Genomic DNA, 57671 nt, shown 5'->3' on the forward strand with positions numbered 1-57671 from the left:
CGGAAGCTAAGCCTCACAGCGCCGATGGTACTGCAGGGGGGACCCTGTGGGAGAGTAGGACGCCGCCGAACAAATTTTGGGAAAACCCCCGCATCTAAAGATGCGGGGGTTTTTTGCGTTCCAGGGGTTATGTGTCCCCCGAGGGGGCCAGAAATGCCGAATCAGAGCCGACCGGCCGCCTTCAGAGCGAGATAGGCGTCCGCCAGAGCCGGGGCCAGATCATCGGGCGTCGCGTCCACGACCGTTACGCCGTGACGGCGGAGTTGTTCCGCCGTGCGCTGACGTTCGCTCTGTGCGTGCGCCGCCGCGGCGGCCTCGTACACCGCCTCGGCGTTGCCTCGTGCCTGCGCCATTCGTGCGATGTGTGGGTCGGCCACCGAGGCGACGAGGACCGTGTGGCGCTGGGTGAGCTGCGGGAGCACGGGTAGCAGACCCTGCTCCACCGGCGCCGCGTCGAGCGTCGTGAACAGCACGATCAGGGAGCGCCGAGGGGCCGTACGAAGAGCCGTCGCCGTGAGCCCACGAGCGTCGGTTTCGACGAGTTCCGGCCACAGCGTTGCCATCGCGTTGACCAGGGACGGCAGGACATCGCCGGCGGAGCGGCCCTGGACCAGGGCGCGGACCCGGCGGTCGTAGGCCAGCAGGTCCACGCGGTCGCCGGCGCGGGAGGCGAGCGCCGCGAGGAGCAGCGCCGCGTCCAGGGAGGCGTCCAGACGTGGGATGTCACCCACTCGGCCGGCCGAGGTCCGGCCGCTGTCGAGAACCAGAAGGATGTGGCGATCGCGTTCGGGTCGCCATGTCCGGACGGCCACCGCGGACCGGCGGGCGGTGGCACGCCAGTCGATCGAGCGGGTGTCGTCGCCCGGGACGTACTCGCGCAGGCTGTCGAACTCGGTGCCCTCACCGCGGGTCAGCACGCTTGTGCGACCGTCGAGTTCACGGAGTCGGGCGAGTTTCGACGGCAGGTGCTTTCGGCTGGTGAACGGCGGCAGAACCCGTACCGTCCAGGGCACCCGGTGGGCGCCCTGGCGGGAGAAGAGACCGAGAGGGCCGTAGGAGCGGATCGTCACGCGGTCGGCCTGGCGGTCGCCGCGGCGGGTCGGGCGCAGCCGGGTGGTCACCCGCCGGCGTTCACCGGCCGGGATGGTGACGCGGTGCCGCGAGCCCTCCATCTCGGTGCCGGGCTGCCAGCTGCTGGGCGGCCAGGCGTCCCGTAGGCGTGCCCGCAGAAGGCGGCGGGTCGGGTTCGTGATCGTGAGTGTGACGTCGGCGGCCTCGTCGAGACGTGTGGAGGTGTCGCCGGAGCGGGACAGGACGAGCCGTCGTACGGGCGCCGCCAGTGCGTAGTCGCAGGCGCAGGCCAGGGCCAGGGGACCGTTGACCGCGAGGATGCCCGTCCAGCCGGGTTCCAGGATGCCGACGGGGATCGAACCGAGGGCCGCGAGGAGGGCGGCGCGTCCGGTGAGTGCCATCAGCGGGGTACCGGGACGTGGGCGAGGATGGCGTTGATGACGGAGTCGGCGGTCACACCCTCCATTTCGGCCTCGGGGCGCAACTGGACCCGGTGGCGCAGGGTGGGCAGGGCCAGAGCCTTCACATCGTCGGGGATGACGTAGTCGCGGCCCGTCAGCCAGGCCCAGGCCCGAGAGGTGGCGAGCAGGGCGGTGGCGCCGCGGGGGGAGACGCCGAGGGTCAGCGAGGGCGACTCGCGGGTGGCGCGGCAGATGTCCACCACGTAGGCGGTGATCTCGGGGGAGACGGTCGTCTTGGCGACCGCGGCGCGGGCCGCGTCGAGGTCGGCCGGGCCGGCGACCGGGCGTACGCCGGCGGCGCGCAGGTCCCGCGGGTTGAAGCCCGAGGCGTGGCGGGTGAGGACGTCGATCTCGTCCTGGCGCGACGGCAGAGGGATCGTCAGCTTGAGCAGAAAACGGTCCAGTTGGGCCTCGGGGAGAGGGTATGTGCCCTCGTACTCGACCGGGTTCTGGGTCGCGGCGACCAGGAACGGCTCCGGGAGCGGCCGCGGGGTGCCGTCGACCGTGACCTGGCGTTCCTCCATGGCTTCCAGGAGGGAGGACTGGGTCTTCGGCGGGGTGCGGTTGATCTCGTCGGCCAGGAGGAGGTTGGTGAACACCGGGCCGGGCTGGAAGGAGAACTCGGCGCTGCGGGTGTCGTAGACGAGGGAGCCGGTGACGTCGCTCGGCATCAGGTCGGGCGTGAACTGGACGCGCTTGGTGTCCAGTTCGAGCGCGGACGCGAGCGTGCGGACGAGCAACGTCTTGGCGACTCCGGGGACTCCTTCGAGGAGAACGTGTCCGCGGCACAGGAGGGCGACGACGAGGCCGGTCACGGCGGGGTCCTGGCCGACCACGGCTTTGGCGATCTCGGCGCGCAGGGCTTCCAGGGAGGCCCGGGCGGCGCCCGAGTCCCCGGTCTTCCCTGCGTTGTCAGTGGTCGGGTCCATCATGAACGGCGTACCTCTCTTTCGAGGGCGTCGAGTTGGTCGGTGAGTGCGATGAGGGCCGCGTCGTCGCCGGGCGGCGGTCCGAAGAGCAGGGCGTGCAGGGCCTGTCCGTCGCCGTGCAGGTGGGCGGACAGGGCGGGGAGCAGGGCTTCGGGCGCATGCGCCTGGGCGACGGGGACGCCGACGAGGGGGGCGAGGCGCGTGCGGGTGGTGGAGCGAAGAGCGGCTGCCGCGCGGTCGCGGGCGTTGGCCTTGCGGTAGAGGCGCGCGCGGCCTTCGGTGGTTTCGGAGGCGCGGACCGCGACGGGGAGTTTTTCGGGCACGAGGGGGCCGAACCGGCGTGCCCGCCAGAAGGCGGCGAGGGCCGCGGCGATGAACAGCTGCAGGGTGCCCCAGAGCCAGCCCGAGGGGAGCAGATCGAGGAAGCTCTTCCGCTCGCCGGTGTCGGTGGCGGAGGAGTCGGAGAGCGAGGGGAGGTACCAGACCAAATGGGGGCGGGAACCGAGGAGTTGGAGGGCGAGCGAGGCATTGCCCTGCTTGTCGAGGCGCTTGTTGTAGAGGATGTCGGGCGCGCCGAGCACGACGGTGTCGCCGCCCCCGGAGGCCGCCGGGAGGCGGATCAGGGTGGCGAGACGGTCGCTGGGGTAGCAGGAGTCGGCGTCGAGGTGGGTGGTCGTGTAGCGGATGCCACCGGTGTCGGCGCTGCCTGCGCGCCGGGCCTCGGGCAGGGTGCAGTCGGGGGCGAGCGTCGAGCCGAAGCTGGTGGCGGGGTCCGCGGTGACCCCGGGGGCGAGTCGCTCGACGGAGGAGCTGCCGGCGGCGACGAGGACGGTGCGGCCGCCGGCCTCCGCCGTCGCCGAGCGCAGTCCGGCCTGTTGACGAGGGGTCAGGAGGTCGGGGACGGCGACGAGGAGTGTGGTGTCCGGTCCGGCGGCGGCGCGCGCCGCGCCGAGCGAGGTGACCACGCGTGTGGAGACGCCCCGGTCGGCGAGGAGTTCGGCGACGGCGCGGCTGCCGTAGGGGTCGGCGGAGCGCGGGTCGAGTTCGCCGTGCCGGGTCTGGGAGCGGACGGCGGCCATCGCGACGGCCGCGACCAGGATCAGCACGACGGCGAGGCCGATTCCTCGCGTGCGGGTCCACACCTGGCGGGCGGTCGGAGATGTCGAAGTGGTCGGCAGCGTGGCCCCGGCGGTCATTCGGCGGCCCCCTGGCGGGTGTTGTGGGCCGTGCTGGTGACGCTGTTCGCGAGGACGGGCCGGCTGCGTTCCAGGTCCCGGTCGAGGTCGGCGATGCGCTGGTACGACTGCTGGTTCGCCCTGCGTCCACCGTATGTGACGTCGTCGAACTCCCGGGCGGCGGTGCGCAGTCGGTCCGTGTGCGAGGGGAGGGTGCGGCCGGCCTCGGCGGCCGCTTCGTCGGCGGTGCGGCCGGGCCGTACGTCGAGCAGGGTCCGTTCCTCCAGGGAGCGGACGATGGCTCGCATGCGTTCCTGGACGGCCTGGTTCCAATGGCCCTGGGCGGCGTGTGCCTCGCTGGCCGAGCGGTGTTCGGCGGCGCTGCGGGGGCGGTCGTCGAAGAGGGTCGGGGCGGAGACCGGTTGGCGGCGCGGGGTGCCCAGGCGCCACCACAGGGCGGCCAGGACGGCGACGACGAACAGGACCACGACAAGCAGACCGAGCGTGCCGCCGGGTGTCGCCGAGGACGCCGTGTCGAGCAGCCTGCCCACCCAGTCCCAGAAGGCGTTCAGGGCACGCTGGATCAGGCTGGGGTCGTTCTCGTGGTACATCCGCTTGGACAGCTCACGGCGTGCCGCCTCCCGTGCGGGATCGCGCGGAATGGTCACGGGCGGCTCGTCGCCCGAGCCGCCGATCGCCAGCACGGTGGTGTGCGCCGCGCCCAGCAGGCCGCGTACGGCCGATCCGGCGGCGCCCGGCAGGGCCGGTGCCGCCGTCAGAACTCCCCCCGTCGGGCTCACCGCATCAGCTCCCCGGGACGGGGCCGGGGGTGCCGACGCCGTGCTCCTGGACACCGGCGGCGCGGGCCAGTTCGAGGTCGAGGGCCTCGCGGCGGATGCGCTGGTCGATGTAGAGGAGCACGGTGACGCCCGCGTTGATCGGGAGGGTGAGCATGGAGCCGACCACCGAGCCGATGCCGCTGATGATCAGGAAGGTCCAGCCCGGGGCCTGGGTGTTGGTGGCGAAGAAGCCCGTCATGCCGTCGCCGCTGACGGCGGCCGCGATGAGGGCGAAGGGGACCACCACGAGCGACGAGACGATGTTGGCGATGATCCCGGCGAGCAGCTGGATGCCGAGGACGCGCCACCAGGAGCCGCGGACCAGCTTCGCGGAGCGGCTCATCGACTTCACGATGCTCTGCCGCTCCAGCATCAGCGCGGGCGAGGCCAGGGAGAAGCGGATCGTCAGCCACACCGCGACGATGGCGGCGGCGAGGAGACCCAGGACGACCAGCGCGATGCTGGCTCCCTCGTTTCCGCCGGCCACGGCGACGATGATGCCGGGCACCGCGCCGCACACCAGCACGCCGACGGAGATGAGGCCCAGCAGGAGGAGCAGCCCGAACAGCTTGGGGACCTGCGGGCGGGCGTCCCGCCAGGCCTCGCCGGCGCTGACCGGCTTGCCGAGGACGGCACGGCTGGTGACCGTGGTGAGCAGGGCGGTCGCGACGATGGTGCCGACGACGGAGATCACGGCGACGGCACCGGTGCCGGCCATGAGCGCGCCCAGGGCCCGGAATACCTCGCTCGCCGAGGCGCTGCGGTCGTTGAGGGTGTCGGTGGTCTCACCGTCGTTCAGCAGGAGACCCTGCAGGAGGATCACGCTCAGCTGGGTGACGATCGCGACCGTGAGCGAGATGCCGAGGACCGTGCGCCAGTAGGTGCGCATGGTGGAGACGGCGCCGTCGAGGATCTCGCCGACGCCGAGCGGGCGCAGCGGGATCACGCCGGGCTTGGCCGCGGGCGGGGGACCGCCCCAGCCGCCGCCCCAGGCCCCGTAGCCGCCGGGGGTGCCATAGCCGCCGGGAGGGCCGCCGTACGCGCCGCCTCCGTACCCGCCGGGCTGTCCGCCGCCCCATCCCGGGCCGGCCGGTGGGGGTGGCGGGGCCTGGCCGGGGCTCGGGGGGCCCGTGGGCGCGGGCCATTGGCCGGGGGGCGGCTGCTCGCTGGACCACTTCGGGCCTGGGCCCTGCGGATCTATGCCAGGCTGTGCGGCCGGCTCGGCGGGGCCGGGCTGGCCGGGACGGTCGGCGGGCTCGGCGGGGCCGGACGCGCCGGGTTCCCGCCCGTCGGACGACGGGTCGGATCCGGGCGAGGCCCAGCCCGGAGTGTCTGTCATCGAAGCTCCTTCACGGTGCCCGTCCGCGGTCGCGGCGGCAGGTTGGCAGACATCGTGCCATGGGGTGGTCATCGCGTGACCGGCCGCGGTAGGGGCTGCACTCCTTCAATTGTCCGCCGGATCCGGGGCAGACTGACGGCATGGCTGATCAGTACGCGCAATCCGGCGAGGACAAGCGGCCGACCGAGATACCCGTGATCCGATGGGAGGAGCCACCCGAAGGTCCTGTACTGGTACTTCTCGACCAGACGAGGCTGCCCACCGAAGAGGTCGAGCTGGTGTGCACGGACGCGCCGGCGCTGGTGGAGGCGATCCGTTCGCTCGCCGTGCGCGGGGCGCCGTTGCTCGGGATCGCGGGGGCGTACGGCGTCGCGCTCGCCGCCGTGCGGGGCTTCGACGTGCAGGAGGCCGCGCGGGCGCTCGAGGGGGCCCGGCCCACCGCGGTGAACCTCGCTGTCGGGGTGCGCAGAGCCGAGTCCGCCCACCGCACGGCGCTCGTCGGGACCGGCGACCCGACCGTGGCGGCGACGGCGGCGCTGACCGCGGCGCGGACGCTGCACCGGGAGGATGCCGAGGCAAGCACCCGTATGGCCGCTCACGGCCTGGCGCTGCTGGACGAGCTGCTGCCGGGCGGCGGGCAACGGATCCTGACCCACTGCAACAGCGGATCACTGGTGTCGGGCGGGGAGGGGACCGCGTTCGCGGTGGCCCTCGCCGCGCACCGGGCGGGACGGCTCAGGCGGCTGTGGGTGGACGAGACGCGTCCGTTGCTGCAGGGCGCTCGCCTGACGGCGTACGAGGCGGCTCGCCACGGCATGGCGTACACCTTGCTCACGGACAACGCGGCCGGTTCGCTGTTCTCGGCGGGTGAGGTGGATGCGGTGCTGATCGGGGCGGACCGGATCGCGGCCGACGGTTCGGTGGCGAACAAGGTGGGGAGCTATCCGCTCGCGGTGCTCGCGCGGTACCACCATGTGCCGTTCATCGTGGTGGCGCCGGTGACGACGGTGGATCCGGACACGCCGGACGGGGCGTCCATCGAGGTCGAGCAGCGTCCCGGTCATGAGGTGACCGAGGTGACGGCACCCCAGGTGCACGTGGCGGGAGCAGGGGGCGGGATTCCGGTGGCGCCCCTGGGGACCCAGGCGTACAACCCGGCGTTCGACGTGACGCCGCCCGAGCTGGTGACGGCGATCGTCACCGAGGAGGGAGCCGTTTCGCCCGTGACGGCCGAGTCTCTCGCGGAGCTGTGTGCCAGGTCCCGCCAGGTGACGACCGGCTGATGGGGTGATGTCGTGCCGGTCCACGACCACGGCCCCTCCGCCTGCGGTGTGCCGCAGACGAGGGGCCGTGACGTCCATGGCGGCATCGACAAGGGCTCGCGTGAGGCCACGGGCCGGGGCGCCGTTCGCGACTGCGGGTCCGTACGAGCGGGCGTGAGATGCGGTGCTCCCGTCCCCTACGGAGCTCGTACGGAGCTCTTACGGAGCTGGGGAGGGTGGTGGGCCGAGAAGTGGGGAACGGCTCACCTCGGGGCTCATCACCGTCCGACACGACTGCGGGGAGGCCTCATGGCCGACCATGCCGCGCACGCACACACGGCACAGGAGTTGATGAAAGCGGTTGAGCGTGAAACCACAGGGCGCCTCTCCCAGGAGCAGCGCCCCAGGGCGGCCCACGCGGAGGCGCTGCTTGCACTCGCGGCAGCGATCAACGAGCGGCGGAGCGCGGTCGAGCCGAGCTGACATCCGTGACTGACATGGACGTCGGCGGACAGGGGCAGACAGTGACGGCCCCGTACGACTATCGTCACAGGCCAGTGAGCTGCCTCACCTGGGACTCTGTCGTCGTTACGAGAATGGGATGATGTCGTTTATGAAGGGACGAGTCCTTGTCGTCGACGACGACACCGCACTGGCCGAGATGCTCGGCATCGTGCTGCGTGGTGAAGGTTTTGAGCCGTCTTTCGTAGCCGACGGCGACAAGGCGCTGGCCGCTTTCCGTGAGACCAAGCCCGACCTGGTGCTGCTGGACCTGATGCTGCCCGGTCGGGACGGTATCGAGGTGTGCCGCCTGATCAGGGCGGAGTCCGGGGTGCCGATCGTGATGCTCACGGCCAAGAGCGACACCGTCGATGTCGTCGTGGGCCTGGAGTCGGGCGCCGACGACTACATCGTGAAGCCGTTCAAGCCGAAGGAGCTGGTGGCCCGGATCCGGGCGCGGCTCAGGAGGTCGGAGGAGCCGGCGCCGGAGCAGCTCACCATCGGTGACCTGGTCATCGACGTGGCCGGGCACTCGGTGAAGCGGGACGGGCAGTCGATCGCGCTGACCCCGCTGGAGTTCGACCTGCTGGTCGCGCTGGCCCGCAAGCCGTGGCAGGTGTTCACGCGTGAGGTGCTGCTCGAGCAGGTGTGGGGGTACCGGCACGCCGCCGACACCCGCCTGGTCAACGTCCACGTCCAGCGGCTGCGCTCCAAGGTCGAGAAGGACCCGGAGCGGCCGGAGATCGTGGTGACCGTCCGCGGCGTCGGTTACAAGGCAGGACCGAGCTGACATGTCCGGGGACAGTGCCGCTTCGGCTCCCGGCCGGTCCGGGGCCCGTCCGGAGCGGCCTGTCGGCCGGAAGGCGGCGGGTTCGCGCAGGGGACGCCTCTTCGAGGGTGGGCTGCTGCAGGGCGGCGTGAAGGGCAGCCCGGTCGTCCGCCTGTTCATGCGCTGGGTGCGCCGCCCGCTGCTGCCCGTCATGCGGCTGTGGCGGCGCAACATCCAGCTCCGGGTCGTCGCCACGACCCTGCTGATGTCACTGGGCGTCGTCCTGCTGCTGGGCTTCGTCGTGATCGGGCAGGTGCGCAACGGCCTGCTGGACGCGAAGGTGAAGGCGTCGCAGAGCCAGGCCACCGGCGGGTTCGCGGTGGCCAAGCAGAAGGCCGACGAGGCCGCCGGCGGCACAGGCACGGGGAGCGGCACCGGTGACGGCACCGCCGACGCCGACGGACGGCAGTCGCAGAACGTCATCCAGTGGATGAGCGATCTCGTGGAGTCGCTCTCCAGCGGCGGCGCCGGCGCCTTCGACGTCGTGACGCTGCCCGTGGGCGACGACAGCGGCGGCGGGCGCAGCCCGCGCGGCTCCGGAAACGTCAACCCGTCCTCCAGCATGCCCGCCGACCTGCGGGACCGGATCAACAGCAGTACGACGGCCGCCCAGAGCTACACCCGGATCGTCTACTACAACGGCAAGGAGTCCCAGCCGGCGCTGGTCATCGGCAAGCAGGTCAACGACCCCAACGGCCACCCCTACGAGCTGTACTACCTCTTCCCGCTCACCCAGGAGGAGAAGTCCCTCAGCCTGGTCAAGGGCACGCTCGCCACCGCGGGCCTCTTCGTCGTCGTACTGCTGGGCGCCATCGCCTGGCTGGTGGTGCGACAGGTCGTCACGCCGGTGCGGATGGCGGCCGGGATCGCGGAGCGGCTGTCTGCGGGGCGCCTGCAGGAGCGGATGAAGGTCACCGGCGAGGACGACATCGCCCGCCTGGGCGAGGCCTTCAACAAGATGGCGCAGAACCTCCAACTGAAGATCCAGCAGCTGGAGGACCTGTCGCGGATGCAGCGGCGGTTCGTCTCCGACGTCTCGCACGAGCTGCGCACACCGCTGACGACCGTTCGGATGGCCGCCGACGTCATCCACGAGGCCCGTGAGGACTTCGATCCGGTGACCGCCCGGTCGGCCGAGCTGCTCGCCGACCAGCTGGACCGGTTCGAGTCGCTGCTCGCGGACCTGCTGGAGATCAGCCGCTTCGACGCGGGCGCCGCCGCGCTCGAGGCCGAGCCCATAGACCTCAGGGAGGTCGTGCGGCGGGTGGTCGGCGGGGCCGAGCCGCTCGCCGAGCGCAAGGGCACCCACATACGTGTCATCGGCGACCAGCAGCCTGTCGTCGCCGAGGCCGATGCCCGGCGGGTGGAGCGCATACTGCGCAATCTCGTCGTCAACGCCGTCGAGCACGGCGAGGGCAAGGACGTCGTCGTCAAGCTCGCCTCCGCGGGCGGTGCGGTCGCCATCGCGGTGCGCGACTACGGAGTCGGACTCAAGCCCGGCGAAGCGACCCGCGTCTTCAGCCGCTTCTGGCGGGCCGACCCGGCACGCGCGCGTACCACCGGCGGTACGGGCCTCGGACTGTCGATCGCCCTGGAGGACGCCCGGCTGCACGGCGGCTGGCTGCAGGCCTGGGGCGAGCCGGGCGGCGGTTCGCAGTTCCGGCTGACACTGCCGCGGACCGCGGACGAACCGCTGCGCGGCTCGCCGATACCGCTGGAACCCAAGGACTCGCGGCGCAACCGCGGACTCGACGACGCCGGCCTGCCCCGCGGCGGCGAGGAGAAGCGGGCGACGGTTCCGGTGCAGCCCGGCGGCGGCCAGGCACCGCCGCTGCCCGCGCGCACCCCGATCGCCCCGCGCCTGACGGCCGGCAGCCCCGCCGCCGACCCGACCGCGCTGCCCGGCAACGGCAACGGCGCACGCGTGGTCCCGCGGCCCGCCGGCGGCACGCGCCGCCCCGGGCCCGGAGCGGGACCGGCAGCCGACACACACCAGGGCCGTCCGGATCCGGCCGGGCCCAAGGACTCGACCGAGCCAGGGGAGGCATTTCGTGGGCGCTGACCGCGAGGGGGGCGTCCGGCACCGGCCGGGACGCGCGGTGGCCTTCGCCGCCTGCGGGGCCGTCCTGCTGGCCGGGTGCGCCTCGATGCCCGACAGCGGGGATCTGCGGGACGTCGAGTCCACGCCGCGGCAGGAAACCGGGGTCCGCGTTTTCGCCATGCCGCCCGCCGACGACGCCCAGCCCAACGAGATCATGCAGGGGTTCCTCGAGGCCCTGACCAGCGATGATCCGCAGTACGACACGGCTCGCAAGTACCTGACCACCGATGCCGCGCGTACCTGGCGGCCGGAGCAGTCGGCCACCGTCCTGGCGAACGGACCGAGTGTGGTGCGCGACCCGCAGCCCGGCGGCCGGGAGGTGACCGACACCAGCAGCCTCACCTACGCCCTGACGGGCAACCGGGTCGCCACCGTCGACGACCAGCAGGCGTACGCGCCCGCCGACGGGTCCTACAGCAACAAGGTGCACCTTTCCAAGGACGCCAAGAGCGGTCAGTGGCGCATCGACAAGCTGCCCCAGGGCGTCGTCATGGGCAAGTCGGACTTCCAGCGCAACTACACGTCCGTCAACAAGTACTACTTCGCCTCCACCACGACGGTGGGGACGACCGGGCAGCCGGTCGCGGTCGCCGATCCCGTGTTCGTCCGCGGCAAGGTGGACCCGATGACCCAGGTGGTGCGGTCGCTGCTGGCCGGGCCCACCAGCTGGCTCGGACCGGTGGTCCGGTCCAGCTTCCCGACCGGTACCGCCCTGCAGAAGGGCGTGCCGGGGCTGGCACCGGACGACCAGAACCGACTGACGGTGCCGCTGAACGACAAGGCCTCGCGAGCCGGATCCGTCAAGTGCACGGAAATGGCGACCCAGTTGCTGTTCACGCTGCGGAACCTGACGCCGACGCTGGAGTCGGTCGAGTTGCAGGGGCCCGGCGGACACCGGCTGTGCGACCTCACCGGGGAGCGCGCCGACTCCGCAGCCTGGCACGCCTCGGCCCAGCACCCGGAATACCTGTACTTCCTCGACGGCAAGCACCGGCTGGTGCGGATGCCGACCGGGAGTACGGGGACCAGTGCCGTTCGGGTGCCGGGCCCGCTGGGGGAGGGCGAAAGGGAGATGCAGTCGGTGGCCGTGTCGCGGGACGAGCACACAGTGGCCGGGGTCGGCGCCGACGGCAAGTCCCTGTACGTGTCCTCGCTGGCGGCGGGTGGTTCGCTCGGGGAAGCGGTGGTCAGCAGCCAGGGGGCGACCGTGGCCGACCGGCTGACCACGCCGAGTTGGGACGCCCGCGGCGACCTGTGGGTGGCCGACCGCGACCCTCGCCATCCCAAGCTGTACGTCATGGACCAGGGGGGCGGCAAACCGGTGGAGGTCGCCATCCCGGAGCTGCCCGGGCGCATCCGGGACGTGCGGGTGGCGGCCGACGGGGTGCGGGTCGCGCTGGTCGTGGAGAAGGACGGCAAGCAGTCCCTGCTCATCGGGCGGATCGAGCGTGAGGACAAGTCGGGGGCGCGTCCCGCGGTCGTCGAACCGCGCTCGGCCGCGCCCGACCTGGAGCAGGTCACCGCCATGTCCTGGGCCGGGGACAGCCGGCTGGTCGCGGTCGGCCAGGAGCAGGGTGGCGTGCACCAGATGCGGTATGTCCAGGTCGACGGCTCGGCCCTGGACGGTCCGGCGCCCGCTGCCCTGTCGGGTGTGAAGGCGATAGCCGCGTCCGAGGACGAACGGGTGCCGCTGGTGGCCTACTCGGAGGACGACGGGATCGTACGACTCCCGTCCGGGGCTCAGTGGCAGAAGGTGGACAAGGACGGGACGGCACCGGTCTATCCGGGCTGAGGACGGGATCGCGGCGGCTTGTCCGGTCGAGGAGGCCGTCGCGATGGCTCGGGCTGAGGACGGGGTCCGTGTCGGGGACCTGCCCGGGCTGAGGACGGGGCCGCGGTGGCTTGCCCCGGGCCGAGGACGGGATCGTGTCGGAACCTGCCCGGGCTGAGGGCGGCACGGCGTCGGCCTCTCCGGGCCGAGGACCCCGTGATGCGGGGCGTCCTCCCTACGCCCGCGTCCGTACGGCCATCACTCGTGTGGGTGATGAGCAGCGGACTTCGCTCCGCGGCGTCCACAGGGCGTTTTCCACAGGGGTGGCCGCTCGTCCCGGGTGTTGGCACAGTGGTGGGCATGCGGGGGTGGTGGAAGGACCTCACCGACCTGGTGCTGCCGGCCGAGTGCGCAGGCTGCGGGGCACCTCGTACGGAGCTGTGTCCGAGATGCCGCACCGCCCTGGGCGGAGCCGCGCCGCGCCGCGTGCGGCCGGTGCCGGAACCGCCCGGACTGCCGGTCGTGCACGCGGCGGCCGCGTACGCGGGAGAAGTACGGGCTCTCCTTCTCGCTCACAAGGAGCGGGGCGCTCTGGCGCTGGCGGGAGCCCTGGGCGCGGCCCTGGCGGAGGCCGTGCGCGCGGGCCTCGGGCCGGCCGGGCCCGATGACGTGGTGACGGCACGGCGGGGACCGGATGGTGCGGCTGAGGGACGGCAGGGGCCCAGGACCGTGCTGCTCGTCCCCGTGCCCTCCGCCCGCTGGGCGGTGCGGGCACGTGGGCACGATCCGGTGCGGCGGATGGCGCTCACGGCGGCCGGTGAGCTGCGGCGCACCGGGACACCGGCCCGGGTGGCCGCCGTGCTGCGGCAGCGGCGTGCCGTGGCGGACCAGGCGGGGCTCGACGCCCGGCAGCGCCTGGAGAACCTCGCCGGGGCGCTGGAGGTGAGGGAAGGCGGAGCGCGGCTGCTCACCGCGGGCCGTGTCGTGATCGTCGACGACCTGATCACGACGGGCGCGAGCCTCGCGGAGGCGGCGCGGGCCCTTCGGGAGGCGTCCGTATCACGCCGTGATCGGGGAAAGGCTGTGTATGAGGCTGCAACTCGGGAAGGAAGGGGGGAACGAAGGACCGGAGCATGGCCGGAGGGGAAGATGTGGGTGCATGGTGCACCGGAAAAGGCGGCACCGAAGGCCGCCGGAGAGGCACTCCATGCAGCCGTGGTCGCCGCTCCTCGGGATTCTTTCGAAATAAACAGGAACTGAGCGCGAACTTGCATCGTTGCAGGTAGCGAGAGGGCCAATTCACCTGAACGGAGGTACGCCGCGGTAGAGGGTGACGACATCCGTCCGGGCGAGATATGTTCGGTTGTGAGGAAAGGCGCAGGCCACACCTCTCATATCCGAATGCCGCGCTGTGGGCTTTCCTGAATCGCCCGCGGCGGTGGGGTGGAGATCTTGCCCATGGGGGAGGAGGAGGTGGAAGTCACCGAGTCCGAGGTTCCGGGGCTCACCGGAGCCTGGTGCAAAAGGGAGATGCTCCGCCGATGGAGCGGAGCGATCCGGGAACGGAGTTCTGCGTGGACATCGTCGTCAAGGGCCGCAAGACCGAGGTGCCCGAGCGGTTCCGCAAGCACGTGGCCGAGAAGCTGAACCTGGAGAAGATCCAGAAGCTCGACGGCAAGGTGATGAGCCTCGACGTCGAGGTGTCCAAGGAGCCCAACCCTCGTCAGGCCGACCGGTGCGACCGAGTGGAGATCACGCTGCGGTCCCGCGGTCCGGTGATCCGGGCGGAGGCGGCGGCCAGCGATCCGTACGCGGCACTCGACCTGGCGGCGGAAAAGCTGGATGCACGGCTGCGCAAGCAGCACGACAAGCGTTTCTCGCGCCGCGGCGCACGCCGGATCTCGGCGGCCGAGGTTCCCGACCATGTCCCGGGCGTGGCGACGCTCAACGGCAACGGCCTCCCCGTCCACGAGGACGAGACGGACGGAGTGCCGACCAGGAAGATCGGCTCGCTGGAGGTCAAGGGCGAAGGCCCCCTGATCGTCCGCGAGAAGACCCACGTCGCCGACCCGATGAGCCTCGACCAGGCCCTCTACGAGATGGAACTGGTCGGCCACGACTTCTACTTGTTCGTCGACTCCGAGACCAAGGAGCCGAGCGTCGTCTACCGGCGACACGCCTACGACTACGGCGTCATCCACCTCAGCACGGACCCGATGGTCGCTGAGGCGCAGCCCCCGGCGGCAGGGGGCACGCTGGGTGGCTGACCCGCCCGGCCGAAGCTGAGCCTGTGCCCCTGGGAGCGCGTGTGCGCCCCCAGGGGCACCGGTGTGCGACCACTTCGCGCCCCGCTCGTCACCTCGGCGTCGTCCGGGCATGAAATCATGGCCGCACCGGCCCAACCGGTGGGTCGTTGCCTTGGGTTGGCGATGGCACAGAACCACAGGCCACAGCCTTCAGGGGGAGGAACGATGGCGGACACCTTCGGACCGATGCGAGACGCTGACGCCGACGACGGTGTCAGCGGTATGGGCCCGGACACGGGCTCTTCGCGCAAGGAACCGATCCGAGTCCTGGTCGTGGACGACCACGCCCTCTTCCGCCGCGGCCTGGAGATCGTGCTCGCGGCCGAGGAGGACATCCAGGTCGTCGGCGAGGCGGGCGACGGCGCCGAGGCCGTCGACAAGGCCGCGGACCTGCTGCCCGACATTGTGCTGATGGATGTGCGGATGCCCAAGCGCGGCGGGATCGAGGCCTGCACCTCCATCAAGGAGGTCGCACCCAGCGCGAAGATCATCATGCTGACGATCAGCGACGAGGAGGCCGACCTCTACGACGCGATCAAAGCGGGCGCGACCGGATATCTCCTCAAGGAGATCTCCACGGACGAGGTGGCCACCGCCATCCGCGCGGTGGCCGACGGGCAGTCGCAGATCAGCCCGTCCATGGCGTCCAAGCTGCTCACCGAGTTCAAGTCGATGATCCAGCGCACCGACGAACGACGGCTGGTGCCCGCGCCGCGGCTGACCGACCGCGAGCTGGAGGTCCTCAAGCTCGTCGCGACCGGGATGAACAACCGGGACATCGCCAAGGAGCTGTTCATCTCCGAGAACACCGTGAAGAACCACGTCCGCAACATCCTGGAGAAGCTGCAGCTGCACTCCAGGATGGAAGCGGTGGTCTACGCGATGCGGGAGAAGATCCTCGAGATCCGCTAGTGCCTGGGTGTACTCGGCCATGAGGTCGGTGACTCGCGTCGCCTGAGGTGCCCTCCCCCACTGCCTCAGGGGCGTGGGTGCGCCCCCAGCGGCGTTGTCGTCGGTTGCCGACGGTCCCCCGCGCTCGGCTGCGCTCGCGCGGGGCCCCCATCGCGTCGACGCCCTCCTCCGCCTTGCAGCTGGACGCGCCAGGCCCCGCTCACCTGTGCTGACGAGGGCACCGTTGCCCGGAGCCGGCCTGATCCGCCGGACAGGCCCTAGCCGAGCAGACCGGCGAGTTCCCGGGTGAGGGGCTCGCGCAGTTCGGGTGCGTCCACGCGCTCCGCGCGGACGTCCGTGCAGTTCACCCAGGTCGCCGCCTCGACCAGGGCCTGTGCCACCGCCGGGACCGCCTTCGGGCCGTCCAGGGTGACCTGCCTGGCCACCAGAGTGTGGCCCTCGCGGGCCGGGTCCACACGGCCGACCAGCAGGCCGCCGGCCAGTACCGGCATCGCGAAGTATCCGTACACCCGCTTCGGCTTGGGGACGTAGGCCTCCAGGCGGTGGGTGAAGCCGAAGATCCGCTCCGTGCGCGCCCGCTCCCAGATCAGTGAGTCGAACGGGGAGAGCAGCGTGGTGCGGTGGCGGCCGCGCGGGGGTGTGGCGAGGGCCGTCGGGTCCGCCCAGGCCGGCTTGCCCCAGCCCTCCACCTCGACCGGCACCAGACCCGATTCGGCGATCACCGCGTCGACCTGCTCGCCCTTGAGGCGGTGGTAGTCGGCGATGTCCGCGCGCGTGCCGACGCCGAGGGACTCGCCGGCCAGCCGGACCAGACGGCGCACGCACTCGGTGTCGTCCAGCTCGTCGTGCAGCAGCGCGGCCGGGATCGCGCGCTCGGCGAGGTCGTACACCCTCTTCCAGCCGCGGCGCTCGACGCACACCACCTCGCCGTACATCAGCGCGCGCTCGACGGCGACCTTGGTGCCGGACCAGTCCCACCAGTCGTTGGTCTTCTTCGCACCGCCCAACTCCGTGGCCGTGAGCGGGCCTTCCGCGCGCAGCTGCTTGATCACCTGGTCGTAGGCGCCGTCGGGAAGCTGGTGGTTCCAGTGCGGGCGGGCGCGGTAGGCGCGGCGGCGGAACGCGAAGTGCGGCCACTCCTCGACGGGGAGGATGCACGCGGCGTGCGACCAGTACTCGAAGGCGTGGGTGTCCTTCCAGTACGCGGACTCGACGCTCTTGCGGCCGACCGCGCCGAGGCGGGCGTACGGAACCAGCTCGTGGGAGCGAGCCAGGACCGAGATGGTGTCCAGCTGGACCGCGCCGAGGTGGCGGAGCACCCCACGGACACCGGCGCGCCGGTCGGGCGCACCGAGGAATCCCTGGGCCCGCAGGGCGATACGGCGGGCGTCGTCCGCGGTGAGGGTGGTGGTGGGGCGCGGCAGGGTCGTCATGTGTCGGACGATAGAGGGTGGCACTGACAGCGCTGGATGACCTGCGGTTTCGCCCCGGTGGGGTCAGGTCCGGGCGGGCAGGTACGGCGCCGTCGACGGCAGGCCCAGGTCCGACGGGAGCAGGGAGCCCACCCAGCAGTCCCGGCGCACCCCCTTGTTGTTGACGGCCGAGCGCAGGGTGCCCTCGACGGTGAAACCGGCGCGCTCCGCCACCGCGCGCGAGGCGCCGTTGCCGACCTCGGCCCGCCACTCCAGGCGGTCGACGGACAACGTGGTGAAGGCCCAGCGGGCGGCGGCGAGGGTGGCCTCGGTGATGTAGCCGCGGCCGCGGTGTTCCTTCACGGCCCAGAAACCGACCTCGCCGACCCCCAGCGCACGCATCGTGATGCCGAGCATCCCGGCCAGTTCCCCCGCGGGGAGAAACACGCCGAACGTGTACATCGTGTCGTGCGCCCAGCCGTCGGGCACCATGTGCCCGGTGAAGCTCTCGGCGTGCTCGCGAAGGTAGGGCGACGGGAACTGGGAGATCCAGCGCTGCAGGTCCGGATCCTGGGCGGCCTCGTACACCGCCTCGGTGTCGTCCGGGCCGACAGTGCGCAGCATGAGACGGTCGGTGGGGAGAGCGACGGGTTCCATCGGCCGATTCTGCGCCGGAGACCCGTGCCATGTCAGCGTTTTTCGCGGTGCGTGAGCGGGTGATCACATTTCGCGCAATTCCTTGTCGCGGGGCGGCACCATCCGCGGTATCCGTCCGTTGTCCCGGGTGAAACAGCCGTCGGGCCGCCAGGCCTCCCGGCATGGCCGGGTCCTCGCATACGATGGCCGTTGCTCAGTACGTACAAAGGCAAACCGACCGTCCCAGGCCCGACCGGCAAGGAGACCAGCCCCCGTGTCCGTCCTCTCGAAGATCATGCGTGCAGGCGAAGGAAAGATCCTGCGCAAGCTGCACCGCATCGCGGACCAGGTCAGCTCCATCGAAGAGGACTTCGTCGACCTCTCCGACGCCGAGCTGAGGGCCCTCACCGAGGAGTACAAGCAGCGGTACGCCGACGGTGAGAGCCTGGACGACCTGCTCCCCGAGGCGTTCGCCACCGTCCGCGAGGCCGCCAAGCGCGTCCTCGGCCAGCGGCACTACGACGTGCAGATGATGGGTGGTGCCGCCCTCCACCTCGGCTATGTGGCCGAGATGAAGACCGGTGAGGGCAAGACCCTCGTCGGCACGCTGCCTGCTTATCTGAACGCCCTCTCCGGAAACGGCGTTCACCTGATCACGGTCAACGACTACCTGGCCGAGCGCGACTCCGAGATGATGGGCCGCGTTCACAAGTTCCTCGGCCTGAGCGTCGGCTGCATCCTGGCCAACATGACGCCGGCCCAGCGCCGCGAGCAGTACGAGTGCGACATCACGTACGGCACGAACAACGAGTTCGGCTTCGACTACCTGCGCGACAACATGGCGTGGTCGAAGGACGAGCTGGTGCAGCGCGGCCACAACTTCGCCATCGTGGACGAGGTCGACTCCATCCTGGTCGACGAGGCCCGTACGCCGCTGATCATCTCCGGCCCGGCCGACCAGGCCACCAAGTGGTACGGCGACTTCGCCAAGCTGGTCACGCGCCTCAAGTCCGGCGAGGCCGGCAACCCGCTCAAGGGCGTCGAGGAGACCGGCGACTACGACGTCGACGAGAAGAAGCGCACGGTAGCCATCCACGAGAACGGCGTCTCCAAGGTCGAGGACTGGCTGGGCATCGACAACCTCTACGAGTCGGTGAACACCCCGCTCGTGGGCTACCTGAACAACGCCATCAAGGCCAAGGAACTCTTCAAGAAGGACAAGGACTACGTCGTCATCGACGGCGAAGTCATGATCGTCGACGAGCACACCGGCCGTATCCTCGCCGGCCGCCGCTACAACGAGGGCATGCACCAGGCGATCGAGGCGAAGGAAGGGGTGGACATCAAGGACGAGAACCAGACGCTCGCCACGATCACCCTGCAGAACTTCTTCCGCCTCTACAGCAAGCTCTCCGGCATGACCGGTACGGCCATGACCGAGGCCGCCGAGTTCCACCAGATCTACAAGCTCGGCGTGGTGCCGATCCCGACCAACAAGCCGATGGTCCGCAAGGACCAGTCGGACCTGATCTACCGCACCGAGGTGGCCAAGTTCGAGGCGGTCGTCGACGACATCGCCGAGAAGCACGAGAAGGGCCAGCCGATCCTCGTCGGTACGACGTCCGTCGAGAAGTCGGAGTACCTGTCCCAGCAGCTCAGCAAGCGCGGCATCCAGCACGAGGTGCTGAACGCCAAGCAGCACGAGCGTGAGGCGTCGATCGTCGCCCAGGCCGGCCGCAAGGGCGCCGTGACCGTGGCCACCAACATGGCCGGCCGTGGTACGGACATCAAGCTCGGCGGCAACCCCGAGGACCTCGCCGAGGCGGAGCTGCGCCAGCACGGCCTCGACCCCGACGAGCACATCGAGGAGTGGGCGCACGCCCTGCCCGCCGCCCTGCAGAAGGCCGAGCAGGCGGTCAAGGCGGAGTTCGAGGAGGTCAAGGACCTCGGCGGGCTCTACGTCCTGGGTACCGAGCGGCACGAGTCGCGGCGTATCGACAACCAGCTGCGCGGTCGTTCCGGCCGTCAGGGCGACCCGGGCGAGTCCCGCTTCTACCTGTCCCTCGGTGACGACCTCATGCGGCTCTTCAAGGCCCAGATGGTCGAGCGCGTGATGTCGATGGCGAACGTGCCGGACGACGTGCCGATCGAGAACAAGATGGTCACGCGCGCCATCGCGTCCGCGCAGTCGCAGGTCGAGCAGCAGAACTTCGAGACGCGTAAGAACGTTCTGAAGTACGACGAGGTGCTCAACCGGCAGCGCGAGGTCATCTACGGCGAGCGCCGCCGCGTCCTGGAGGGCGAGGACCTGCACGAGCAGGTGCAGCACTTCACGGACGACACGATCGACGCGTACGTCGGCGCGGAGACCGCCGAGGGCTTCCCCGAGGACTGGGACCTGGACCGGCTGTGGGGTGCGTTCAAGCAGCTCTACCCGGTGAAGGTCACCGTCGAGGAGCTGGAGGAGGCGGCCGGTGACCGGGCGGGTCTGACCGCCGAGTTCATCTCCGAGTCCATCAAGGACGACATCCGCGAGCAGTACGAGTCCCGGGAGGGCCAGCTCGGCTCCGAGATCATGCGGGAGCTGGAGCGCCGGGTCGTGCTGTCGGTCCTCGACCGCAAGTGGCGCGAGCACCTCTACGAGATGGACTACCTCCAGGAGGGCATCGGCCTGCGCGCGATGGCCCAGAAGGACCCGCTGGTCGAGTACCAGCGCGAGGGCTTCGACATGTTCACCGCCATGATGGAGGGCATCAAGGAGGAGTCCGTCGGCTACCTGTTCAACCTGGAGGTCCAGGTCGAGCAGCAGGTCGAGGAGGTCCCGGTCGAGGAGGCCCAGCCGGTGGCGGAGGGTGTCCAGGACACCGTGCCGGCGCAGGCGGGCGCGCGTCCGGAGATCCGGGCCAAGGGGCTGGATGTTCCGCAGCGGCGGGATCTGCACTTCTCCGCGCCCACCGTGGACGGTGAGGGCGGCATCGTGGAGCGCGACCTCGAGGACGACGAGCCTGTCCGCTCCGAGTCCGACGGGCTGACGCGCGCCGAGCGCCGTCGCCAGGCGAAGGGCGGGCGGCGCCGCAAGAAGTGACCTGCGGCGCTTGCGCCGTGGACTCAGGGCCGGGTCTCCTTCGGGGGCTCGGCCCTTCGGCTTGCGGTGCGGTGTGGTGCGTCGCTCCGCTGCCTGTCGCCCCCTGCCCGCTGCCTCTGCCCACTGCTGTGGCTCCCTGGCCCGCGCAGCTGCTCGGGACGGCGTCCGTGCAGGCGGGGGGTGGCTGGCCAAGGGCTGTCCCGTAATCCCGGGCGGGCGCACGATGACAGCTACGGCACCTCGCCGCTTTGTCGGATCGCCCGCATACGCCCAGTATGAGGACGACCCTCCGCCTTGCGATGCACCGCATCCGACGCCGCGCGCTGATCGACCGGATCAGACCCACGTCGTGAAGGTAGGACAGCTCTTAGTCCTCGGGGAGGCGTGGGGGCCTGGGGCCTTCCAGTTCCACCGCGGTGCAGCGCCAGCGGTGGTCCGGCCCCTGCTCAAGACGGAAGGCCATCGCACGCAGCTGGTTGCCGGCGGCGATGCGGGCGAAGACTTCGAGGGCGCCGGTGCGGGGGACGTAGTAGCCGATGTCGCTGACGACGGGGCGGGTGCCGTGGGTGCGCAGGGGCCCGCGTTCGGCGAGGCGGGCGAGGTCGTCGTAGGCGCGGCCCGCGGTGTGCCGGAGCATCCAGTGGACGGGTCGCCGGCCGCTGAGGACGGCCAGCAGACGGTCGGCGAAGAGGTCGGTGGGGCGCGGCTGCGCCACGGCCGTCCCCGGCGCCGTGACGGCCCTGCCGGGCACCGGGTTGCGGGGCGGTGTGCTGCCCGGCCGACGGGAGTCCTGGCGGGTCGGCGGACGGTGGCGCGGGCGGGGGTGAGCGGTGCGGCTCATGACCTTGTTCATGGGGATCCCCGTTCGGCGGGCCCGGAACGTACCGGGCGGTAACTCGCTGGTGGGGATCTTGTACGGGGGCGGGGACGGCCGTCGCAAGGGAGGCGGGGTGCCTGGTGAGGGGCCAAGGACGTTCACCTATCCGAGTGGTGAGGGTCCCCGAAAGTCCCGTGGGCGAGCGGGGGGACCGGGTGAGGTGGAGGGCGGTGGGTGGACGCGGCCGGGGGTGCGGGCCGGGCCTCGAAAGGGGACGGCCGCACGTATCCTGAAGGCCCGTCGGTGACCAGGAAAGAGCGGCCAGCCATGCGCGTCTACGTCCCCCTGACCCTCCCCGGTCTCGCCGAGGCGCACAAGACGGGTGAGCTGGGGAGCGGCCCCTTCGTCGCCTACGCCGTCACGCCTGCTCTGCGTGAGTGGTACGTGTCCGAGGACATCGAGGAGCTGGAGTACGCGGCGCTCAGCCGGGCCGCGCTGGCCTCGCTCCGGCTGCTCACGGCCGATCCGGATGCGGTACGGCGCCGGGTCGTGGTCGCCGTCGACGTGGCCGACGGTGCCGCCACGGCCGACCCGGACCGCGGACTCGATCCGGCCGCGCTCGGCGAGGTGACGGTGGCCGCCACGGTGCCGCTCGCGAAGGCGGCGGCCGTGCACGTCGACGCCGGCGACGCGGAGGCGGACGTGGCCGCGGCGGCCGGAGCGCTGGAGGCGGCCGACGGCGGTGACGACGGCGCGCAGTTCGTCGTGGACGGGGCCGAGGACCACGAGCTGCTGTGGTACGCCAGGCAGGAGATCCCCAACCTGGTGGACCTGGCCTGACCTGGCCCGGCGAGTCCGCGGGTGGCCCGTCCGCCTTGATTGTCGGTGCGGGCGGGTACGGTCTTTGACATGGGGATGCACAAAGGCGCGCACATTGTCTGGGACTGGAACGGGACGCTGTTCCATGACAATGACGCGATCATCGGGGCGACGAACGCGGCCTTCGCCGAGCTGGGGCTGGCGCCGATCACCCTGGAGCAGTACCGGACGCTGTACTGCGTGCCGGTGCCGAAGTTCTACGAGCGGCTGCTCGGCCGGCTGCCCACGGCTGCCGAGTGGGAGCTGATGGACGGGGTCTTCCACCGGTACTACGCGGAGCACCGGATCCTGTGCGGGCTGACCGAGGGCGCGGCCGACCTGCTCGCGGGGTGGCGGTCGGCGGGGCACAGCCAGTCGCTGCTGAGCATGTACGGGCACGAGGAACTGGTGCCGCTGGTGCGGGGCTTCGGGATCGAGGCCCACTTCCTGCGGGTCGACGGGCGTACGGGGCCCTCCGGCGGCAGCAAGGCCGAGCACATGGTGCGGCACCTGGAGGCGCTCTCCGGGGCGGTGGAGCCGGCGCGGACCGTGGTGATCGGTGATGCCGCGGACGACGCGGTCGCCGCGGGGCATGTGGGGGCGCGGGCCGTGCTGTACACCGGCGGCTCGCACAGCCGGGCCAGCCTGGAGGGGGCCGGAGTGCCGGTCGTGGACACATTGGCCGAGGCGGTGGCGGAGGCGCAGCGGCTGGCGGCGTGAGCGGGGGCCGGTGCGGCGCCCGGCGCCGGTGCCGGCCGGGGATCAGGACGTGAGACCGGCGCTGCCGGGCGGGCGCCGTCCGCTCATGTCACCGGTGCCTTCGCCCGCAGCACCTTGAGGAACTCCCGCATCCACCCGGGATGGTCCGGCCACGCGCGGGAAGAGACCAGGGTGCCGTCCACCACCGCTTCGGCGTCCTCGAAGTGGGCTCCGGCGGACTGCATGTCCAGCTCCAGGGCCGGATAGGCGGTGACCCGGCGGCCGCGGAGGCTGTCGATGGCGGCGGTGAGCAGGGGGCCGTGGCAGATCTGGGCGACCGGCTTGTCGGCGTCGAAGAAGGCCTTGAGGATCTTGCGCAGTTCGAGGTCGTTGCGCAGATACTCGGGGGCGCGGCCGCCGGGGATGACGATGGCCGCGTACTGGCCGGGGTCGACCTCGGAGAAGGCGAGGTCGGCGGGCCAGGTGTAGCCGGGCTTCTCGGTGTAGGTGTCGAAGCCGGGCTCGAAGTCGTGGACGACGAAGCGGAGCGTCTTGCGGGTGGGGGCCGCGATGTCGACCTCGTAGCCCTCCTCGCGCAGGCGCTGGTAGGGATAGAGGACTTCCAGGGACTCCGCTGCGTCGCCGGTGATGATGAGGATCTTCGCAGGCATGTCGGTTCCTCCCGGGCGGCACGGTCCCCTCCGCGGGGGACGGGCACTGTTGTGGGCAACGTGCCTCCGAAGGGCGCGACTGCCAAGAGGGCCCGTCGCTTTCAGGGTGCGTCCCGCAGCGTCCGGGCGCGACCGGATACGCCACCTTCCCGCGCGTTGCCGCTGTGCAGAACGTCAAACTTCACCCCCCGGTTTTGTACACATACGGCTCATGACGGCCCCCGGGTGAGGAGCGATAGCCTGGTGGCGTGATCAGCGCGATATCTCGCGGGGGCGATGCTGCCCCTGCCCTGCGCCCGGGTTGCACGGAGCACCTCCGTGACCGGGCGGCGGTCGCTGGTCTTCGCGGGCGGGACGGGGGCGCGGAAGCCCCCAGGACGCCGAGGACGCCCCGGGATGCGGCGATGCCGAGAGCAGCGTCACACCGGACGGGCGGTCCGAGAATGGCCGAATACCCCCCGCTCATCTCACCTTGCGGCATAGCGTCGGATCGGACCGGACACCCCGGGCCGTGGCGTCGAGCCGGAGGGAAAGAGCCCGTTTTTCCTTCTACGTCACGCAACGGCGCGCGACAGGAGCCAGAGGACAATGCAGACCAAGCTGGACGAAGCCAAGGCCGAGCTGCTCGAACGGGCCGCCCGGGTAGCTGAGAACAGCCCGGTCGGGGGGCACCTACCGACCGGGACCACGGGCGAGGGCACGGCCGGCACTCCCGACACCGAGTCCGTGCTCGTGTTCCTCCAGCGCTACTACCTGCACACCGCGCCGGAAGACCTCTCCGACCGCGACCCGGTCGACGTCTTCGGCGCCGCCGTCTCGCACTACCGGCTCGCCGAGACCCGCCCCCAGGGCACCGCCAACGTCCGGGTGCACACCCCGACCGTGGAGGAGAACGGGTGGACCTGCAGCCACACCGTCGTGGAGGTCGTCACCGACGACATGCCCTTCCTCGTCGACTCGGTCACCAATGAGCTGACCCGGCAGGGACGTGGCATCCACGTCGTCATCCACCCGCAGATCGTCGTCCGGCGCGACCTCACCGGCAGGCTCATCGAGGTGCTGCCCAGCGCGCCCCCCGGCGAACTGCCGCACGACGCGCACATCGAGTCCTGGATCCACGTCGAGATCGACCGGGAGACCGATCGCGCCGATCTGAAGCAGATCACCGCCGACCTGCTGCGCGTCCTGTCCGACGTCCGCGAGGCCGTCGAGGACTGGGAGAAGATGCGGGACGCGGCGACCCGGATCTCCGACGGCCTGCAGAGCGAGCCCCGGCCGGGCGACCTGCCCGCGGCCGAGGTCGAGGAGGCCCGCGAACTGCTGCGCTGGCTGTCCTCCGACCACTTCACCTTCCTCGGCTTCCGCGAGTACGAGCTGCGCGACGACGACACGCTCGCCGCCGTGCCCGGCACCGGTCTCGGCATACTGCGCGCCGACCCGCAGCACTCCGAGGACGACCAGCACCCGGTCAGTCCCTCGTTCGAGCGGCTGCCGGCCGACGCCCGCGCCAAGGCCCGCGAGCACAAGCTGCTCGTGCTGACCAAGGCCAACAGCCGGGCCACCGTGCACCGGCCGTCGTACCTGGACTACGTCGGCGTCAAGAAGTTCGACGCGGACGGCAATGTCGTCGGCGAGCGCCGCTTCCTCGGTCTGTTCTCCTCCGCCGCCTACACCGAGTCCGTCCGCCGGGTCCCGGTCATCCGGCGCAAGGTCGACGAGGTCCTGCACCGCGCCGGGTTCTCGCCCGAGAGCCACGACGGCCGCGACCTGCTCCAGATCCTGGAGACCTACCCGCGCGACGAGCTGTTCCAGACCCCGGTCGCCGAGCTCCAGGCCATCGCGACCAGCGTCCTGTACCTGCAGGAGCGCCGCCGGCTGCGGCTCTACCTGCGCCAGGACGAGTACGGCCGCTACTACTCGGCGCTCGTCTACCTCCCGCGCGACCGCTACACCACCGGCGTCCGGCTGCGGATCATCGACATCCTGAAGGAGGAGCTCGGCGGCATCAGCGTCGACTTCACCGCCTGGAACACCGAGTCGATCCTGTCCCGGCTGCACTTCGTCGTCCGTGTCCCGCCGGGCACCGAGCTGCCCGAGCTGTCGGACTCCGACAAGGACCGCATCGAGGCCCGCCTGGTCGAGGCCGCCCGCTCCTGGGCGGACGGGTTCGCCGAGGCGCTGAACGCCGAGTGCGGCGAGGAGCGCGCCGCCGAGCTGCTGCGCCGCTACAACAACGGCAACTCCTTCCCCGAGGGCTACAAGGCCGACCACACGCCGCGCGCGGCGGTCGCCGACCTGGTCCATCTGGAGCGGCTGACCGGCGAGAAGGGCAACGACTTCGCGCTGAGTCTGTACGAGCCGGTGGGCGCCGCCCCCGGCGAGCGCCGCTTCAAGATCTACCGGAAGGGCGACGCGGTCTCCCTGTCCTCCGTGCTGCCGGTCCTCAACCGGCTCGGCGTCGAGGTCGTGGACGAGCGGCCGTACGAGCTGCGCTGCTCGGACCGCACCATCGCCTGGATCTACGACTTCGGCCTGCGCCTGCCCAAGGCGCTGGGCGCCGGCAACGGCGACTACCTCGGCGAGGACGGCCGTGAGCGGTTCCAGGAGGCGTTCTCCGCGACCTGGACCGGCGAGGCGGAGAACGACGGCTTCAACGCCCTCGTGCTGAGCGCCGGGCTGACCTGGCGGCAGGCGACGGTGCTGCGCGCGTACGCCAAGTACCTGCGGCAGGCCGGCTCCACCTTCAGCCAGGACTACATGGAGGACACCCTCCGCAACAACGTCCACACGACCCGGCTCCTCGTCTCCCTCTTCGAGGCGCGGATGTCCCCGGAGCGGCAGAAGGCCGGACTCGAGATCGTGGACGCCCTGCTGGAGGAGCTGGACGCGGCACTGGACCAGGTGGCGAGCCTGGACGAGGACCGCATCCTGCGCTCCTTCCTGACCGTCATCAAGGCGACCCTGCGCACGAACTTCTTCCAGGAGGCGCTCGGCGGCCGGCCGCACGAGTACGTGTCCATGAAGTTCGACCCGCAGGCCATCCCGGACCTGCCCGCGCCGCGCCCGGCGTACGAGATCTGGGTGTACTCGCCGCGCGTCGAGGGTGTGCACCTGCGCTTCGGCAAGGTCGCCCGAGGCGGCCTGCGCTGGTCGGACCGCCGTGAGGACTTCCGTACCGAGATCCTCGGCCTGGTCAAGGCGCAGATGGTGAAGAACACCGTCATCGTGCCGGTCGGCGCCAAGGGCGGCTTCGTCGCCAAGCAGCTGCCGGACCCGGCCGTGGACCGGGACGCGTGGCTGGCCGAGGGCATCGCCAGCTACAAGACGTTCATCTCGGCGCTGCTCGACATCACCGACAACATGGTCGCCGGCGAGGTCGTGCCGCCGCAGGACGTGGTGCGGCACGACGGGGACGACACCTACCTGGTGGTCGCGGCCGACAAGGGCACGGCGACGTTCTCCGACATCGCCAACGGGGTCGCCGAGAAGTACAACTTCTGGCTCGGCGACGCCTTCGCCTCCGGCGGCAGCGCGGGCTACGACCACAAGGGCATGGGCATCACCGCGCGCGGCGCCTGGGAGTCCGTGAAGCGGCACTTCCGCGAGCTGGGCGTGGACACGCAGGGCGAGGACTTCACGGTCGTCGGCATCGGTGACATGTCCGGTGACGTGTTCGGCAACGGCATGCTGCTCTCGGAGCACATCCGCCTGGTCGCCGCCTTCGACCACCGGCACATCTTCATCGACCCGAACCCGGACGCGGCCACCTCCTACGCCGAGCGCCGCCGCCTGTTCGAGCTGCCCCGCTCCAGCTGGGCCGACTACGCCACCGAGCTGCTGTCGGCGGGCGGCGGGATCTTCCCGCGGACCGCCAAGGCGATCCCGCTCAACGCGCACATCCGCGAGGCGCTGGGCATCGAGGAGAAGATCTCCAAGATGACCCCGGCCGACCTGATGAAGGCGATCCTCCACGCACCGGTGGACCTGCTGTGGAACGGCGGCATCGGCACGTACGTGAAGTCGTCGGCGGAGTCCAACGCCGACGCCGGCGACAAGGCCAACGACGCCATCCGCGTCGACGGCCGCGACCTGCGCGTCAAGGTCGTCGGCGAGGGCGGCAACCTGGGCCTGACCCAGCTCGGCCGCATCGAGTTCGCGCTGCAAGGTGGCCGGATCAACACCGACGCGATCGACAACAGCGCCGGTGTGGACACCTCCGACCACGAGGTGAACATCAAGATCCTGCTCAACGGCCTGGTCGCGGACGGCGACATGACCGTCAAGCAGCGCAACAAGCTGCTCGCCGAGATGACCGACGAGGTCGGCGCGCTGGTGCTGCGCAACAACTACGCGCAGAACACGGCGCTCGCCAACGCCCTCGCCCAGTCCAAGGACATGCTGCACGCGCAGCAGCGGTTCATCCGCCACATGGTCCGCGAGGGGCACCTGGACCGGGCGCTGGAGTTCCTGCCGACCGACCGCCAGATCCGCGAGCGCGTGGGCCAGGGCCAGGGCCTGACCGGCCCGGAGACGGCCGTCCTGCTGGCGTACACGAAGATCACGGTCGCCGAGGAACTGCTGGACACCTCGCTGCCGGAGGACCCGTATCTGCGCGGTCTGCTGCACGCCTACTTCCCGACGCCGCTGCGCGAGCGGTTCGCGGACGCCGTCGACAGCCACCCGCTGCGCCGCGAGATCACCACGACCGTGCTGGTCAACGACACGGTCAACACGGGCGGTACGACATATCTGCACCGTCTGCGCGAGGAGACCGGCGCCTCGCTGGAGGAGATCGTCCGCGCCCAGACCGCGGCCCGCGCGATCTTCCGCTCGGCGCCGGTGTGGGACGCGGTCGAGGAGCTGGACAACAAGGCCGACGCGGCCGTCCAGACCCGGATCCGGCTGCACTCGCGCCGTCTGGTCGAGCGTGGCACGCGCTGGCTGCTGAACAACCGGCCGCAGCCGCTGCAGCTCGCGGAGACCGTCGAGTTCTTCGCCGAGCGGGTCGAGCAGGTCTGGCAGGAGCTGCCCAAGCTGCTGCGCGGCGCGGACCTGGAGTGGTACCAGCACGTGTACGACGAGCTGTCCGAGGTCGGCGTCCCGGACGAGCTGGCCACCCGCGTGGCCGGCTTCTCCTCCGCCTTCCCGGCGCTCGACATCGTCTCGGTGGCCGACCGCATGGGCAAGGAGCCGCTGGCCGTCGCCGAGGTCTACTACGACCTCGCCGACCGTCTCGGCATCGCCCAGCTGATGGACCGCATCATCGAACTGCCCCGCGCCGACCGCTGGCAGTCGATGGCCCGCGCCTCCATCCGCGAGGACCTGTACGCGGCCCACGCGGCCCTCACGGCGGACATCCTCGCGGCCGGCAACGGCACTTCGAGTCCCGAGCAGCGCTTCAAGGCCTGGGAGCAGAAGAACGCGGCGATCCTGAGCCGGGCCCGCACCACCCTGGAGGAGATCCGCAGTTCGGACTCCTTCGACCTCGCCAACCTGTCGGTGGCGATGCGTACGATGCGGACGCTGCTGCGCTCGCATTCGTAGCCGTACGGCGATGAGGGCGCCCCGGGCCGGTCGAGGCCCGGGGCGCCTTTCTTCTTGCCGGCCCTTAGGCAAAAACGTGCGGTGAATTTACCGTTTCATGCTGATCGGGGCGTTTCGGATAGGGTCGGGGCTGTGACAGTGAACCTCACCGAGATCCGCCCGGCAACGCTCGCGCCGGCTCCGGCCCGGCCGGTCACGCGCGTCGTGCTGGAAGTCGTGAAATTCGGGGTCGTCGGCGGCAGCGGTGTCCTCGTCAATTTCCTGGTCTTCAACCTGCTGCTGCACGGCCTGCGTTGGCAGGCGATGACCGCGACGGTCCTGGCCAGCTGTATTGCGATGGCGACCAATTACCTGGGCTTCCGCTATTTCGCCTATCGCGACCGGGACACGCGCACGCGCCGCCAGATCGTCCTGTTCTTCGTCTTCAGCGGGCTTGGCGTGGTGCTGGAAAGCGGTCTGTTCTGGGTCGGTTATCACGGGCTCGGACTGCACGGCGCGCTCGAGTCGAACGTGGTGAAGGCGCTGTCGATCGTGCTCGCCTCGGGCTTCCGTTTCCTGGTCTACCGCACCTGGGTGTTCCAGCAGGATGCGCGCCGCGCCGCCTAGCACCGCGGGCGCAGGCCGGGCGCTGCCCCAGGCCGCCGCCGCGCTCGTGCTGGTCCTGCTCCTCCTGGTCATCGTCCGGCTGCCCTGGGCGGGCGATCTCGGTATGCACGCGGCGACCGTGCAACGGCTGCGGCACAGCCTGCTGCACCCCGGGAACCCGCTGGTCGACGCCGACACCCCGAGCCCGTACTACTCGCCCTGGATGCTGCTGCTGGGCTGCCTCGCCCGGATCACCAGCCTGTCGGTGTTCGACGTGCTGCGGATCGGCGCGCTCGTCGGACTCGGGCTGCTGGTCACCGGCGTGTGGCGGTACGTCCGCACGCTCAGCGACCATCGCGTCGCGCCCGCCCTGGCGATCCTCTGCCTGGTGTTCCTGTGGGGCCCGCTGCTGTTCAACTGGAGCGGCTTCCTCGGCCTCAACTCGCTCGCGCTGACGGTGTCGTACCCCAGCGTGCTGGCCCTCGGCCTCTCCTTCCACCTCTGGGCCTGGCTCACCCGGGCGCTGCGCGGCGAGAGCGGCTGGGGGGTGTGGCTGTGGCTGGGACTCCTGTGGGGGCTGATCCTGCTGTGCCACCAGTTCACGGGGGTGGTGGCGTCCCTCGGCGCGCTGGCCGTGGTGATCGCCGCGCGGCCGGGCCGCGCGCTGCTGCTGCGGCTCGGCACCGCGGCGGCCATGGGCGTCGTGCTGCTGGCGCTCTGGCCCTACTACGACTTCTTCGCGCTCTTCTCGGCGGGCGCGGACCTCGAGGCGATCCACCGGCCGCTGTACGAGCACCTGCCGGGGCGGTTCGGGCTGGTCCTGCTGGGGGTCGTGGCCCTGGGCCTGCGCCTGCGGCGGGACCGCCGGGACCCCCTGGTCGTCTTCTTCCTGCTCGGCGTGCTGGTGTTCGCAGCGGGCGGGCTGACCGGGCACTACTCGTGGGGCCGCGCCCTGCCGGCGGTGCTGATCCCGGCTCAGCTCGCGGCCGCGCTGGAGGTCGTGTCGGCGGGGCGGCGAACGGTGCGCGTGGGGTGGGCGTGTGTGCTCGGCGCTGCGCTGGCCGTGGGGGCATGGGCGCAGGCGGGGACGCTCGGGTATGTGGTCGGGCGGGACGCGCTGCCCGGTGCGGTCGCGGCCAAGTACCGCACACCGTGGGTGGGGTACCAGTGGATCACGCCCTGGGTGAAGTACGGCGACGTGGTCATGGCCCGTACGGTCCCGTCGCGGCAGATTCCCGCGTACGGGCCGTACACCGTGGCTCCCGGGTATCCCGATGTGTTCCTGCCGGACGAGGCCAGGCGGGACGCGGCGGTGACGCGGTACTTCGCGCCGGGTACGACGGCCGGCGAACGGCGGGACATGGTGCGGGAGTACGGCGTGCGGTGGGTCGTGGGCGGCAAGGGGGCCGCCGAGCCGTGGCTCCGGCAGGTGGCGTCCGGGCCGGACGGCCAGGTGCTGTACCAAGTCGTGCGCTGAAGGGCCGCCCGCGGTAGAAGGACGATACGACCACGCAGCGGCGCGGCTACTTCAGCACGCTGGCCACGAGTCGGGCGGCATTGCGGACCTTCGGCCTGGCCACCTTCCGTACCACCGGGCGAATCACCCGCGCGGTCACCCCCACCGGGCGCCAGCGGATCTGGAGGCGGCCGGGGTTGCGGCCCTCCGGTTCGATGGTGACGTCGTGCGGGGTGGCGCCTGAGCGGTAGTCGACGCGGGCCGTGGCGGCCGGGAAGTCCAGGGGCGCCAGGAGCAGTCCGGAGTGGGAGAGGCCCTGCTGTTCCAGGCGGAGCAGCGGGTGGCGTACGCCGTCGAAGCCCTGCACGGGAAGCGTCGCCGTCGCCAGGTCGAGCCGTACGCGGCCCTCGAAGACGCCCGGGCGGACGGGGTCCAGGCGGAACGGGACCGTCATACGGCGCCGGGAAGGGGCCAGCACCAGACTCGCGCGTTGCGGTCCCACCGGGAGCCGCAGTCCGGGGTCGTAGGTGCGGATCGCGAGGGTGAGGCAGGCTCCGGGACCCGGGGTCAGTTCGGTGATCTCGTGCCGGAAGTGGGCGCTGGGGAACGGCCGGGTGTCCAGCTCCAGGTCGGAGACGTCCAGTTCGCGGCGCGCCCGGTCGGCGGAGGGGACGGCGTCGCCCCAGTAGGCGGCGCCCGAGCCGTCGGACGTGACATGCCTCGGTGCCACCGCGTGGCCCAGGCCGCGCGCCGCCGGCCGGACGTCGGACAGGCGGCCGTCGCGCAGGAGTTGGAGGACCACCCGCTCGGGGCGCGGCAGGCGGGTGTACGCACCCGGGGCGAGCGTCTCCAGATACGGGTTCATGATCTCGGCGAACGACTCCAGCCACTCGGCGTCCCGGTAGGGCAGGTCGCCCGCGTACATCCGGAAGTCGTGCTTGAGGAACTTGTAGTCCTTGTCCTCCCGCAGTGCCGCGTGCCCGCTCTCCACCAGGAAGTCGTCGATCAGGCGTTGTACGTGCACACGGTCGCGGACGTTGGAGATCTTGTGCCGCTGATTGGAGATGGAGGCCGACGCGGCGGCCGCGAACGGCTCGATGTACCAGGTGTACACCGGGTCGGGGATGATCGTGAACGCCTTCGCCAGGCAGTAGGCCCGCGCCGAGAACAGCTGGTCCTCGTAGTGGATGCCCTCGGGGAAGCGGAGCCGGTGGCGGTCCAGGAACGCGCGGGAGTACATCTTGCTGGTGGACAGGTGCTCGAACAGCAGCCGGGGGTCGGCCTCGATGCCGTCCAGGGTGCGGTGCTCGGCGACCAGATGGGGCATCCAGGTCGAGCGGCGCCCGTTGTCCACCCGTACCCGCCGCACCGCGCCCATGGTGAAGTCCACCTCGCGCCCGCGGTGCGCGGCCAGCAGCAGCTCGACGGCGCGCGGCGGCAGTTCGTCGTCGCTGTCCAGGAACATCAGATACGGCGCCCGGGCGATCTCGACGGCCCGGTTGCGCGGGGCGCTGCAGCCGCCGCTGTTCTCCGGCAGACGGAGGTAGCGGATGCGGTGGTCCTGGGCGGCCAGCTGCCGGGCGACGGCCGGGGTGTCGTCGGTGGAGTGGTCGTCGCTGATGACGATCTCGATGTCGGCGTGGGTCTGGGCGCGCACGGAGGCGACCGCCCGGGGGAGACGGGCCGCGTCGTTGTAGACGATGACGGTGACCGTGACGTCGGGGGTCGTCATGCCGTGGCCTCCTCGGGGGTCGGGGCGGGGGTGCGTTCTTCGAGCGGGATCACCGGGGGCAGCGCCTCCTCGGGTTCGCCTAGGAAGACCCGTCGTACGACCCGCTCGGCGGCCCGCCCGTCGTCGTACTCGCAGAACCGGCGCCGGAAGGCGGCCCGCGCCTTCGCCGCGCCGTCGTCGCGCCAGGCGCCCGAGCTGAAGATCTCCGTCAGCTCCTCCTGGGTGCGGGCGACCCGGCCCGGCGCCTCGGTCATCAGGTCGAAGTAGACGCCCCGGGTGGTCCGGTAGGTCTCCCAGTCGTCGGCGTAGACGACGACCGGGCGGTCCAGGTTGGCGTAGTCGAACATGATCGACGAGTAGTCCGTGACCAGCGCGTCGGCGGCCAGGCACAGCTCCTCGACGGGGTCGTAGGAGGAGACGTCGATGATCCGGCCGGAGCGGCGCAGGCCGGTCAGCGGGGAGGCGGCGCCGCCGTAGAAGTAGTGGGCGCGGACCAGCAGGACGGTGTCCTCGCCGAGGCGGTCGGCCAGGGCGGCCAGGTCGAGGCGAGGGGTGAAGCCGGCCTCGTAGTCGCGGTGGGTGGGGGCGTAGAGGACGGCGGTCCGGCCGGGGGCGATGCCCAGGCGCTCGCGGGCGGCCCGCACGTCGGCGGCGGTGGCCGTGTAGAAGACGTCGTTGCGCGGATAGCCGTGGTCCAGGGAGGTGTAGCGGGCCGGGTAGGCGCGCTCCCACATGCGGGTGGAGTGGCTGTTGGCGCTGACGCTGTAGTCCCACTTGTCGATGCGGGCCAGCAGTGCGGCGAAGTCCAGGCCCTTGGCGGCGGCCGGGTGGTCCATCTGGTCCAGGCCCATGCGCTTGAGCGGAGTGCCGTGGTGGGTCTGCAGATGGATCGCGTCGGGGCGTTTGACCACCGCGTTGGGGAAGTTGACGTTGTTCGTCAGGTACTTGGCGGTGGCCAGCGTCTCCCAGTAGCGGCGGGTACCGGGGATCACGTGGTCCGTGCCGGGCGGCAGCAGGGCCGCGTTCTCCTTGCCGACCACCCACACCCTGTGGATGTGCGGGGCGAGTTCGGCGAGTTTGGCGGCGATCGCGGCCGGGTTGCAGGACACCCCGCGGTCCCAATAGGCCGCGAACACGGCCAGGTTCGGGTCGACGGGGCGGCCGAGCGCCCTGCGGTACTGGTGGTCGCGGAGCTTCGCGGCCACTTGGCGCTTGCGGGTCCGTACGGCCTTCCTGGCCGCGCGGCGGGTGCGGTTGGCCGTCTGGAAGGCGCGGTACTTGGTGTAGGCACCCTCTTCGAGCAGGGTGTGCCGGACGCCCTCCAGGCCTCCCGGGCGCCGGTGGCCCTCGGGGCGCCAGCGGGCCGCCGCCAGGGACGCGCGGCGGAAGAACTCGCGGGCCACCGTGTCGGGCAGGCTCTGGCCGGCGAAGGTGCGGACCAGGTCGCGGACCATCAGGTTGTACAGGACCGCACGGACGGCGCGGCGGTTCTCGGTGAGCGGGAGCAGGGACTCGTAGCGCTCGATCAGCGCGAACCGGTCCTCGGGGGCGAGCGGCGGCAGGCTCTCGGGGCGCAGCACGCGGTTCTCGTAGGCCACCTGGTTGAGGCAGGCGACGCGGCCGGCGTGCAGCAGGGCCGCGTGGGCGGCGGACGGCTCGTCGTCGGTGGTCAACCGCTCCTCGTGCGCGCGCCAGAACTCGGCGCGCAGGACGCGGGTGCCGAGCAGCGGGGTGAGGCGCAGCAGTTCGGCGGCGTCGTTCAGGGCGAGGCCGGCGCGGCCCGCGCCGGCGAGGAAGCGGCCGTCGCGCGAGGGGGCCGCGGCGGTCTGCCAGGTGGTGGTGACGTGGCCGAGGAGGAGTACATCGACGGCGGCGTCCGACTCGTCCAATTCGGCGGCCCGCTCGGCGATCAGCCGGGGCGCTCCGGCGGGCACACCGTCCTTGGCGTGCACGAAGTGCAGCCAGCGGCCGGACGCCCGCGCGGCCCCGGCCGCCCGGGCCGCCGCGTCACCGGTGCCCTCCGGCAGCGGCACCACGGCCGTCTCGGGGGCGTGGCGCTCGGCGGTCTCCCGCGCCCAGTCGCCGACCGCGGCGACGATCACCTCGGCGTCCGCGAGCGGGCGGGCCTCCAGGGAGTCGAGCAGTTCGGTCAGATGCCCCTGGGCGTTCGGCCCGTAGACGATGACGCTGAGTTGGGGCATCGCGGGGTACTCCTTCGGCTCGTCGTCTCGGCGGGCACCTTTCATAACATACTGTCACTAGAGGGATGAAAGGGATAACCACGCCTGAGGTAAGAGCAAGGCTCACGAAGGAAGAGGGACTTTCGGAGTCTCCGGTTTCGGTGCCTCCGGGCCCGCGGTGTCGGCCTTGGGCGCGGCCTTCCCGGGCGCCGGCTTCTTCGCTGCCTTGTCGCTCTTGTCGCCGGTGAAGGCCTCGTACTCCTTCAGGACGTCCTCCGTCGGCCCGTCCATGCGCAGCTCGCCGCGCTCCAGCCACAGCACCCGCTCGCAGGTGTCACGGATCGACTTGTTGTTGTGGCTGACCAGGAAGACCGTGCCCGCGTGCCGGCGCAGCTCGCGGATCCGCGCCTCGGAGCGCTTCTGGAAGGAGCGGTCGCCGGTGGCCAGGGCCTCGTCGATCAGCAGGACGTCGTGGTCCTTGGCGGCGGCGATGGAGAAGCGCAGGCGGGCGGCCATGCCGGAGGAGTACGTCCGCATCGGGAGCGTGATGAAGTCGCCCTTCTCGTTGATCCCGGAGAAGTCGACGATGTCCTCGTAGCGCTCCTTGACCTGCTCGCGGGACATGCCCATGGCGAGGCCGCCGAGGTGGACGTTGCGCTCGCCGGTGAGGTCGTTCATCAGGGCCGCGTTGACACCCAGCAGGGAGGGCTGGCCGCCGGTGTAGATGTGGCCGTTCTCCACCGGGAGCAGGCCGGCGACCGCCTTCAGCAGGGTCGACTTGCCGGAGCCGTTGGTGCCGATCAGGCCGATCGCCTCGCCCTTGTAGGCGACGAACGAGACCTTCTTCACCGCGTGCACCTTGCGCACGCCGGCGGCCTGCTCGGCCTGCTTGCGGCGCAGGATGCGGTTGAGGGCGGCGGTGGCGGTGCCGCGGCCAGCGCCGGTGCCGTTGACCCGGTAGACGATGTCGACGCGGTCGGCGACGACGGTGGGGATCTGGTCGTTCTCGTTGTCAGCCACGGCCGTACGTCTCCTCAGCCTTCCAGAAATAGATGAAGCCGCCGACGCCGGCGAGCAGGGCCCAGAACAGGGCCATGGCCCAGACGTGCGGGGGCAGCGCCTTGGCGTGGAAGCTGTCGATCAGCGCGTACCGCATGAGGTCGATGTAGACCGCGGCCGGGTTGGTCTCCAGCAGGATCGTGACGATGTGCGGGAGGTGGTCCTTCTTGGTGAGCTTGTCGATGCTCCACATCACGCCGGACACATACATCCAGGTGCGCAGCACGAACGGCATCAGCTGGGCGATGTCCGGGGTCCTGGCGCCCGCCCGGGCCATGATCATCGACATGCCCGCGTTGAACGTGAACTGCAGGAACAGTGCCGGGATCGCGAGCAGCCAGGAGGCGGCGACCGGCACGCCGAAGCAGAGCAGGATGACGACCAGCGCGGCCATCGAGAACATCAGCTGCTGGAGCTGCTGGAGGCAGAAGGAGATCGGCAGCGCGGCGCGCGGGAAGTGCAGGGCGCGCACCAGGCCGAGGTTGCCGGAGATCGCGCGGGTGCCCGCCATGATCGAACTCTGGGTGAACGTCCAGATGAACACGCCCGTGACCAGGAACGGGATGTAGTCCGGGACGCCGTGCTTGGTGCCGAGCAGCACGCCGAAGATGAAGTAGTAGACCGCCGCGTTCAGCAGGGGGGTCATGACCTGCCAGACCTGGCCGAGCTTCGCCTGGCTGTACTGGGCGGTGAGCTTGGCGGTGGCGAAGGCGGTGATGAAGTGCCGCCGGGCCCACAGCTCGCGGACGTACTCCGGCAGGGTGGGGCGGGCGCCGCTCACCGTGAGGCCGTGCCGGGCGGCCAGGGCCGCGAGGTCGTCGTCGTCGGCCGGGGCCTGGGTGGGGGGCGGTGTGTGGAGGACCTGGCTCACATCCGCTGCTTTCGCTCGGGGGGAGGGGGTGCGTCCGGCTGCCGCCGGGCCTGAGCGGTCCCCGTCCGTCGTCCGGCGTTTCCTTACGCTTCTCTTCACGTTCTCTTACGTCGGGACGGGACCGTATCGTCGCAACGTGAGCGTAGAACCATCGACCGTCGGAACGCAACCGTTTCGTCGTAACGCCCTATGCTGGTCCGTATGACGACGAACGCCGACGACACCCCGACGCGTCCGCGCCGCCGGGCCCCCGCCGGGGCCGCCGTGCTCCGGGAGGATGTGACCGAGGCCATCCGGGCGGCCGTCTTCGAGGAACTGGCGGCGGTCGGCTACGCCCGGATGTCCATCGAGGGCATCGCCCGGCGGGCGGGTGTCGGCAAGACGGCGGTCTACCGCCGCTGGCGCTCCAAGCTGCACCTGGTGCTGGACGTGGTGTCGGCGATGGCGGTGCTGGGCCTGCCGGTCCCGGACACGGGCTCCCTGGAGGGAGACCTCCGCCTCCTCTACGAGCTGACGTCCCGCGCCCTGCGCCACCCCGTCGCCTCGCAGATCATCCCCGACCTCCAGGCGGAGGCGGCCCGCAATCCCGATATCGCTCAGGCCCTGCAGAAGGCGCTGCGGGACGGCCAGGAGGGCGTGGCCAGCAAGATCGTGGCGGCGGCGGAGCAGCGGGGTGAGGTGCGGGCGGGTGTCGACGCCGACCTCGCCCTGGACCTGATCTCCGGCCCGCTGTACTGGCGCTCGGTGGTGATCCGCTCACCGAAGCTGCCGAAGGGGTACCTGGAGAATCTGGCCCGGGCGACGGCGGGCGCGCTCAAGGCGTTGTGAGGGCGGGCGGCGCTGTGGCTGGGCGGGGTAGGACCGCTCGCCGGTGCCGGCAAGGTGCCGCCGCGCCCACCCGTGCCGCCCCAGCGGCACGACTGCCCGCAGATGTGATGTGCGTGCACTGAGCAGGTGCGGCGACTGCAACCCCCTGGGGGCGCGGGGAACTGCGCGACCAGCCACGGAGCACCCGTACCGGGGGAATCGCCGCAGCGAGAACGGCGCTCGCCGGGCCGCCCCGCGCCGGCAGCGACTCGGCCGTCAGTACGGCCATCTGCGTGTCGTCGGTCGCCTCGCCGGGGTCCCAGCCGCCGCCCCCGCACATCTCGGCGCCGTGTCCGGACTGCGGGAAGCGGGCCCAGAAGGCGCCTCCGGGGCCGAACTCGAAGGGCGCCCCCAGCGCGTCGCCCACGGCGGAGCCGATCACGGTGCCGAGGGCGCGTTCGGTGAGCGAGGGACCGGTCATTCCCGGCAGCCTACGACCGTGCCGCCTCCGGGTGGAGGCGTACCCAGCCCTCCCAGGCCGAGGTGATCATGTCCTGGACGTCGTGCTTGGCCTGCCAGCCCAGTTCGGTGGCGATGCGGTCGGCGGAGGCCACCACGCGGGCCGGGTCACCGGGGCGGCGCGGGGTGACGGTCGGGGGGCGGTCGTAGCCGGTGACCGCGTTGATGTGGTCGATCATCTCGCGGACCGAGACGCCCTCCCCGCGGCCGATGTTGACGGTCAGGTCGCGGCCGGGCGCGGAGCGCAGGGCGCGCGCGGCTGCCACATGGGCCTCGGCCAGGTCGACCACGTGGATGTAGTCGCGGACACAGGTGCCGTCGGGGGTCGGGTAGTCGTCGCCGAAGATGCGCGGGGCCGCGCCCTCGGTGAGCTTCTCGAAGACCATGGGGACGAGGTTGAACACGCCCGTGTCGGCCAGCGTGGGGGTGGCCGCGCCCGCCACGTTGAAGTAGCGGAGCGAAGCGGTGGCGAGGCCCGTGGCCCGGCCCGTCGCGCGGACCAGCCACTCGCCGGCCAGCTTGGTCTCGCCGTAGGGGGAGAGCGGGAGACAGGGCGTCTCCTCCGTGACCAGGTCCACGTCCGGCATGCCGTAGACGGCGGCCGAGGAGGAGAAGACGAAGGACGGGATCTCCGCCTGTGTCACCGCCTCCAGCAGGACGCGCAGGCCCTCCACGTTCTCCCGGTAGTAGTGCAGCGGGAGGCCCACTGACTCGCCCACCTGCTTCTTCGCCGCGAGATGGACGACCCCGGTCACCTCGTGCTCGGCGAGGGTGCGGGCCACGGTCTCGCCGTCCAGGATCGAGCCCCGCACCAGGGGTACGTCGTCCGGCACGCGCCCGGCGACGCCGGTGGACAGGTCGTCGTAGACCACGGTCCGCTCGCCCGCCTCGGTCATCGCGCGTACCACGTGCGCCCCGATGTATCCGGCGCCGCCGGTGATCAGCCAGGTCATGTACGGGCGTCCCCTCGTCAGTGGGTCGGTGTGGCGGTGGCTCTGGGTGCTGCGGCTCTCAGTGAAGCAGGCGGCGGAGCCGCCCGCGGGCCACTGTCATGACTCCGCGTACACCGGCTGCCACGCGCAGTGCCAGTGCGCCGGAGTGGGTGGCGTACGGCTGGACCAGCAGCACCCCGCACCGGGCGCTCGGGACGGCGCGCCGGCGCAGCCGGCCGGCGCCCGCGAGGGCGTGCGCCGTGACGTCCCGGGACGCGCCGTCCGCGAAGCGCAGGGTCAGGCGCAGATCCCAGGTGCCCGCGCCGAGCGCGGCCGGATCGACCGGCAACTCGGCCGACCAGCAGTCCGAGCCGGAGGGCGTGAAGGTGGCCGTCGCGCGCTGGACCGCGCGCCCGTCCTCCCGGGACTGCCACTCCACGTCCACCTCCTGTGGTCCCGCCTCGGCCGTCCGCCCGTACAGCTCGTGCAGCCGCAGGCGCAGGCGGCTGTCACGCGCGCGCGGACGCAGTTCCGCGTCCACGGTGAGCGGCAGGACGTGGGTGGGGCGGCTCAGCAGGGGGGCGAGGGTGACCTGGGGGAGGTCGGCGGACCAGACGGGCGTGCCGTCGGAGGTGCGGGCGTACGGCGGGAGCAGCCGGGCCGGGCGCGCGGCCAGCTCCTTCAGGCGGGGCAGGTCGCGCGGCTCGGGGGACTCCAGGACGACGCGTGCGAGCAGCCGGCCGGGGGCCGTCGGGTTCAGCTCCCAGTCGGCGGCGTCGTAGCGCGTGAGGTACGCCCGGGTGTGCGCCCACCACGCGCGCCGGTAGGGCACATCGTGCAACTCCAGCTCGCGCGCGTACATGCGCACCTCGTGGTCGAGGAACTTCGCCCGGGACGCCCGCGCCAGTTCCTTCTGCCCCGCGCCCAGCAGAATGTCGTACGCCAGCGCGCACGCCTCTGTACGTGCCTTCCAGTTGTCGATGCCTCCCCGGTCCAGCGAGAGCGACAACTGCTCGGCGGACCGGCGCACATGCCACACGTACACGCGGTCCGGCACGAGCGCGATGCGCGGCGCGGCGGCGAGCACGCGCGCGGTGAAGACGAAGTCCTCGTAGAGGAAGCGCCCCGCGGGGAAGCGGATGCCGTGCTCGCGCAGGAAGGCGGTCCGGTACAGCTTGTTGACGCACAGCGTGTCGTGGACCAGACGGGGGTGCTGGGAGGGACGCGCGAGCACGCTGTGCACCGTGTAGAGGGGGGCCTGCCAGGGCTGTTCGCGCCCCGAGGGCAGCTCCCGGCGCACGCACAGCCCGCTCGCGACCTCGGCGCGCGCCCCCGTGGCGGCCGTCAGCAGCGCGTCCACCGCGCCGGGCGGCAGCACGTCGTCGCTGTCCAGGAACATCACGTACGGCATCGTCACCGCGTCGATCCCGGTGTTGCGCGGGCTGCCGCAGCCGCCGCTGTTGACGCCGCGGCGCACCACCCGCAGTCTCGGTTCCCCGGCGGCGAGCCGGGCCAGCAGTTCGCCGGTGCCGTCCGTGGAGCAGTCGTCCACGGCGACGACCTCGCCGACGGCGGCGCCCTGGCCGAGCGCCGAGCGTACGGCGTCCGCCACATGGGCGGCGTCGTTGTAGCCGATGACGACCACGCCGACCTGAGGCGTCGGGTGCGGGTCTCGCGGGTTCGGATGCATGGGGTCCACGGGCTGGAGCGTAGAAATGTTCGGTAATAACCCGTTAAGAGATGCTTAGCGCTCGGTCCGGAAGACGGTCGGAATCGGGTCGGGGTTGCGTCGCGGGAACGGTCTTTCCGGTCGGCGGCCGCGCGGAGCGCCACAGCCGGACGAAGGACATCACCGCGGCGGCGGCCAGCAGCCCGTTGCGGGCCAGCATCAGCAGACAGCCGGTCCAGGTGCCGTCGATCACCTCGCGGTAGAACACCGGGTAGACCAGGGAGCTGAGCGCGCTCGCGGCGAGGATCAGCAGGGCCACCGGGCGCTGGCTGGTGTGCCGCGAGGTCAGGCACACGGCGGCCAGACCGATCAGCCAGATCATGTACTGGGGGCTGATGACCCGGCTGGTGACGGTGAACAGCAGCACCGCGGCGAGCGCGGCGTCGTACGGCGTCGCCGGGCTCCAGTGCCGCGCCCGCACCCTCCACAGCACCAGCAGTACGAAGGCGGCCGCCGTGAGCGCGAGGGAGGCCATGGCCACGGCCGGCACGTGCGGACCGACCAGCTCGACCGAGCCGTACTGGTAGCGGGCCCGTCCGGACCAGCCGACGTGCCGCGCCAGATTGAGCGCCGTACCGCCGAACGACTCGATCTGCACACCCCGGCCGCCCTGCTCCCGCAGAAAGGCCAGCGGATTGTTGAACGAAATGGCGACGAGCACGAGACAGGTGCCCCCGGCCGCCGCCGCCCACCCCCATGCCCGCCGCGTCGTGGGTCCCGAGGGCGTGCCCAGCAGCACCAGCGCCGGCCACACCTTCACCAGAGCGCCCAGCGCCCCGAGAACACCGCCCGCGCGCGGGGAGCGTCGCAACGTCAGCAGGGAGATGACGGCGAACGCGGTGACCTGGACGTCGTACCGGGCGAGCGGCAGGTGCAGCAGCAGCGGCAGACCACAGGTCCACAGGGCCGCGCCGAACAGGCTCCGCCCGGGGCGGGTGCCCGCGCGGACCAGGGCGGCCGCGATCAGCGCGTCCGCCGTCAGCGTCAGCAGGACGAACGCCTGAAAGTACGTCAACCACGGCAGCAGGCCCGGCGCCAGCAGCACCGCGCCCGCGCCCGGCGGGTACTGCCAGGTGCTGTCGTGCGAGGGAAACGTGCCGTGCGACAGGACGCCGTACCAGTGGAAGTACAGCCGCCACACCTCGCGTGGGACCGAACCCCCGCCGAGCAGGGGCGAGCTGTCGTGCATGAGCAGCCACGACATCAGGGCACGGGTGGCGAGCCATACGGCGGTGAGGGCGAGGACCGGGCCGGGGGTGACACGGAGACGGTTCATCACGTGGGAGCCTAATCCGCGCGGATGGTGTATCCATGCCGATACGCCGTCAATGACCGGCAAAGGTTGGCTAATCGCAAAAGATCGGGCCGTGGTGAACGTCAGGCCTCTCGTGAAACTCCAGTCGCACAGGGCGGCTCGAGCAGCAGCTGCCGTACCGGCCGATGCGCGGGGCGCACCCGGTGCAACGACTCACGCGGCCAGAGGTGCGCCGAGTACGCCACATGCGCCGGGCCGCCTCCCGCCGCGCTGCCGACGCGCCCTTGCCGTGTCCGCGCCCGCCCTGGTGATGCTCGCGCTCGGCCTCTGGGGACTGGACCGCGGCGGGATGTGGCGGGACGAGGCCGTCACCTTCCAGGTCGCACGCCGCACGGTGCCGCAGATCTGGCGTCTGCTGCACGGCGTGGACGCGGTGCACGGCCTGTACTACCTGCTCATGCACGCCGTCCTCACCGTCCACCCCGGCGAGGTAGTCCTCAGGCTGCCGTCCGTGTGCGCGGCGGCCCTGACCGCGGTCCTGGTGGCCGCGCTCGGCACCCGGCTGGTCCGGCCGCGCGTCGGACTGTGGGCCGGGCTGCTGTACGCGGTCACGCCGATGACCGGCCACTACGCCCAGGAGGGCCGGTCATACGCGCTGGTCGCGGCCGGCGCCGCGGCGGCGACGCTGCTGTTCGTACGGGCCGTGCAGGGCGGCTCCTGGTGGGCGTACGGCACCGTCCTCGGCCTCACCTGCTGGCTGCACGAGTTCGCGGTCCTGCTGCTGCTCGCCCACGGGGTGTCGCTGGCGCTGGCCCGGGTGGGGGTGCGGGTGTGGCGGGGCTGGGGGTGTGCGGGGGCCGCGGTGGTGCTCCTGCTGCTGCCGATGGCCCTCGTGTCGCGCGCGCAGTCGGCCCAGGTGGCGTGGTTGCGGGAGCCGGCCCTGGGGACGGCACAGGGGTTGCTGCGGACATTTCTCGGGCCGACGGACGAGGTGTACTGGGCATGTCTGGTGTTGGCCCTGGTGGGGCTCGCGGGGTTGGTGGGGCGGCGGGGGGAGGTCACGTGTGCGGGGGTCGCTCTGCCGCTGGTTGCGGTGCCGCCGCTTGTGCTGATGCTGGTGTCGCAGGTTTCGCCGTTGTACGTCGATCGGTATGTGCTGTATGCCCTGTCGGGGGCGCCGTTGCTGGTGGCTGCGGGGGCCGACCGGGTGGCCGGGGCGGTGGCGCGGCTGCGGCCGGGCGGTCGTCGTGGGCCCGCCCCTTTCCTGTCGCGGAACGACTGCCCGGACGACGGCACGTCTCAGGGCCGCCCCCGGCCGCCGTCGGCGCCCGCCGGACCCGACCTCATCGGCTCCCCCCTCCTGACCCTGACCGGTGTGCTCGCCGTGGCCCTCGCCCTCACCCATCAGCTCCCCCTCCTCCGCAACGACCGCGACGTGGCCCACCGCCCCGACGACCTGGCCGCCGTCTCCCGGGCCGCCGCGCGGGAGGTGCGGCCCGAAGACCCCGTGCTCTTCCTGCCGGCGCAGACGCGCAACGCGGCCCTCACCTATCCGGGGGCGTTCCGGGGCGTGCGGGACGTGGCGCTGGCGGAGCCGGGCCCCGAGTCCGGGACCCTGTACGGGCGGGAGGTGGACGCGGAAGCCCTGCGCCGCCGGATGGCCCGGCTCGACCGGGTGTGGGTCGTCGCCGACCGGGATCTGCTCGCAGGCCGCTGGCGGCCGGGCAGCCCCGTCGAGCGGGCCAAACTCTCCGTCCTCGGGCGTGATTTCGTCCCCGGCGAGGAGTCCGTGCAGGGCGATGTGACCGTGCGGCTCTACGTCCGCCGGTCCGTCGTCAGCGGCGGCTCTGCGCCTCGTCCAGCGCCGCCGCGTCCAGCGCGGTGGTGAGCTGGTCGAGGCGTTCGCGCAGTGCACCGATCTCCGCCGGATCGAAGCCCGTCGCCGCCAGAATGCGGCGCGGCACCTGAAGGGCCTGCTCGCGCAGCGCCACGCCCTCCTCGGTCAGCCGCACCTGTACCGACCGCTCGTCCTGCGCGCTGCGCTCGCGCCGGACCAGACCGGCCCCCTCCAGCCGCTTGACCAGCGGGGAGAGCGTGCCCGAGTCCAGGCGCAGATGTTCGCCGAGTTTCTTGACCGGCAGGTCCCCCTGCTCCCACAGCACCAGCATCACCAGGTACTGCGGATAGGTGAGCCCGAGGTCCTTGAGGATCACGCGGTAGACGCCGTTGAAGGCGCGGGACGCCGCGTGCAGCGAGAAGCAGATCTGGCGGTCCAGGCGGAGCCAGTCCGGCTCGGAGGCGGCGGCGGGCGGGGTCGGCGAGACGGTCATGGCTCCAGAATACCTCCTGCGAGCCACTTAGTTGTGCACAACTGAGTTGTGTGCTCTACTTGTGGTCGTGAGGGCGGCCGGACAGGAGCCGCCGGATCGCACATGAACATCGAGAGGGATGGTCTTCCATGGACGCGCTCTACACCGCTGTCGCCACCGCCACCCACGGCCGCGACGGCCGTGCCGTCTCCTCCGACGGCAAGATCGACCTCAAGCTGGCCCCGCCGGTGGAGCTGGGCGGCAACGGCGAGGGCACCAACCCGGAGCAGCTCTTCGCCGCCGGTTACGCCGCCTGCTTCGGCAGCGCCCTCGGCCTCGTCGGCCGGCAGGCGAAGGTGGACGTCAGCGACGCCGCCGTGACCGCCGAGGTCGGCATCGGCAAGCAGGGCGAGGGCTTCGGCCTGAAGGTGACGCTGCGCGTCGAGCTGCCCGAGAACGTGGACGAGACGACCGGCCGCAAGCTGGTCGAGACCGCCCACCAGGTCTGCCCCTACTCCAACGCCACCCGCGGCAACATCGAGGTCGACCTCGTCATCGAGTAGGACCCGAGGCCGTACGAAGGGCTCGGTGACCTGCCCGGCCTCACTTCGGGGCGAGCAGGTCACCTCCGACGGTCTGGCCGGGGATCCGCACGGAACCCGGCTCCGGTGCGGGCATCGACTCACCGAGCAGCAGCGTCCGTACGACCCGCTCGGCGGCCAGGCCGTCGTCGAACTCGCAGTACCGCCCCCGGAAGTCCGCCCGTAGCCGCGCCGACTCCTCGTCCCGCCAGGACCCGGAGGTGAACAGCCAGGCCAGCTCCCGGTAGGAGTGGGAGACATGGCCCGGCGCCTCGGCGGTGATGTCGAGATAGGCGCCCCGGCTCGCGGTGTACGCGGCCCAGTCGTCGGCGTGGACGACGATCGGCCGGTCCAGGTTGGCGTAGTCGAACATCAGAGCCGAGTAGTCGGTGACCAGCACGTCGGAGGCGAGCATCACCTCCTCGGCGTGCGGCTCGTCCGTCGCGTCGACCACGACCCCGCGCCGGGCCAGCTCGGCCAGGCCCATGCCCCGCGCCGGCCCGGTCGCCAGCGTCGGGTGCAGCCGGACCACGAGGGTGTGGCCCTCGCCCAGGTCGGCCGCGAACCGGGCCAGGTCGATCCGGTCCACATGCCCGCCCCGCCGGTAGTCCCGGCGGGTCGGCGCGTACAGCACCACCGTGTGGTCCTCGGGGATGCCGTACCGCAGCCGGAAGCCGGCGCCGGCCCCGTCGGGCGCGCCGACCAGCACGTCGTTGCGCGGGCTGCCCGTGCGCACCGAGGTGAAGTGGCAGGGGTAGGCCCGCTCCCACACCAGCTCCGAGTGGCGGTTGGCGACCAGGCTGTAGTCCCAGCGGTCGGCCCGGCGCAGCATCTGCGGCACGTCGAAGCCCAGCCGGGCGCCGGGCTTGTCCAGCAGGTCGGCGCCCATGTACTTCAGCGGGGTGCCCTGGTGGGTGTGGATGTGCACACTGCCGGGCCGCTTGGCCAGCGAGCCGGGCCAGTTGACGTCGTTGACGAAGAACTTCGCCCGCGCGGTGACCTCCAGATAGCGCCGGGAGTTCACGAGCACATGCTCGACCCCGGGCGGCAGCTGCGCCGCGGCCGCCTCGTCGCGGACCACCCACACCCCGCGCAGTTGCGGCGCGATCTCCCGCGCCGCGCGGTGGACGGCGGCCGGATCGCCCAGGACGCCCCGGTGCGAGGACGCCGAGTACACCACCAGCTGCGGGTCCAGCGGCAGGCGCGCGTGCATTCCGGCCCAGCCGCGCCGGGCCCGTACGGCGGCCGCCCGGCGCGCCTGCACCGCCCGGCGCCCCGCCTCGCGCCCGGCCCGAGCGGCCTGCCGCTTCAGCCGGTACGCCGGGTAGCCGCCCTCCAACTGGGCCACCTCACCGTCCACGAGGGCGTCCTCGGGCCGGTGGCGGCGGAACATCTCCGCCGTACGCCCGAAGAACTCGGCCTTGTCCGCGGGCGGCAGCCGGTCCGGCTTGGCGAGGATGTCCAGGCAGTGCTCGCCCATCTTGCGGTGCAGGTACGGCCGCCAGCCCGCCAGCTCGTCGTGCCGGTCCACGAAGGCGAAGACCCGCTCGTACTGGTCGTGGATGTCGAAGTGCTTACGGCTGGTGGTGGACAGGATGTTGCCCTGCCGGCGCTGGCGGTAGTTCAGGCAGATCCGGTCCAGGGCGGCGATGCGCCGGGCGCTGAGCATGACCGGGAAGGTCCAGGGCGTGTCCTCGTAGTACCCGGGCGGGAACTCGAAGCCGTTCTCCTCGACGAAGTCGCGCCGGTAGACCTTGTTCCACACCACCATCAGCAGGTCCAGGATCTCCGGCCGGTCGGTGACCGTGAAGGTGTCCGCGCCGGCCTCGGCGAGCACGTGCGCGAGCACATTGCGCCGGGTGCCGCCCCACCAGTAGGTGCGCGCGTAGTCGAAGACCAGCACGTCCGGGTCGTCGGCCTCCGCCAGCCGGTCGGCGACGGCGCGCAGCGCGCCCGGGGTGAGGGTGTCGTCGCTGTCCAGGAAGAACAGGTAGTCGCCGGTGGCGTGCGGCAGGCCCGCGTTGCGGGCCCGGCCGAGGCCGGCGTTCTCCGGCAGGTGCAGCACCTTCACCCGCGGGTCGCGTGCGGCGTACTCGTCGAGGATCGCGCCGCAGCCGTCGGGCGAGCAGTCGTCCACGGCGATCAGTTCGAGGTCGTTGAAGGACTGCAGCAGCACCGAGTCGAGGCACTCGCGCAGAAAGCCCTGCACCTTGAAACAGGGGACGATGACACTGAAGCGGGGCACGGCGGGTCAGCTCCTCACGAGGGTCGCGGCGGCGGGGGCGGGGATGCGCTCGGCGAGCGGGATCACCGGCGGGATCGCCTCCGGCGGCTCGCCGAGCAGCACCCGCCGTACGACGCGTTCGGCGGCCAGCCCGTCGTCGAACTGGCAGAACCGCTCGCGGAACGCGGCCCGCAGGGCCTTGGCCTCCGGCCCCGCGTACGAGCCGTCGCGGAAGAGGCGGGCCAGCTCCTCGGGGGTGCGGGCGACCGGCCCCGGCGGTTCGGTCATCAGGTCGAAGTAGACGCCCCGCGTCTCCCGGTAGACCTCCCAGTCGTCGGCGTACACGACGATCGGCCGGTCCAGGTTGGCGTAGTCGAACATGATCGAGGAGTAGTCGGTGACCAGCGCGTCCGCCGCCAGGCACACGTCCTCCGAGGAGCGGTGCGCGGTGACGTCGATGATCCGGCCGGAACTCCGGGCGCGCCCGCGGTCGTAGAAGTAGTGGGCGCGCAGCAGCACGACCACGTCCTCGCCGGCCGCCTCGCAGAACGCCTCCAGGTCCAGGCCGGCCTCGAAGCCGGTGTGGTGGTCGCGGTGGGTCGGCGCGTACAGCAGGGCCGTCTTGCCCTCGGGCACGCCCAGCCGGTGCCGGATGCGGGTGACGTCGTCGGCGGTCGCCGTGTAGTAGACGTCGTTGCGCGGATAGCCGTACTCCAGATGCTCGTACGCGCCGGGGAAGGCGCGCTCCCACATCTGGGTGGAGTGGCGGTTGGACGAGAGATTGAACTCCCAGCGGTCCACCCGCCCCAGCAGCTTGGTGAAGCTGCCGGACTGCGCGGCCACCACCGGGTACGTCGACTGGTCCACGCCCATCGTCTTCAGCGGGGTGCCGTGCTGGGTCTGCACATGCACACTGCCCGGCCGCTTGACGACGCCCTCGGCGAAGTTGGCGTTGTTGACCAGGTAGGTGGCGCGGGCCAGCAGCTCCCAGGAGCGCCGGGAGCCGATCACCGCGTGGTCGACGTCCTTCGGCATCGCATGGGCCTGGTCGGCCTCGACCAGGAACACCGAGCGGATGTGCGGGGCGAGTTCGCGCGCCTTGGCGTGGATCGCGGCCGGGTTGCAGGCATAGCCGCGGCCCCAGTAGGCGCAGTACACGGCCAGGTTGGGGTCGAGGGGACGGCGCAGGTCGCGGGCATAGCGCAGCCGGGTGCGCAGCATGCGCGGGCGCGGCACGCCCTCGGCGGCCCTGGCCGCCGCCTGGTTGGCTCCGCGCAGTGCGCGGAACGCGGTGTAGGCGCCCGCCGCCAGCAGCCGGTGCTGCAGGCCGAGGCTGCCGCCCGGGACGCGATAGCCGGCGGGCCGGTGCCGCCGGTACAGACGGCCGGCCCGGCGGAAGAACGCCCGCCGCCCGGAGGACAGCCGCTCCGGCCGGGACGCCGTCTTCAGCACATGGGTGAACAGCTGCTCGAAGAGCGCACGGGTCCGCTCGGCGGACAGCCCGCTCCCGGCCGCCCGGGTCAGCACCAGCTCCACCTGGTCCAGCAGGGCATGCTGGTGCGCTCCGGGCAGGTTGAGCCGGCTGCCCTGCCGGCGCAGCCGGTGCCGTACGACGACCCGGCGCAGCACCGCGATCCGCTCGGCGGCGATCGTGGTCAGCCCGCCCCAGCCGAGGTCCGTGAAGTGACTGTCGGGGAAGGAGAGTTGCCGCTCGGTGAGGAAGGTGCGGCGGTAGGCGGCACTCCACGCCGGGAGCTGCACGCCGGTCAGCTCGCAGAACGCGTCCGGGGCGAAGGCTCCCTTCGGGGCCCCGGCCAGCAGCGGGGCCGCCGGGTTGCTCGGCTCGCCCTCCCACCAGGGAGTCCGCTCGTGCTCGACGTGGAGCACGTCCACGCCGGCGGTCTCCGTCAGCCGCGCGTCCAGCGCCGCAAGGGCGCCCGGCAGCAGCAGGTCGTCGCCGTCGAGGAACAGCACATATGCGCCGGTCGCCGCTTGCATCCCGGCGTTGCGCGCCCCGCTCAGACCGTCGGACGGTGGCGAGTTGACCGGTGTCACCCTGGAGTCCCGCTCGGCGTATCCGGCGGCCACCGCGGCGGCCGGGGCGTCGGGAGCGTCGCAGACCGGGATCAGCTCCAGGTCGCCGAAGGACTGGCCGAGGACCGAGTCCAGCGCCTGGGACAGCCGACCAGCGACCCCGTGGGACGGGACGATGATGCTGAAGCGGGGCATTCTGCTCTTTCTGTTGTCTTGCGATGGCGGTCGCGGCCCGGCCGTCCGGCGGGACGCCAGGTGGACGGCCTGACCGGAGTGGGCCGCGTCGTGCTGAGGGGCATGGGAACTCCCGGAAGGACCAACGCTGTTCAGCGGCTCTCGGTGACGGGGAGGGGGCCGGAAGGTTGCGGCACGGTGGCGAGCGGCGAGTGTGCGAGCGCCGCCGCGGCCGACGGCACGGGCCTGCGCTCCGCGAGCGGGATGAAGGCCGGCCGCCCCTCCGTCCCGCCCAGCGCGACATGCCGTACGACCCGTTCGGCGGCGCGTCCGTCGTCGTACGGGCAGAACCGCTCCCGGAAAGCCGCCCGCAGCTGGGCGGAGCGCGAGCCGCGCCAGTGGCCGGTGGCGAAGATGTCGATCAGCTCGTCCTCGCTGCGGGCGACCGCGCCCGGCGGGAAGGCACGCAGGTCGAAGTAGGCGCCCCGGGCGGCCGCGTAGGCCTCCCAGTCCTCGGTGTGGACGACGATCGGCCGGTCCAGGTTGGCGTAGTCGAACATCAGCGAGGAGTAGTCGGTGAGCAGCGCGTCCGAGGCCAGGCACAGGGACTCCACGCTCGGGTGCGCGGAGACGTCGATGATCCGGGCGCCCTCGCCGAGGGTGCCGCCGTGCCGTTCGTCGGCGCGGGCGAGGACCACGAAGCGCGGGCCGAGCCGGCGCAGGACGCGCTCCAGGTCGAGGACCGGGCGCTGGGTGCGGCGGTGGTCGCGGTGCGTGGGCGCGTACAGGATCGCGACCGCGCCCTGCGGGATGCCCAGCGACTCGCGCAGCCGGTTCACCTCCACCGAGGTGGCCCGCTGGAAGAGGTCGTTGCGCGGGGAGCCGTACTCCAGCGTGGTGTAGCGGCCCGGGTAGACCCGCTCCCAGGTCAGGGTGGTGTGCCGGTTGCCGGAGAGCACGTAGTCCCATCGGTCGACGTCCCGCAGCAGTTCCTCGAAGTCGGTGTCCCCGGCCGCCGCCGGGTGCTCCTGGAGGTCGAGGCCCATGTGCCCCAGCGGGGTGCCGTGCTGGGTCTGGACGAAGACCTGGCCGGGTCGCTTCTTCAGCCTGCGGTCGAAGGCGACGTTGTTCACCAGGTACTTGGAGCGGGCCAGCGCCGTCCAGTAGGCGGCCGTGCCGGGGCGCAGCCGGCGCGGGCCCGGCGGTACCGCCTGCTGGTGCTCGGGGCGGGCGATCCAGGCGGTGCGGATGTGCGGTGCGTGCGTACGGAACGCCTCCTCCAGCGCACCCGGGTTGCCGCCGTGGCCCCGGCCCCAGTGGGCCGTGAACACCGCGCGGTCGGACCGCAGCGGCAGCCGCAGCTGGATCCGGTAGTGCAGCTGGAGCACGGCGGCCCGCAGGGCGCGGGCGAACTTCACCGCGGACTTCAGGGTGCGCCGGCGGACGGCCGAGACCAGGCGCAGGGTGCGGAAGGTGCGGTGCAGGCCGAAGCGCACCAGGGTGTGCCGCAGCCGGGAGCGCAGCGGGAGCTTGGTGCCCGGCGCGCGGTAGCGGCGGTAGTGGGCGCGGGCCCGGCGCAGGAACTCGGCGCGGCTGCCGCGCGGCAGGCGGTCGCGCCGGGTGAAGACCGTGATGTGGTGGTCGACCATCCGGCGGAACAACTCCGGCCTCCAGCGGCCGAGTTCGGGGCGCTGCTCGACGTAGGCGAACACCCGGTCGTACTGCTCGAAGATGTCGAAGTGCTTGCGGCTGGTGGTGCGCAGGATGTTGCCCTGCCGCCGCTGCCGGTAGTGCACGCACACCCGGTCCAGGGTGGCGATGGACTCCGCCGTCATCAGGACCGGGAAGGTCCAGGGGGTGTCCTCGTAGTAGCCGGGCGGGAACTCGAAGCCCTGCTCGGTGACGAACTCCCGCCGGTAGGCCTTGTTCCAGGCGACCATCAGCACCCGCAGCAGCCCCGGGCGGTCCTCGAGGCGGAAGGGCGCAGGGCCTTGCTGGGTCAGCTGGGCGGCGGCCTGGTTGCGGACCGCCTCGCCGTTCCAGTAGGTGCGCGCGTAGTCGAAGACCAGGACGTCCGGTTCGCCGGTCTCCTTGATCCGGTCGGCGATCGCGCGCAGCGCGTCCGGCGTGAGCGTGTCGTCGCTGTCCAGGAAGACGAGGTAGTCACCCGTCGCCCGGGCCATACCCGCGTTGCGGGCGCGGCCCAGGCCCTGGTTCTCGGCCAGGTGCACGGCCTTCACGCGCGCGTCGCGGGCGGCGTACTCGTCGATGAGCGCACCACAGGCGTCCGGCGAGCAGTCGTTCACGGCGATCAGTTCGAGATCGGGATACGACTGCGAGAGCACCGAGTCGAGGCACTCCGAGAGGTACGCCTGGACCTTGTACGCGGGGACAATGACACTGAACCTGGGCAAGGGACATCCATGGGTCGGTCGGCGCGGGCGTTCTGCCCGGGAACGGCCGATGGAGTGAATTGGTTACGGTTCGTACGGCATGTGGGGGATACCCGATGAACGCCGAGGGGCGGGCCGATGACGGCCCGTCCCTCGAAACATGTCCTGCTCGTGGCTACTTGACCGCGCCCGCCATCACCCCGGACACGAACTGCCGCTGGAACGCGAAGAAGACGGCCAGCGGGATCACCATCGAGATGAACGCGCCCGGCGCCAGCACGTCGATGTTGTTCCCGAACTGCCGCACCTGCGTCTGCAGGGCGACCGTGATCGGCTGCGAGCCGGACTTGGTGAACACCAGCGCGACCAGCATGTCGTTCCACACCCACAGGAACTGGAAGATGCCCAGGCTCGCGATCGCCGGCCCGCCGAGGGGCATCACCACCCGGGCGAACAGGCGCAGTTCACCGGCGCCGTCCAGCCGGGCCGCCTCCAGCAGTTCGCGGGGGATCTCCGCGAAGAAGTTCCGCAGCAGGAACACCGCGAACGGCAGGCCGAAGCCGACGTGGAACAGGATCACCCCGAAGATCGTCCCGAACAGCCCTATGTTGCCGAACAGTTCGGCGATCGGGATCAGCGCCACCTGGACCGGCACGACCAGCAGGCTGACCACACCGAGGAACCACCAGTCCCGGCCCGGGAACTCCATCCACGCGAACGCGTAGCCGGCCAGCGAGCCGATCACCACGACCAGGACCGTCGCCGGGACCGTGATCAGCACGGTGTTCACCAGGGAGTTGGTGATGTCGCTGTTCTCCAGCAGCTTCTGGTAGCTGTCGAAGGTCAGCTGGGACGGCTGGGAGAACACCTTCCACCAGCCGCTCGCACTCATCTCCTCCGGCGCGCGCAGGGAGGAGATGAGCAGACCGATGGTCGGCACCAGCCAGAACAGGCCCACGAGGAGCAGGAAGACCCGGACCAGACCGCCGCTGAGCTTTTCGGTGATCTTCGAGCCGAGCGACTGCCGTGCCTTCACCGCCGTGGCGGGTGCCGCCTTGCCGATGCTTCCGGCGGTCGCCGTCATCGCCTGACCTCCCGCCTCAGCCTGCGAACGTTACTGCGCCTTCCCGGGGAGCGGCCCCCGGATCCCCGGCCGCACCGAGGCGCACGCGACTTCATCGCCTGACCTCCCGCCTCAGCCTGCGAATGTTGAACAGCATCACCGGGATCACCAGCAGCAGCAGGAACACCGCGATCGCGCTCGCGATGCCCGGCTGGCTCTCCGCGAAGCCCTTGCGGTACAGCTCCAGGGCCAGCACGTTCGCGTCGTCCTGGGAGGAGCCCGGCGCGATGATGTAGACGAGGTCGAACACCTTGAGCACATTGATCATCAGCGTGACGGTGACGACCGCGAGAACCGGTGCGAGCAGCGGCACGGTGACCCGGCGGAACACCTGCCACTCATTGGCGCCGTCCACGCGCGCGGCCTCCAGCAACTCCCGGGGCACGCCCGCGAGCCCGGCCGCGATCAGCACCATCGCGAAGCCCGCCCACATCCACACGTACGACCCGATGATGGCCGGGGTGACCAGCGCCGGCCCGAGCCAGTCGACGCCGTTGTACGGCTCCTTGAAGTTGCTCGCGGGAAGCCTCAGCCGGGCGCCGTCGGCCGTCGTGGGCAGCGTGAAGGTGCCGTCGCCGGCCGCCTTGGCGGTGGCCACCACCTTGCCGTCCTTGACCGCCTCGATCCGCATCCCGGCGTAGCCCAGCTCGGACGGGTCGGGTGCGCCCAGCTTCCCGACGCCCCTGCCGCGTGTGAAGTCCTGCCAGGTGGTGCCGGTGATCTTCCCCGGCTCCGCCGTGGCCGCCACGGCCTTCTTCGCGCCGTCGGGCATCTGGTCGGGTGCGACGCCGACCAGCGGGAGTGCGACCGCCTTGCCGGTGTGCACCGTGGCCGTGGTGATGAATCCGCCCTGGTCAGGTTGGAGCGGCGACTCGCGGCCGGGGTGCGCCTTCGGGAACGCCGACGACTGGGCGAAGGTGTCGTGCACACCCACCCACACCGCGTTGGCGACGCCCTTGTCCGGGTCCTGGTCGTACACCAGCCGGAAGATGATCCCGGCCGCCAGCATCGAGATGGCCATCGGCATGAAGACGACCAGCTTGAACGCCGTGCCCCAGCGCACCCGTTCGGTCAGCACCGCGAAGATCAGACCGAGCGCGGTGGAGACCGTGGGCGCGAACACCACCCAGATGATGTTGTTCTTCAGCGCCGTACGGATGCCGTCGTCGGTGAACAGCGCCTTGTAGTTGTCGACCCCGGCGAAGCCGTCGCCCGAGGCGTTGTAGAAGCTGCGGACGATCGAGTACCCGATCGGGTAGACCACGAGCGCGCCGAGCAGCACCAGGGCGGGCAGCAGGAAGAGGGCTGCCACGGTCCTGCGGGTGCCGGTCACGCTCTTGCGGCTCTTCGGTGCGGCGGGGCCCGGTGGGGGCCCGGCCGCCGCTGCCGACGCCATCGCCCCGTCAGCTCCCGTTCCCGTAGGCCGCCGCCGCGTCCTTCTCCAGCTTCGCCTGGGTGCCCGCCACGTCCTTCGGGTTCTTCAGGAAGTCCTGCAGGTCCTTCCACTCGCCCTTGCCGGGCGTGCCGCCGAAGGCCTGCGGGGCCTGGTCGGACATGTCGAAGCGGAAGTCGTCGCCGGACGCGATCAGCGCCTTGGCGATCGTCTGCTGCACGGCGTTGGGGTACGCCGAGACCGGCACGTTCTTGTTCGGCGAGAGATAGCCGCCGAGCTTGGCCTGGATGGTCGCCGCGTCCGGGGAGGCCAGGAACGTGGCCAGCGCCTGAGCCGCCTTGGAGTCCTTCAGGATCACGGCCGCGTCACCACCGGAGACCACCGGCGCGGACGAGCCCACCGCCGGGAAGGGGAACACCTTCGCGTCCGTGCCCACCTTCGCCTTGGTGTCGCCGATGTTGACCTGTGCGAAGTCCCCCTCGTAGACCATCGCGGCCTTCGGCTGGTCGCCGCCGGTGAAGGTCTGTGTGACGGAGGCCGGGAACTCGGTCTGCAGGGCGCCGTCCCCGCCGCCCGCCACATAGTCCTTCTTGCCCCAGATCTGGGCGAGTGTGGTCAGGGCCTGCTTCACCGACGGGTCGGTCCACTTGATCTTGTGCTGGGCGAGCTGGTCGTACTTCTGAGGCCCGGCCTGGGACAGATAGACGTTCTCGAACCAGTCCGTCAGCGTCCAGCCGTCGGCGCCGCCGACCGAGAACGGGGTGACACCGGAGTCGTAGACCGCCTGCGCGGCGGTCAGCAGCTCCTGCCAGGTCTTCGGCTCCTTGGCGCCGGCGTTCTCGAAGGCCTTGGCGTTGTACCAGATCAGCGACTTGTTGGCGGCTTTGTAGTAGACGCCGTACTGCTTGCCGTCGACCTTGCCGATGTCCTGCCAGCCCGGAGAGTAGTTCTTCTGCAGCTCCTTGAGCGCCTCCGCGCCGAGGGGCTTGGCCCACTTCTTGTCCACGGCCTGCTTGATCGCGCCCGGCTGGGGCAGCAGCGCCACGTCCGGCGGCTGGCCGCCCGCGATCTTCGAACCGAGGAAGTTGATGATCGGGTCCTGGGCGGGCACGAACGTCACCTTCGCACCGGTGCGTTTCTCGAACTCCGCCAGAACCTTCTTGAAGTTCGCCTGTTCGGTGCCGGTCCAGACGGCGGCGACCTCCAGGTTCGCGCCGTTCAGTTTCGGCAGGGTGACGGTGGAGCCGGTCGGGGTGGCCCCGCCGCTCGTGTCGCCGCTGCCCTTCTTGTCGTCGCTGCTGGAGCAGGCGGTGAGCGCGAGGGCTCCCGCCAGCAGTGCGGCGAGTGTGGTGACGGCCCTGCCTGTCCGGATGGTGCTGCTGTTGCCACGCATCACTTCCCCGTTCGTCGTTCTCCGTTGAACGTCAGAACTCTGTCCCGTGCGGTCCGGTCTACGCCGGGCCGCACAAGGGCGGCAAGAGCGCCTGCGCCGTCCGGCGGTTGATCGTGACCGGCTCGTGATCGGGGAAGTATGCGTGCTGCTTCCGACTGATTCCGGCGGGGCCCTGTCGTCGGGCTCCCGCCGTCCGCCCACAGGGCGGCCCGGTGCGGCGAGCGTGCGTGCACGGCGTCGCGCGGCAGGCGGGAGTTCGACGACCAGGGCGACGGCCTGTCCGGCCTGATCCGAACGAAAGACCCTAGAGGAGCGAGGGCACCTCCGCCGCCGCGACCTCTCGGGCCGCCCGCTCCACCGCGCTCGCCAGCAGGGCCAGGTCGGTGGGGCCGTTGCCCAGTTCGCGCACGGGACGGCGGGCCGGCGGATCGCCCATGCGCTGCCACTCCAGCGGGATGACCGTGGGCCGCTGGGTCGCGGTGCGCGGGATACGGCCCGTCACCCGGCCGCCCTGGAAGCCGACGGTCCGCCCGTCCGGGTGCGTCAGCCTGCCCCGGCCCGGCGCCGGCTCGTCCGGCCCCGCCGCCGGTGCGTCCAGCGTGACCCGCAGGCCGGCCCGCCGGGCCGGTTCCGTCTCCGCCGTACGACCGCCCGTCGCTGCCGCGGACACCAGGTGCACGCCGAGCCGCTCGCCCTCCCTGGCCACCGCCTCCAGGGCCCGCATCACCGATCCGGCGGCGGGCCGGCCCGGCGAGCCGAGCGCGGGGGAGACCAGCGCGTCCAGGTCGTCGACGACCACGACGAGCCGGGGCAGCGGCGGTGCGGACTCGGTGCGCTGCCGCGCGGCGGCGGGCCGCAGCCGCAGTGTGGAGCTGGGCGGTGCCTCTATGTCCCCGGTCCCGGAGGCCGCCGGCCGCCCGCCGGGGGTGCGCTGCGCGACGATCCGGCCGGACACCTCCCGGCCCGTGTGCCACTGGGCGAAGTCCGTCCGGCCCAGCAGCTCGGCGCGCCGCTTCAGCTCGGCGCTCAGCGACTGCGCGAACTCCCGCATGCGGACGGGGTCGTTGGCGATGAGGTGGGTCGTCACATGGGGTATGTCCGTACAGACCCGCAGCCCCTCGCCCGCGCCGACGCCGTCCCGGCCGTCGATCAGCACCATGCCCAGCCGGTCGGGCCGCTCGGCGGCGGCCAGCGAGGCGACCACGGACCGCAGCAGCTCGGTACGGCCACTGCCGGCCGGCCCCTCGATCAGCAGATGCGGCCCGTCGGCCACCAGGTCGGCGATGAGCGGGCCGCGCGGCCCGGCTCCGAGCACCGCCCGGGCCCGGCCGCCCAGCGACTCGCTGTCGTCGGCCGCGTCCGCCCAGCGCGCCATCAGCGAGGCCGGGGTGGCCCGGGCCAGCCCCAGCTCGTCCAGCAGCCGCGCCGACTGCGGCAGCGGTACGGCCACGCGCGCGTGGCGTTCGCCGACGGGGCCGTCCGGCCTGAGCGGCGCCAGCGCCCGCGCGAACCGCTCCGCCCAGGCGGGGGAGACGGCGTCGACGGTGGCGAGGGCGCCCGGGCCGACGGGGCCGGTCGGCGCGACACGCATCAGGTGCAGGGTTCCGGCGACATCACCGCTGAGCAGGGCGGCGGCCCCGCAGTGCCGGAAGGTGGGCGTGACCGCGCAGGCCGCCTCGTACGTCTGTGTCACGGGCGAGGCGG

41 protein-coding genes and 1 pseudogene (1 of these 42 running past the window's edge) are annotated in these 57671 nt (G+C 71.7%); 17 read left to right on the forward strand and 25 right to left on the reverse strand.

Going from position 1 to position 57671, the window contains the following annotated elements; all coding sequences use genetic code 11:
- Positions 1–161: 161 nt before the first annotated feature.
- From ACIRU3_RS03130 to ACIRU3_RS03150, 5 genes are read right to left on the reverse strand one after another with little or no spacing between them, the layout of a single operon-like run.
- On the reverse strand, positions 162–1472 hold the full coding sequence (locus tag ACIRU3_RS03130) for a DUF58 domain-containing protein (protein ID WP_404050576.1): 1311 nt from the start codon (positions 1470–1472) through the stop codon (positions 162–164).
- The gene (locus ACIRU3_RS03135; RefSeq protein ID WP_404050578.1) at positions 1472–2461 is read right to left on the reverse strand and encodes an AAA family ATPase; all 990 of its coding nucleotides are present in this window, start codon (positions 2459–2461) and stop codon (positions 1472–1474) included. The genes ACIRU3_RS03130 and ACIRU3_RS03135 overlap by 1 nt, the downstream gene beginning before the upstream one ends.
- Entirely contained in the window at positions 2461–3657 is a 1197-nt protein-coding gene (locus tag ACIRU3_RS03140) for a DUF4350 domain-containing protein (protein WP_404050580.1), read from the reverse strand. Before ACIRU3_RS03140 ends, ACIRU3_RS03135 begins: the two co-directional genes overlap by 1 nt.
- Entirely contained in the window at positions 3654–4436 is a 783-nt protein-coding gene (locus tag ACIRU3_RS03145; protein ID WP_404050583.1) for a DUF4129 domain-containing protein, read from the reverse strand. Before ACIRU3_RS03145 ends, ACIRU3_RS03140 begins: the two co-directional genes overlap by 4 nt.
- A 4-nt stretch (positions 4437–4440) precedes the next feature.
- Entirely contained in the window at positions 4441–5814 is a 1374-nt protein-coding gene (locus ACIRU3_RS03150; RefSeq protein ID WP_404050586.1) for a glycerophosphoryl diester phosphodiesterase membrane domain-containing protein, read from the reverse strand.
- A 140-nt stretch (positions 5815–5954) separates the two neighbouring features.
- On the opposite strand from ACIRU3_RS03150, the gene mtnA reads away from it, so the two are divergent.
- The 8 genes from mtnA (at position 5955) to ACIRU3_RS03190 (ending at position 15496) form a co-directional block, all read left to right on the forward strand.
- The gene (mtnA, locus tag ACIRU3_RS03155) at positions 5955–7097 is read left to right on the forward strand and encodes an S-methyl-5-thioribose-1-phosphate isomerase (protein WP_404050589.1); all 1143 of its coding nucleotides are present in this window, start codon (positions 5955–5957) and stop codon (positions 7095–7097) included.
- 288 nt (positions 7098–7385) lie between these two features.
- Entirely contained in the window at positions 7386–7559 is a 174-nt protein-coding gene (locus ACIRU3_RS03160) for a hypothetical protein (protein ID WP_404050592.1), read from the forward strand.
- 118 nt (positions 7560–7677) lie between these two features.
- Positions 7678–8367, forward strand: coding sequence for a two-component system response regulator MtrA (mtrA, locus tag ACIRU3_RS03165; protein WP_191870552.1), 690 nt, complete (start codon positions 7678–7680; stop codon positions 8365–8367).
- Position 8368: 1 nt separating this feature from the next.
- On the forward strand, positions 8369–10468 hold the full coding sequence (mtrB, locus tag ACIRU3_RS03170) for an MtrAB system histidine kinase MtrB (RefSeq protein ID WP_404050595.1): 2100 nt from the start codon (positions 8369–8371) through the stop codon (positions 10466–10468).
- Positions 10458–12299, forward strand: a complete 1842-nt coding sequence (locus tag ACIRU3_RS03175) for an LpqB family beta-propeller domain-containing protein (protein WP_404050597.1) — start codon at positions 10458–10460, stop codon at positions 12297–12299. The genes mtrB and ACIRU3_RS03175 overlap by 11 nt, the downstream gene beginning before the upstream one ends.
- Positions 12300–12638: 339 nt before the next feature.
- Positions 12639–13538 carry a ComF family protein gene (locus ACIRU3_RS03180; RefSeq protein ID WP_404050599.1) on the forward strand — a complete coding sequence of 300 codons (900 nt, stop codon included), beginning with the start codon at positions 12639–12641 and terminating at the stop codon, positions 13536–13538.
- 314 nt (positions 13539–13852) lie between these two features.
- A complete protein-coding gene (gene hpf / locus ACIRU3_RS03185; protein WP_404051865.1) occupies positions 13853–14545 on the forward strand; it encodes a ribosome hibernation-promoting factor, HPF/YfiA family in 693 nt (230 codons plus the stop codon).
- A 204-nt stretch (positions 14546–14749) separates the two neighbouring features.
- The gene (locus ACIRU3_RS03190) at positions 14750–15496 is read left to right on the forward strand and encodes a response regulator (protein WP_404050602.1); all 747 of its coding nucleotides are present in this window, start codon (positions 14750–14752) and stop codon (positions 15494–15496) included.
- A gap of 257 nt (positions 15497–15753) precedes the next feature.
- Here the strand turns inward: ACIRU3_RS03190 and ACIRU3_RS03195 are convergent, their stop codons facing one another.
- Positions 15754–16929: a winged helix-turn-helix domain-containing protein gene (locus tag ACIRU3_RS03195; protein WP_404050604.1), complete on the reverse strand. Its 1176-nt coding sequence runs from the start codon at positions 16927–16929 to the stop codon at positions 15754–15756.
- 63 nt (positions 16930–16992) lie between these two features.
- Entirely contained in the window at positions 16993–17565 is a 573-nt protein-coding gene (locus tag ACIRU3_RS03200) for a GNAT family N-acetyltransferase (protein WP_404050606.1), read from the reverse strand.
- Positions 17566–17818: 253 nt separating this feature from the next.
- Between ACIRU3_RS03200 and secA the strand changes: the two genes are divergently transcribed.
- A complete protein-coding gene (secA, locus tag ACIRU3_RS03205; protein ID WP_404050609.1) occupies positions 17819–20629 on the forward strand; it encodes a preprotein translocase subunit SecA in 2811 nt (936 codons plus the stop codon).
- Positions 20630–20996: 367 nt separating this feature from the next.
- Here the strand turns inward: secA and ACIRU3_RS03210 are convergent, their stop codons facing one another.
- Positions 20997–21482, reverse strand: a complete 486-nt coding sequence (locus tag ACIRU3_RS03210; protein WP_404050611.1) for an Rv3235 family protein — start codon at positions 21480–21482, stop codon at positions 20997–20999.
- Between the two features lie 291 nt (positions 21483–21773).
- Here ACIRU3_RS03210 and ACIRU3_RS03215 point away from each other — a divergent pair, with 291 nt between their 5' ends.
- Together ACIRU3_RS03215 and ACIRU3_RS03220 are read left to right on the forward strand one after the other, a co-directional pair.
- Positions 21774–22286, forward strand: a complete 513-nt coding sequence (locus tag ACIRU3_RS03215) for a DUF6912 family protein (RefSeq protein ID WP_404050614.1) — start codon at positions 21774–21776, stop codon at positions 22284–22286.
- A gap of 69 nt (positions 22287–22355) precedes the next feature.
- The gene (locus ACIRU3_RS03220) at positions 22356–23024 is read left to right on the forward strand and encodes an HAD family hydrolase (RefSeq protein WP_404050617.1); all 669 of its coding nucleotides are present in this window, start codon (positions 22356–22358) and stop codon (positions 23022–23024) included.
- 83 nt (positions 23025–23107) lie between these two features.
- On the opposite strand, the gene ACIRU3_RS03225 is transcribed toward ACIRU3_RS03220, so the two are convergent.
- Positions 23108–23674, reverse strand: a complete 567-nt coding sequence (locus tag ACIRU3_RS03225) for a DJ-1/PfpI family protein (protein ID WP_404050620.1) — start codon at positions 23672–23674, stop codon at positions 23108–23110.
- Between the two features lie 588 nt (positions 23675–24262).
- On the opposite strand from ACIRU3_RS03225, the gene ACIRU3_RS03230 reads away from it, so the two are divergent.
- The 3 genes from ACIRU3_RS03230 (at position 24263) to ACIRU3_RS03240 (ending at position 31280) form a co-directional block, all read left to right on the forward strand.
- The gene (locus ACIRU3_RS03230) at positions 24263–29218 is read left to right on the forward strand and encodes an NAD-glutamate dehydrogenase (RefSeq protein ID WP_404050622.1); all 4956 of its coding nucleotides are present in this window, start codon (positions 24263–24265) and stop codon (positions 29216–29218) included.
- A 132-nt stretch (positions 29219–29350) separates the two neighbouring features.
- Positions 29351–29824 carry a GtrA family protein gene (locus ACIRU3_RS03235; RefSeq protein ID WP_404050625.1) on the forward strand — a complete coding sequence of 158 codons (474 nt, stop codon included), beginning with the start codon at positions 29351–29353 and terminating at the stop codon, positions 29822–29824.
- Positions 29805–31280, forward strand: coding sequence for a hypothetical protein (locus ACIRU3_RS03240; protein WP_404050628.1), 1476 nt, complete (start codon positions 29805–29807; stop codon positions 31278–31280). Before ACIRU3_RS03235 ends, ACIRU3_RS03240 begins: the two co-directional genes overlap by 20 nt.
- Before the next feature lie 46 nt (positions 31281–31326).
- On the opposite strand, the gene ACIRU3_RS03245 is transcribed toward ACIRU3_RS03240, so the two are convergent.
- The 4 genes from ACIRU3_RS03245 to ACIRU3_RS03260 all read right to left on the reverse strand — a co-directional run bounded on the left by ACIRU3_RS03245 (position 31327) and on the right by ACIRU3_RS03260 (position 37101).
- On the reverse strand, positions 31327–32991 hold the full coding sequence (locus tag ACIRU3_RS03245; protein WP_404050631.1) for a glycosyltransferase family 2 protein: 1665 nt from the start codon (positions 32989–32991) through the stop codon (positions 31327–31329).
- The gene (locus ACIRU3_RS03250; protein WP_404050633.1) at positions 32988–35192 is read right to left on the reverse strand and encodes a CDP-glycerol glycerophosphotransferase family protein; all 2205 of its coding nucleotides are present in this window, start codon (positions 35190–35192) and stop codon (positions 32988–32990) included. The genes ACIRU3_RS03245 and ACIRU3_RS03250 overlap by 4 nt, the downstream gene beginning before the upstream one ends.
- 102 nt (positions 35193–35294) lie before the next feature.
- Positions 35295–36191: an ABC transporter ATP-binding protein gene (locus ACIRU3_RS03255; protein ID WP_404050636.1), complete on the reverse strand. Its 897-nt coding sequence runs from the start codon at positions 36189–36191 to the stop codon at positions 35295–35297.
- Complete coding sequence (locus ACIRU3_RS03260; RefSeq protein WP_404050639.1) at positions 36184–37101, reverse strand: ABC transporter permease; 918 nt, start codon at positions 37099–37101, stop codon at positions 36184–36186. Before ACIRU3_RS03260 ends, ACIRU3_RS03255 begins: the two co-directional genes overlap by 8 nt.
- Positions 37102–37302: 201 nt before the next feature.
- On the opposite strand from ACIRU3_RS03260, the gene ACIRU3_RS03265 reads away from it, so the two are divergent.
- Positions 37303–37929 (forward strand): TetR/AcrR family transcriptional regulator, encoded by a 627-nt coding sequence (locus tag ACIRU3_RS03265; RefSeq protein WP_404050642.1) that lies wholly within the window; start codon positions 37303–37305, stop codon positions 37927–37929.
- Between the two features lie 226 nt (positions 37930–38155).
- Here the strand turns inward: ACIRU3_RS03265 and ACIRU3_RS03270 are convergent.
- From ACIRU3_RS03270 to ACIRU3_RS03285, 4 genes and pseudogenes are all read right to left on the reverse strand, one after another.
- Positions 38156–38389 (reverse strand): annotated as a pseudogene (locus ACIRU3_RS03270) (ADP-ribosylglycohydrolase family protein); the annotation flags it as partial.
- A gap of 10 nt (positions 38390–38399) precedes the next feature.
- Complete coding sequence (gene galE / locus ACIRU3_RS03275; RefSeq protein ID WP_404050644.1) at positions 38400–39380, reverse strand: UDP-glucose 4-epimerase GalE; 981 nt, start codon at positions 39378–39380, stop codon at positions 38400–38402.
- A 58-nt stretch (positions 39381–39438) separates the two neighbouring features.
- A complete protein-coding gene (locus tag ACIRU3_RS03280; protein WP_404051868.1) occupies positions 39439–41049 on the reverse strand; it encodes a glycosyltransferase in 1611 nt (536 codons plus the stop codon).
- Positions 41050–41092: 43 nt separating this feature from the next.
- A complete protein-coding gene (locus ACIRU3_RS03285) occupies positions 41093–42364 on the reverse strand; it encodes a glycosyltransferase 87 family protein (protein ID WP_404050647.1) in 1272 nt (423 codons plus the stop codon).
- A 268-nt stretch (positions 42365–42632) separates the two neighbouring features.
- Between ACIRU3_RS03285 and ACIRU3_RS03290 the strand changes: the two genes are divergently transcribed.
- Positions 42633–44231 carry a glycosyltransferase family 39 protein gene (locus ACIRU3_RS03290; protein WP_404050649.1) on the forward strand — a complete coding sequence of 533 codons (1599 nt, stop codon included), beginning with the start codon at positions 42633–42635 and terminating at the stop codon, positions 44229–44231.
- Here the strand turns inward: ACIRU3_RS03290 and ACIRU3_RS03295 are convergent.
- On the reverse strand, positions 44179–44673 hold the full coding sequence (locus ACIRU3_RS03295; protein ID WP_404050652.1) for a MarR family winged helix-turn-helix transcriptional regulator: 495 nt from the start codon (positions 44671–44673) through the stop codon (positions 44179–44181). The two genes, ACIRU3_RS03290 and ACIRU3_RS03295, sit on opposite strands and share 53 nt — an antisense overlap.
- Before the next feature lie 128 nt (positions 44674–44801).
- Here ACIRU3_RS03295 and ACIRU3_RS03300 point away from each other — a divergent pair, with 128 nt between their 5' ends.
- Entirely contained in the window at positions 44802–45215 is a 414-nt protein-coding gene (locus ACIRU3_RS03300; protein WP_404050655.1) for an organic hydroperoxide resistance protein, read from the forward strand.
- A 40-nt stretch (positions 45216–45255) separates the two neighbouring features.
- Here ACIRU3_RS03300 and ACIRU3_RS03305 read toward each other — a convergent pair whose 3' ends face one another.
- From ACIRU3_RS03305 to ACIRU3_RS03335, 7 genes are all read right to left on the reverse strand, one after another.
- The gene (locus ACIRU3_RS03305) at positions 45256–47478 is read right to left on the reverse strand and encodes a CDP-glycerol glycerophosphotransferase family protein (RefSeq protein ID WP_404050658.1); all 2223 of its coding nucleotides are present in this window, start codon (positions 47476–47478) and stop codon (positions 45256–45258) included.
- Between the two features lie 6 nt (positions 47479–47484).
- On the reverse strand, positions 47485–49686 hold the full coding sequence (locus ACIRU3_RS03310) for a CDP-glycerol glycerophosphotransferase family protein (RefSeq protein ID WP_404050661.1): 2202 nt from the start codon (positions 49684–49686) through the stop codon (positions 47485–47487).
- 131 nt (positions 49687–49817) lie between these two features.
- Entirely contained in the window at positions 49818–52079 is a 2262-nt protein-coding gene (locus ACIRU3_RS03315) for a CDP-glycerol glycerophosphotransferase family protein (protein ID WP_404050664.1), read from the reverse strand.
- A 154-nt stretch (positions 52080–52233) separates the two neighbouring features.
- Entirely contained in the window at positions 52234–53142 is a 909-nt protein-coding gene (locus ACIRU3_RS03320) for a carbohydrate ABC transporter permease (protein ID WP_404050667.1), read from the reverse strand.
- 91 nt (positions 53143–53233) lie between these two features.
- The gene (locus ACIRU3_RS03325; RefSeq protein ID WP_404050670.1) at positions 53234–54577 is read right to left on the reverse strand and encodes a carbohydrate ABC transporter permease; all 1344 of its coding nucleotides are present in this window, start codon (positions 54575–54577) and stop codon (positions 53234–53236) included.
- A 7-nt stretch (positions 54578–54584) separates the two neighbouring features.
- Complete coding sequence (locus ACIRU3_RS03330; RefSeq protein WP_404050673.1) at positions 54585–55967, reverse strand: ABC transporter substrate-binding protein; 1383 nt, start codon at positions 55965–55967, stop codon at positions 54585–54587.
- Positions 55968–56271: 304 nt separating this feature from the next.
- A protein-coding gene (locus tag ACIRU3_RS03335) for an FtsK/SpoIIIE domain-containing protein (RefSeq protein ID WP_404051870.1) crosses the window boundary here: on the reverse strand, positions 56272–57671 show its end. It continues 2323 nt past the right edge of the window; the window shows 1400 of its 3723 coding nt (coding positions 2324–3723); the start codon falls outside the window, past its right edge — the gene reads right to left on this strand; it ends in the stop codon at positions 56272–56274.

Source organism: Streptomyces sp. NPDC101151, from assembly GCF_044768335.1.
Classification (GTDB): Bacteria; Actinomycetota; Actinomycetes; order Streptomycetales; family Streptomycetaceae; genus Streptomyces.

Bases quoted from the DNA above. Each gene is read 5' to 3' on its own strand.
- mtrB (WP_404050595.1), top strand. From the start codon at position 8,369: ATGTCCGGGGACAGTGCCGCTTCGGCTCCCGGCCGGTCCGGGGCCCGT.
- mtnA (WP_404050589.1), top strand. From the start codon at position 5,955: ATGGCTGATCAGTACGCGCAATCCGGCGAGGACAAGCGGCCGACCGAG.
- ACIRU3_RS03130 (WP_404050576.1), bottom strand. From the start codon at position 1,472: ATGGCACTCACCGGACGCGCCGCCCTCCTCGCGGCCCTCGGTTCGATC.
- ACIRU3_RS03330 (WP_404050673.1), bottom strand. From the start codon at position 55,967: ATGCGTGGCAACAGCAGCACCATCCGGACAGGCAGGGCCGTCACCACA.
- ACIRU3_RS03150 (WP_404050586.1), bottom strand. From the start codon at position 5,814: ATGACAGACACTCCGGGCTGGGCCTCGCCCGGATCCGACCCGTCGTCC.
- ACIRU3_RS03320 (WP_404050667.1), bottom strand. From the start codon at position 53,142: ATGACGGCGACCGCCGGAAGCATCGGCAAGGCGGCACCCGCCACGGCG.
- ACIRU3_RS03310 (WP_404050661.1), bottom strand. From the start codon at position 49,686: ATGCCCCGCTTCAGCATCATCGTCCCGTCCCACGGGGTCGCTGGTCGG.
- ACIRU3_RS03300 (WP_404050655.1), top strand. From the start codon at position 44,802: ATGGACGCGCTCTACACCGCTGTCGCCACCGCCACCCACGGCCGCGAC.
- ACIRU3_RS03225 (WP_404050620.1), bottom strand. From the start codon at position 23,674: ATGCCTGCGAAGATCCTCATCATCACCGGCGACGCAGCGGAGTCCCTG.
- ACIRU3_RS03245 (WP_404050631.1), bottom strand. From the start codon at position 32,991: ATGACGACCCCCGACGTCACGGTCACCGTCATCGTCTACAACGACGCG.
- ACIRU3_RS03195 (WP_404050604.1), bottom strand. From the start codon at position 16,929: ATGACGACCCTGCCGCGCCCCACCACCACCCTCACCGCGGACGACGCC.
- ACIRU3_RS03220 (WP_404050617.1), top strand. From the start codon at position 22,356: ATGGGGATGCACAAAGGCGCGCACATTGTCTGGGACTGGAACGGGACG.
- ACIRU3_RS03210 (WP_404050611.1), bottom strand. From the start codon at position 21,482: ATGAACAAGGTCATGAGCCGCACCGCTCACCCCCGCCCGCGCCACCGT.
- ACIRU3_RS03240 (WP_404050628.1), top strand. From the start codon at position 29,805: ATGCGCGCCGCGCCGCCTAGCACCGCGGGCGCAGGCCGGGCGCTGCCC.
- ACIRU3_RS03215 (WP_404050614.1), top strand. From the start codon at position 21,774: ATGCGCGTCTACGTCCCCCTGACCCTCCCCGGTCTCGCCGAGGCGCAC.
- ACIRU3_RS03180 (WP_404050599.1), top strand. From the start codon at position 12,639: ATGCGGGGGTGGTGGAAGGACCTCACCGACCTGGTGCTGCCGGCCGAG.
- ACIRU3_RS03280 (WP_404051868.1), bottom strand. From the start codon at position 41,049: ATGCATCCGAACCCGCGAGACCCGCACCCGACGCCTCAGGTCGGCGTG.
- ACIRU3_RS03265 (WP_404050642.1), top strand. From the start codon at position 37,303: ATGACGACGAACGCCGACGACACCCCGACGCGTCCGCGCCGCCGGGCC.
- ACIRU3_RS03250 (WP_404050633.1), bottom strand. From the start codon at position 35,192: ATGCCCCAACTCAGCGTCATCGTCTACGGGCCGAACGCCCAGGGGCAT.
- ACIRU3_RS03135 (WP_404050578.1), bottom strand. From the start codon at position 2,461: ATGGACCCGACCACTGACAACGCAGGGAAGACCGGGGACTCGGGCGCC.
- ACIRU3_RS03200 (WP_404050606.1), bottom strand. From the start codon at position 17,565: ATGGAACCCGTCGCTCTCCCCACCGACCGTCTCATGCTGCGCACTGTC.
- ACIRU3_RS03140 (WP_404050580.1), bottom strand. From the start codon at position 3,657: ATGACCGCCGGGGCCACGCTGCCGACCACTTCGACATCTCCGACCGCC.
- ACIRU3_RS03160 (WP_404050592.1), top strand. From the start codon at position 7,386: ATGGCCGACCATGCCGCGCACGCACACACGGCACAGGAGTTGATGAAA.
- ACIRU3_RS03295 (WP_404050652.1), bottom strand. From the start codon at position 44,673: ATGACCGTCTCGCCGACCCCGCCCGCCGCCGCCTCCGAGCCGGACTGG.
- mtrA (WP_191870552.1), top strand. From the start codon at position 7,678: ATGATGTCGTTTATGAAGGGACGAGTCCTTGTCGTCGACGACGACACC.
- galE (WP_404050644.1), bottom strand. From the start codon at position 39,380: ATGACCTGGCTGATCACCGGCGGCGCCGGATACATCGGGGCGCACGTG.
- ACIRU3_RS03190 (WP_404050602.1), top strand. From the start codon at position 14,750: ATGGCGGACACCTTCGGACCGATGCGAGACGCTGACGCCGACGACGGT.
- ACIRU3_RS03285 (WP_404050647.1), bottom strand. From the start codon at position 42,364: ATGAACCGTCTCCGTGTCACCCCCGGCCCGGTCCTCGCCCTCACCGCC.
- ACIRU3_RS03325 (WP_404050670.1), bottom strand. From the start codon at position 54,577: ATGGCGTCGGCAGCGGCGGCCGGGCCCCCACCGGGCCCCGCCGCACCG.
- ACIRU3_RS03230 (WP_404050622.1), top strand. From the start codon at position 24,263: ATGCAGACCAAGCTGGACGAAGCCAAGGCCGAGCTGCTCGAACGGGCC.